This window comes from Streptomyces pseudoechinosporeus, assembly GCF_054783935.1.
This window is the reverse complement of sequence record NZ_BAAGPS010000009.1, coordinates 295,134-351,884: the sequence shown is the minus strand read 5'-3', so window position 1 is coordinate 351,884 and position 56,751 is coordinate 295,134. Positions and strand designations below refer to the sequence as shown.

The 56,751-nt window shown below is 69.3% G+C and carries 46 protein-coding genes and 1 pseudogene; 21 read left to right on the top strand and 26 right to left on the bottom strand.

Annotated features, from left to right (window positions below; translation table 11 throughout):
• Positions 1-405 precede the first annotated feature (405 nt).
• From ACYVO6_RS13160 to ACYVO6_RS13125, 8 genes are all read right to left on the bottom strand, one after another.
• Positions 406-3,342: a discoidin domain-containing protein gene (locus ACYVO6_RS13160; protein WP_461060617.1), complete on the bottom strand. Its 2,937-nt coding sequence runs from the start codon at positions 3,340-3,342 to the stop codon at positions 406-408.
• Positions 3,343-3,433: 91 nt separating this feature from the next.
• Positions 3,434-4,906, bottom strand: a complete 1,473-nt coding sequence (locus tag ACYVO6_RS13155) for a glycoside hydrolase family 32 protein (RefSeq protein WP_461060615.1) — start codon at positions 4,904-4,906, stop codon at positions 3,434-3,436.
• A gap of 113 nt (positions 4,907-5,019) precedes the next feature.
• A complete protein-coding gene (locus ACYVO6_RS13150) occupies positions 5,020-7,317 on the bottom strand; it encodes a glycoside hydrolase family 3 N-terminal domain-containing protein (protein ID WP_461060613.1) in 2,298 nt (765 codons plus the stop codon).
• 239 nt (positions 7,318-7,556) lie between these two features.
• Positions 7,557-8,444, bottom strand: a complete 888-nt coding sequence (locus ACYVO6_RS13145) for a carbohydrate ABC transporter permease (protein WP_461060611.1) — start codon at positions 8,442-8,444, stop codon at positions 7,557-7,559.
• A gap of 6 nt (positions 8,445-8,450) precedes the next feature.
• Positions 8,451-9,437 carry a carbohydrate ABC transporter permease gene (locus ACYVO6_RS13140; RefSeq protein ID WP_461060609.1) on the bottom strand — a complete coding sequence of 329 codons (987 nt, stop codon included), beginning with the start codon at positions 9,435-9,437 and terminating at the stop codon, positions 8,451-8,453.
• A gap of 33 nt (positions 9,438-9,470) precedes the next feature.
• The gene (locus ACYVO6_RS13135; RefSeq protein WP_461060607.1) at positions 9,471-10,769 is read right to left on the bottom strand and encodes an extracellular solute-binding protein; all 1,299 of its coding nucleotides are present in this window, start codon (positions 10,767-10,769) and stop codon (positions 9,471-9,473) included.
• A gap of 396 nt (positions 10,770-11,165) precedes the next feature.
• Positions 11,166-12,173 (bottom strand): LacI family DNA-binding transcriptional regulator, encoded by a 1,008-nt coding sequence (locus ACYVO6_RS13130; RefSeq protein WP_461060605.1) that lies wholly within the window; start codon positions 12,171-12,173, stop codon positions 11,166-11,168.
• A 174-nt stretch (positions 12,174-12,347) separates the two neighbouring features.
• The gene (locus tag ACYVO6_RS13125) at positions 12,348-12,560 is read right to left on the bottom strand and encodes a hypothetical protein (protein WP_461060603.1); all 213 of its coding nucleotides are present in this window, start codon (positions 12,558-12,560) and stop codon (positions 12,348-12,350) included.
• A 154-nt stretch (positions 12,561-12,714) separates the two neighbouring features.
• Here ACYVO6_RS13125 and ACYVO6_RS13120 point away from each other — a divergent pair, with 154 nt between their 5' ends.
• The 5 genes from ACYVO6_RS13120 to ACYVO6_RS13100 all read left to right on the top strand — a co-directional run bounded on the left by ACYVO6_RS13120 (position 12,715) and on the right by ACYVO6_RS13100 (position 20,044).
• Positions 12,715-15,273, top strand: coding sequence for a GH32 C-terminal domain-containing protein (locus ACYVO6_RS13120; RefSeq protein WP_461060601.1), 2,559 nt, complete (start codon positions 12,715-12,717; stop codon positions 15,271-15,273).
• A gap of 285 nt (positions 15,274-15,558) precedes the next feature.
• Complete coding sequence (locus ACYVO6_RS13115) at positions 15,559-16,476, top strand: aminoglycoside phosphotransferase family protein (RefSeq protein WP_461060599.1); 918 nt, start codon at positions 15,559-15,561, stop codon at positions 16,474-16,476.
• A 142-nt stretch (positions 16,477-16,618) separates the two neighbouring features.
• Positions 16,619-17,119, top strand: a complete 501-nt coding sequence (locus ACYVO6_RS13110) for a GNAT family N-acetyltransferase (RefSeq protein ID WP_461060597.1) — start codon at positions 16,619-16,621, stop codon at positions 17,117-17,119.
• Between the two features lie 373 nt (positions 17,120-17,492).
• The gene (locus ACYVO6_RS13105; protein WP_461060595.1) at positions 17,493-19,409 is read left to right on the top strand and encodes a prolyl oligopeptidase family serine peptidase; all 1,917 of its coding nucleotides are present in this window, start codon (positions 17,493-17,495) and stop codon (positions 19,407-19,409) included.
• 32 nt (positions 19,410-19,441) lie between these two features.
• Positions 19,442-20,044, top strand: coding sequence for a sugar O-acetyltransferase (locus ACYVO6_RS13100; protein WP_461060593.1), 603 nt, complete (start codon positions 19,442-19,444; stop codon positions 20,042-20,044).
• A 192-nt stretch (positions 20,045-20,236) separates the two neighbouring features.
• On the opposite strand, the gene ACYVO6_RS13095 is transcribed toward ACYVO6_RS13100, so the two are convergent.
• Entirely contained in the window at positions 20,237-20,539 is a 303-nt protein-coding gene (locus ACYVO6_RS13095; RefSeq protein ID WP_461060591.1) for a putative quinol monooxygenase, read from the bottom strand.
• 275 nt (positions 20,540-20,814) lie between these two features.
• Between ACYVO6_RS13095 and ACYVO6_RS13090 the strand changes: the two genes are divergently transcribed.
• From ACYVO6_RS13090 to ACYVO6_RS13075, 4 genes are all read left to right on the top strand, one after another.
• A complete protein-coding gene (locus tag ACYVO6_RS13090; RefSeq protein ID WP_461060589.1) occupies positions 20,815-21,837 on the top strand; it encodes a substrate-binding domain-containing protein in 1,023 nt (340 codons plus the stop codon).
• A gap of 179 nt (positions 21,838-22,016) precedes the next feature.
• On the top strand, positions 22,017-23,030 hold the full coding sequence (locus ACYVO6_RS13085; RefSeq protein WP_461060587.1) for an ABC transporter permease: 1,014 nt from the start codon (positions 22,017-22,019) through the stop codon (positions 23,028-23,030).
• Positions 23,027-23,863 carry an ATP-binding cassette domain-containing protein gene (locus tag ACYVO6_RS13080; protein WP_461060585.1) on the top strand — a complete coding sequence of 279 codons (837 nt, stop codon included), beginning with the start codon at positions 23,027-23,029 and terminating at the stop codon, positions 23,861-23,863. The genes ACYVO6_RS13085 and ACYVO6_RS13080 overlap by 4 nt, the downstream gene beginning before the upstream one ends.
• Before the next feature lie 76 nt (positions 23,864-23,939).
• A complete protein-coding gene (locus ACYVO6_RS13075; protein ID WP_461060583.1) occupies positions 23,940-24,962 on the top strand; it encodes a LacI family DNA-binding transcriptional regulator in 1,023 nt (340 codons plus the stop codon).
• Between the two features lie 910 nt (positions 24,963-25,872).
• On the opposite strand, the gene ACYVO6_RS13070 is transcribed toward ACYVO6_RS13075, so the two are convergent.
• The 3 genes from ACYVO6_RS13070 to ACYVO6_RS13060 all read right to left on the bottom strand — a co-directional run bounded on the left by ACYVO6_RS13070 (position 25,873) and on the right by ACYVO6_RS13060 (position 27,903).
• Positions 25,873-26,499 (bottom strand): YigZ family protein, encoded by a 627-nt coding sequence (locus tag ACYVO6_RS13070; RefSeq protein ID WP_461060581.1) that lies wholly within the window; start codon positions 26,497-26,499, stop codon positions 25,873-25,875.
• Positions 26,500-26,572: 73 nt separating this feature from the next.
• Entirely contained in the window at positions 26,573-27,130 is a 558-nt protein-coding gene (locus ACYVO6_RS13065; protein WP_461060579.1) for a SixA phosphatase family protein, read from the bottom strand.
• Entirely contained in the window at positions 27,127-27,903 is a 777-nt protein-coding gene (locus ACYVO6_RS13060; RefSeq protein ID WP_461060577.1) for a hypothetical protein, read from the bottom strand. Before ACYVO6_RS13060 ends, ACYVO6_RS13065 begins: the two co-directional genes overlap by 4 nt.
• Positions 27,904-28,120: 217 nt before the next feature.
• On the opposite strand from ACYVO6_RS13060, the gene ACYVO6_RS13055 reads away from it, so the two are divergent.
• Positions 28,121-29,014 (top strand): arginase family protein, encoded by an 894-nt coding sequence (locus ACYVO6_RS13055; RefSeq protein ID WP_461060575.1) that lies wholly within the window; start codon positions 28,121-28,123, stop codon positions 29,012-29,014.
• A gap of 9 nt (positions 29,015-29,023) precedes the next feature.
• Here ACYVO6_RS13055 and ACYVO6_RS13050 read toward each other — a convergent pair whose 3' ends face one another.
• The gene (locus ACYVO6_RS13050; protein ID WP_461060573.1) at positions 29,024-29,764 is read right to left on the bottom strand and encodes a class I SAM-dependent DNA methyltransferase; all 741 of its coding nucleotides are present in this window, start codon (positions 29,762-29,764) and stop codon (positions 29,024-29,026) included.
• A gap of 315 nt (positions 29,765-30,079) precedes the next feature.
• Between ACYVO6_RS13050 and ACYVO6_RS13045 the strand changes: the two genes are divergently transcribed.
• Positions 30,080-31,969 carry an ATP-binding cassette domain-containing protein gene (locus ACYVO6_RS13045; RefSeq protein WP_461060572.1) on the top strand — a complete coding sequence of 630 codons (1,890 nt, stop codon included), beginning with the start codon at positions 30,080-30,082 and terminating at the stop codon, positions 31,967-31,969.
• 86 nt (positions 31,970-32,055) lie between these two features.
• Here ACYVO6_RS13045 and ACYVO6_RS13040 read toward each other — a convergent pair whose 3' ends face one another.
• The gene (locus tag ACYVO6_RS13040) at positions 32,056-35,661 is read right to left on the bottom strand and encodes a SpoIIE family protein phosphatase (RefSeq protein WP_461060571.1); all 3,606 of its coding nucleotides are present in this window, start codon (positions 35,659-35,661) and stop codon (positions 32,056-32,058) included.
• Between the two features lie 188 nt (positions 35,662-35,849).
• Here ACYVO6_RS13040 and ACYVO6_RS13035 point away from each other — a divergent pair.
• Positions 35,850-36,043, top strand: a pseudogene (locus tag ACYVO6_RS13035) (transposase); the annotation flags it as partial.
• 180 nt (positions 36,044-36,223) lie between these two features.
• Here ACYVO6_RS13035 and ACYVO6_RS13030 read toward each other — a convergent pair.
• Positions 36,224-37,720 carry a vanadium-dependent haloperoxidase gene (locus ACYVO6_RS13030; protein ID WP_461060570.1) on the bottom strand — a complete coding sequence of 499 codons (1,497 nt, stop codon included), beginning with the start codon at positions 37,718-37,720 and terminating at the stop codon, positions 36,224-36,226.
• 252 nt (positions 37,721-37,972) lie between these two features.
• On the opposite strand from ACYVO6_RS13030, the gene ACYVO6_RS13025 reads away from it, so the two are divergent.
• The gene (locus tag ACYVO6_RS13025; protein WP_461060569.1) at positions 37,973-38,380 is read left to right on the top strand and encodes a CoA-binding protein; all 408 of its coding nucleotides are present in this window, start codon (positions 37,973-37,975) and stop codon (positions 38,378-38,380) included.
• Positions 38,381-38,403: 23 nt separating this feature from the next.
• Here ACYVO6_RS13025 and ACYVO6_RS13020 read toward each other — a convergent pair whose 3' ends face one another.
• The 3 genes from ACYVO6_RS13020 to ACYVO6_RS13010 all read right to left on the bottom strand — a co-directional run bounded on the left by ACYVO6_RS13020 (position 38,404) and on the right by ACYVO6_RS13010 (position 41,803).
• A complete protein-coding gene (locus ACYVO6_RS13020; RefSeq protein ID WP_461060568.1) occupies positions 38,404-39,219 on the bottom strand; it encodes a VOC family protein in 816 nt (271 codons plus the stop codon).
• A 33-nt stretch (positions 39,220-39,252) separates the two neighbouring features.
• The gene (locus tag ACYVO6_RS13015; RefSeq protein WP_461060567.1) at positions 39,253-41,523 is read right to left on the bottom strand and encodes a catalase; all 2,271 of its coding nucleotides are present in this window, start codon (positions 41,521-41,523) and stop codon (positions 39,253-39,255) included.
• A 100-nt stretch (positions 41,524-41,623) separates the two neighbouring features.
• Positions 41,624-41,803 carry a hypothetical protein gene (locus tag ACYVO6_RS13010; RefSeq protein ID WP_461060566.1) on the bottom strand — a complete coding sequence of 60 codons (180 nt, stop codon included), beginning with the start codon at positions 41,801-41,803 and terminating at the stop codon, positions 41,624-41,626.
• Between the two features lie 126 nt (positions 41,804-41,929).
• On the opposite strand from ACYVO6_RS13010, the gene ACYVO6_RS13005 reads away from it, so the two are divergent.
• Entirely contained in the window at positions 41,930-43,477 is a 1,548-nt protein-coding gene (locus tag ACYVO6_RS13005; RefSeq protein ID WP_461060565.1) for an FAD-dependent oxidoreductase, read from the top strand.
• A gap of 10 nt (positions 43,478-43,487) precedes the next feature.
• Here the strand turns inward: ACYVO6_RS13005 and ACYVO6_RS13000 are convergent, their stop codons facing one another.
• Positions 43,488-43,847: an ArsR/SmtB family transcription factor gene (locus ACYVO6_RS13000; protein ID WP_461060563.1), complete on the bottom strand. Its 360-nt coding sequence runs from the start codon at positions 43,845-43,847 to the stop codon at positions 43,488-43,490.
• Between the two features lie 17 nt (positions 43,848-43,864).
• On the opposite strand from ACYVO6_RS13000, the gene ACYVO6_RS12995 reads away from it, so the two are divergent.
• The gene (locus ACYVO6_RS12995; RefSeq protein WP_461060561.1) at positions 43,865-45,004 is read left to right on the top strand and encodes a cation diffusion facilitator family transporter; all 1,140 of its coding nucleotides are present in this window, start codon (positions 43,865-43,867) and stop codon (positions 45,002-45,004) included.
• A gap of 8 nt (positions 45,005-45,012) precedes the next feature.
• On the opposite strand, the gene ACYVO6_RS12990 is transcribed toward ACYVO6_RS12995, so the two are convergent.
• On the bottom strand, positions 45,013-45,570 hold the full coding sequence (locus ACYVO6_RS12990) for a YbaK/EbsC family protein (RefSeq protein WP_461060559.1): 558 nt from the start codon (positions 45,568-45,570) through the stop codon (positions 45,013-45,015).
• Positions 45,571-45,613: 43 nt separating this feature from the next.
• On the bottom strand, positions 45,614-46,186 hold the full coding sequence (locus tag ACYVO6_RS12985; protein ID WP_461060557.1) for a helix-turn-helix domain-containing protein: 573 nt from the start codon (positions 46,184-46,186) through the stop codon (positions 45,614-45,616).
• Between the two features lie 107 nt (positions 46,187-46,293).
• Here ACYVO6_RS12985 and ACYVO6_RS12980 point away from each other — a divergent pair, with 107 nt between their 5' ends.
• Complete coding sequence (locus ACYVO6_RS12980) at positions 46,294-47,145, top strand: EamA family transporter (RefSeq protein ID WP_461060555.1); 852 nt, start codon at positions 46,294-46,296, stop codon at positions 47,143-47,145.
• Here ACYVO6_RS12980 and ACYVO6_RS12975 read toward each other — a convergent pair.
• Positions 47,142-47,933, bottom strand: coding sequence for an acyltransferase (locus ACYVO6_RS12975; protein ID WP_461060553.1), 792 nt, complete (start codon positions 47,931-47,933; stop codon positions 47,142-47,144). The genes ACYVO6_RS12980 and ACYVO6_RS12975 overlap by 4 nt on opposite strands.
• A gap of 119 nt (positions 47,934-48,052) precedes the next feature.
• Here ACYVO6_RS12975 and ACYVO6_RS12970 point away from each other — a divergent pair, with 119 nt between their 5' ends.
• Both ACYVO6_RS12970 and ACYVO6_RS12965 read left to right on the top strand, forming a co-directional pair.
• A complete protein-coding gene (locus ACYVO6_RS12970; protein ID WP_461060551.1) occupies positions 48,053-48,583 on the top strand; it encodes a gamma carbonic anhydrase family protein in 531 nt (176 codons plus the stop codon).
• Between the two features lie 197 nt (positions 48,584-48,780).
• On the top strand, positions 48,781-49,695 hold the full coding sequence (locus ACYVO6_RS12965) for a helix-turn-helix domain-containing protein (protein WP_461060549.1): 915 nt from the start codon (positions 48,781-48,783) through the stop codon (positions 49,693-49,695).
• 49 nt (positions 49,696-49,744) lie between these two features.
• On the opposite strand, the gene ACYVO6_RS12960 is transcribed toward ACYVO6_RS12965, so the two are convergent.
• The 3 genes from ACYVO6_RS12960 to ACYVO6_RS12950 all read right to left on the bottom strand — a co-directional run bounded on the left by ACYVO6_RS12960 (position 49,745) and on the right by ACYVO6_RS12950 (position 51,881).
• Positions 49,745-50,560 (bottom strand): SAM-dependent methyltransferase, encoded by an 816-nt coding sequence (locus ACYVO6_RS12960; protein WP_461060547.1) that lies wholly within the window; start codon positions 50,558-50,560, stop codon positions 49,745-49,747.
• Positions 50,561-51,061: 501 nt separating this feature from the next.
• Positions 51,062-51,283, bottom strand: a complete 222-nt coding sequence (locus ACYVO6_RS12955) for a hypothetical protein (protein WP_461060545.1) — start codon at positions 51,281-51,283, stop codon at positions 51,062-51,064.
• A gap of 160 nt (positions 51,284-51,443) precedes the next feature.
• A complete protein-coding gene (locus ACYVO6_RS12950; RefSeq protein ID WP_352370778.1) occupies positions 51,444-51,881 on the bottom strand; it encodes a DUF4442 domain-containing protein in 438 nt (145 codons plus the stop codon).
• A gap of 87 nt (positions 51,882-51,968) precedes the next feature.
• On the opposite strand from ACYVO6_RS12950, the gene ACYVO6_RS12945 reads away from it, so the two are divergent.
• The 3 genes from ACYVO6_RS12945 (at position 51,969) to ACYVO6_RS12935 (ending at position 55,425) form a co-directional block, all read left to right on the top strand.
• Entirely contained in the window at positions 51,969-52,928 is a 960-nt protein-coding gene (locus ACYVO6_RS12945; RefSeq protein ID WP_461060543.1) for a hypothetical protein, read from the top strand.
• Between the two features lie 64 nt (positions 52,929-52,992).
• On the top strand, positions 52,993-54,027 hold the full coding sequence (locus tag ACYVO6_RS12940; RefSeq protein WP_461060541.1) for a hypothetical protein: 1,035 nt from the start codon (positions 52,993-52,995) through the stop codon (positions 54,025-54,027).
• Positions 54,028-54,117: 90 nt separating this feature from the next.
• On the top strand, positions 54,118-55,425 hold the full coding sequence (locus tag ACYVO6_RS12935) for an MFS transporter (protein WP_461060539.1): 1,308 nt from the start codon (positions 54,118-54,120) through the stop codon (positions 55,423-55,425).
• Positions 55,426-55,472: 47 nt separating this feature from the next.
• Here the strand turns inward: ACYVO6_RS12935 and ACYVO6_RS12930 are convergent, their stop codons facing one another.
• Entirely contained in the window at positions 55,473-56,318 is an 846-nt protein-coding gene (locus ACYVO6_RS12930; RefSeq protein WP_461060537.1) for a spermidine synthase, read from the bottom strand.
• Positions 56,319-56,751: the final 433 nt, after the last annotated feature.

Sequence of the window (56,751 nt, the reverse complement as noted above, 5' to 3'; positions counted from 1 at the left end):
ACGGCCCGAATCCCTGAGCTGTCGGAGCAACGTCAGACACCTCGGGCTCACCGTGCCTGGAGGCTCCCTACGACCCCGCTTCCCGAGAACGCGGGAAATACATCTGCCAGCCCCACAGATCCACTCATCGATGCAGGTCAGAAGCCCCGCATGCCGCCCCTGACCAAGCGCCTTCTAAGCGCCTGCTCCCTGCCTGCTCACAAGGCATGCTGAGTACCCAGCACCGAGCACGCCCCACGGTCGCCCCCACGAGCATCTTCTGTCATCACACCCCACTTCGTCGCCAACGAAAGTGCCTCCAACCACTGCGGGAACAAGGACATCAGCAATCCCTGTTCTCGCTGGCCAGAAGCACTTTCTCTGCGTCGGGGCAAGGTCAACGATCGCCCCACAATAAAACCCGTGTCAGTTGTAGACGTTGAATTCTGCGACTGACCACCAGTTGCTCGCGACATTGCCGGTATTGACGACCTTTATGTAGCGAGCGGTCTGAGTCGGGAAGGAAACCAGGTGGACTCGTTGGCCGTTCGCTACGGAAGAAACCTTGACCCAGTCGGTTCCATCCGCAGATACGTATACGTCTGCGCTCCGCGCATAGTCGCTGACACTGCCGCCGACATCCAACACAATCTTGTTGAAAATCTGCGTTTGCCCCATGTCCACTTGAATCCAGAGACCATCGTACTGCCCTGTTCCGGAGCTGTACCGATTGCCGGAATCGCCATCCAGCATGTTTCCGGGCGCATCCCACTGACTTGCATCCGAAGCCGTTGCGGTCCAACCCGTCCGCGGCAGCGCAGGACCTAGATCTATGACGCCGAACGAAGATCCACCTGCATCCACTCCGCTGGTTCCCTTCACGGAAACCGTAACCTTCCCCACCGGAAGCGCCTTCGGAACGTAAGCGCTGATGCTCGTGTCCGACCAGCTTTCTATTTCGGCATAGCTTGATCCGAAATACACCGTACCCAGCCCCTGCGCGTCACCGAAACCGGAACCGCGAATCGTGAACTTGGAGCGCGGCATGCCTTGGTCCGGCGCCAAACTGCTGAAGACCGGCGCCGGGAGGCTCGACAGCTTCTTGGTTGTGAACATCGCTGAGGTCCCGCTTGGCAGCGTATAGGTGTACGAGCCGTCGGTGGATATCTTGAAACTCTTACTGTCGGCGGTCCCGTTGAATACTACCGTGACCTGCGTCCCTTCCTTGCTGGTCCAGGTCTTCAGCTGGAGGCCGTTTGATACCGCTGTCGGAGCTGTGATCGAACCGGTTCCCCGCGAAGAACCGTACACATTGATGTCACCGATGGCCCACCAGAAACCGGATGCCGCGGTACTGACGATGCGAATGTACTGTGCCGTCCGGGTTGGCAACGTGACGGCAACCTTTCCTATGCCTCCGCTGCCGCTTGCGATCGCGCTGCCCCAATCGGCACCATCGTTCGACACGTATATCTGGTACTTGGTGACGTAGTCGAACGAATTGTTTACGCCGGTGTCGAGGACGATTTTGTCGAAGCTCGTAGGGCTCCCCAGATCGATCTGGAACCAGTCGCCGCTCGTCGGCCCATGCCCCAGACTCCACCTGGTGTTGATGTCGCCGTCGATCGCGTTCGCGGCCACACCCCAATCCGCCTGCGCGGAAGCCGTGGCGGTCCACTTGCTACGGCTCAGCGCCCTTCCTGTCGTCTGGACGGAAGCTCCGATCGGAAGGGAATACGTGACCAGCTTGTTTCCGGTACGGATGGCATTCTGATAGGGCAGGAGTGCCGGATCGTACGTGACAGTGACCGGACCGGATGCCGACGTGAACATGAAGTCGTGTGTCGGATCCGAGACCTTGGCCACCGCAGGGGTACGGCCGCTCTGCGCAGGGCCGGAATACGTGAAGGTGACGGCGTCGCCGGCGTTCAGGGTGTAATCGAACGAGTGCGTCCCGTCTGCGACGCTGAAGGTTTTCGCCGCGCTCCCCGAGTTGTACGCGATCAGGACCTTCGATCCGTCCGGGTTCTGGAACGCAACGTTCTCTATGCTTCCTTCCCCGAAGGTGTTCGAGTAGATCCGACGCGCTCCAGGCTTTACGAACTTGCTGGCGTGAGCGAGGGCGTAGTAGTCCACATTGTAGGACACCCGCCCGTTGGCCGGATCAATCGTGAGCAGGCCCCGAAGCATGGGTATACCGGCGGTGTCGCTGTTGAGCGGACCCATGTCGGGGTCGAGTGCGATGTTCCACAGCATCACCCCGTTCGCCCAATTGCGCGTGCCATTGATGATCCACGTACCGAGCGCTTCGCTGAACGCCGTCTGCTTGCTGTCCTGCCAAATGCCTCCCGTGGCTTCCGTGATGTAGGTCTCTTTACTCGGGTAGTCGTTGTGGACCAGAGTCTGGTGGTTCGGGTTGCCGCTGTAGATGTGCCATCCGGTTCCCGCGGTGTACTTGGAGGCAGCGGGGTCGCTGAAAATCGTCTCGGGATACGAGGGCACATCCCAGTTGTGGTCCCAAGCCAGAATCTTCGTGGAAATTCCGTTGGCATCGAACGCCTTGCCGATCTCCTGAATCAGCTCGGATTCCTGGTAGGCGGACAGGAACATTCCGGGCCAGGTGGGAGTGCCCATGGGTTCATTTTGCGGCGAAATATAGGAGATGGGTACGCCGGCTTCGCCGTAGGCTTCTATGAATTTGACAAAGTAGTTGGCCAGCGCAGAAACGTACTCACTCTTGAGAGTGCCTCCTATCATGGAGTCGGAGGTCTTCATCCAGCCTGGTGGGCTCCACGGGTTGGCCATGACCTTGATGGACGGGTTGAGCGAGAGAGCCTGCCGCAATGCCGGAATGATGTACGGCACATCATGCTGGATGGAGAACTTGGACAGCGTCGGATCCGTTTGTCCCGCCGGCATGTCGTTGTAGGAGTAGTTCCCGGACGCGTTGAAATCCGTGGCGCCCATCGGCGAGCGGAGCAGGCTGAGCCCGATGCCCTTCGAGGGGTCGAACAGCTTGTTCATCAGCTTGGTCCGCTCGGCAGTGGACAGCTTGTCGATGAGCCAGGCGGAGGAGTCGGTCATAGCCGCCCCGAAGCCTTGGACCTTTTGGTACTTGACGCTGTCGTCGATCTTGATCGTCAGCGGGTTGGCGGTTCTCTTTGCCTTGAACAGCACATCGCTTTGACCGGCAACCCATTTGTCGGCCGATACGTCCGTCAGCCACACATGCACGGAGTTGCCAGGTGAGGCTTGCTTCGGCTGCGGGGCGGCGACGGCGTTCCCGGAAGCCTGGGTCCAGGCGGCGGCGACGCCAATGGCGGTGGCGAGGAACTGGCGTCGTCCGAGACCGTAAGAGCTCATGGAAGATCCTCCTTCGGACCTGCTTGTTCAGTATTTTCGGAAGAGGGCGGGGCAGAATGCCGAGGTGGGGGACCGACGGTTGGGGTCGGCTCTACGGCGAAGTCGGCGCCGGCTCTGCGGTGCCGGTGCTCGGCTCCTTGATCACGAGCGGGTGCAGCTCCCACGCGTCGACCTCGAAGCCAAGGCGCGTACCCGGTGCGCTGCGGGCCTCAAGTCGCCACGGGCCTTGCCCTGTGGGGTAGAAGCGCAGGGTGAGGACCTGGCCGGTGGTGGTCAGGAAGATTTCGGCGATGGAGTGGTCGACGACCACGCGCAGGTCGACCGGCTGACCAGAGGGGCAGGGCATCCGGTAGGAGCCGCCGCGGGCCCGGGGGTCCAGTGAGGCGTGGTCGCGGTCGACGACCAGTTCGCCCGCGTCGGTATCGAGGCGGATGTCGAGGTACTCGGAGCCGTCCGGGGTGGTGAGCAGCCGCAGACCGGCGTTTCCGGTCGGCTCCAGACGGGCCGTCAGGTCGAAGGCGCGGCCCACGCTGCCGAGGTCCACCGGCTGCGGGCCGTGCGTCGCGCCTGCGGCGTGGATGGTGTGCTCGCCGCGCAGGGCGAGAAGTTCGGTGGCGGGCTGCTGGCGCAGCGAACCGTCGCCGTCGACGTGGATCTCGCGGGGCAGGGTGAGGACGCCGGCCCATCCGTCCGCGACGGCCCAGGCTTCGTCGCGGGCTTCCCATGACCAGCCCCACAGCAGCCACCGGTTGCCCGGTGCACGCAGCAGGGCGGGCGCGTAGCAGTCGGGGCCGTGGTCGACGGGTACCGCTGGGCCGGCCTCGAAGTGGCCGTCGTGCTCTTCGCCGATCAGGGCTGCGACGCTCTGCGGGCCGGTGGGTTCGGTCCATGCGCTGAAGATGAGGGCGCCGCGTCCGTCGGCTGCCGGAAGGTATTGAGGACACTCCCAGCCCTCGCCGGTGAGCTGGTCGGTGCCGCTGATCGGCTCCTTCTCGCGGGCTGCGAAGGGCCCCTGGTACGTCCAGGTCTCCAGGTCGGGTGAGCCGTAGAGAAGGGCGGCGGCGCGGCCGTCCGCGAGGGCGGCGCCGACCAGCATCCGCCAGCCGTCGCCGTCCTGCCAGACGTACGGGTCGCGGTACATGGTGCAGCCCTCGGGCAGCTCGGGGATGAGCAGGTCGCCCCGCGGGCTGAAGCTGTTGCCGCCGTCGTGGGAGACGGCGCAGGTGACCGGCTGGTGCTGGAACGAGCGGTCCTCGCGGTGCGCGGAGTAGAAGGCGACGAGACGGTCGCCGTCGGAGACGGCGTTGCCGGAGAAGCAGCCGTCGGCGTCCACGCCACCGGGGGTCGGGGACAGGGCGATCGGCAGCGGCTCCCAGGTCAGCAGGTCGGGGCTGCGGAAGTGGCCCCAGCGCACGTTCGCGTGGGTCGCTCCGTACGGGTTGTACTGGTAGCACGCGTGGTAGTGGCCGTCGTGGAAGACCAGCCCGTTGGGGTCGTTGATCCAGTTGCGGGGCGGGCGCAAGTGCGCGACGGGGTAGTGCGGATCGCGGGGTGTGGTGGACACACGCGTGCCTTTCGGTAAGTCAGAGGGGTCCGCCCAGCCGGCCCTTCGGGCCGGCTGGGCGGTGGCCTTCAGGCGGCGGGGCGGGAGGTGGCCTGAAGGCCCGTATGCGGCCCTCAGGCCCGGATACGGAAACCTGCGCTGAGCTGTTGCTCCCGCCGTGAGCTGGGGCCGACGCGGAGTGCGAACTCACCTGGTTCGACCACGCGGTGGTTGTCGGCCGTGACGAGTGAGCACTGCGAGGCAGGGATGCTGAGGCGGACGTCCAGGCTTTCGCCGGGAGCGATCTCGACCTGGGTGAAACCCTTCAGCTCCTGCTCGGCCCAGGTGACGCTGGTGGTCAGGTCGCTGATGTATGCCTGGACCGTTTCCAGGGCCGGACGGCTGCCGCTGTTGGTGAGTCGTACCGTGGCGTTGACGGTGCCGTCGACGGGGACGTCCGGGTCGTGCACGACGAGGTCGGAGTAGGTGACGGTGGTGTAGGTGAGGCCCTCGCCGAACGCGAACATCGGGTCCTGGGTGAGATCCGCGTAGCGGTCCCCGTGCTGGCCTCGCACCTGGTTGTAGAAGACCGGCTGCTGTCCGACGTGGCGCGCGAAGGAGACCGGGAGCCGGCCGCTGGGTTCGATGAGTCCGAGGAGGAGTTCGGCGAGGGCGCGGCCACCGCGCATGCCCGGGTTGAACGCCTCGATGAGTGCTGCCGCGTTCAGTGCCGAGTCCGGGAGGGTGCTCGGCTTGGACTGGGCGAGTACGACGATCATGGGTGTGCCGGTGGCGGCGACCGCGTCCAGCAGCGCGAGCTGGCCCCCTTGGAGGTCGAGCGTGGCCGTCGAGCGCACCTCACCCGTGAGGGCGATGGAGTCCCCTACCACCACGACCGCGTAGTCCGCGGCCTCCGCGGCGGCGGTGGCCTCCCGAAGCTGCGCCGGGTCGACCGGGGCCGGGGTGAAGACGGGTGGTAGCGGTTGGCCGTCGGGCCCGGTGGACCACTCGGGGTCCTGGTCGAGGCTTGCGATGTCGGCGCCGCGGGCGTGCGTGATGGTCCAGTCAGCCGGGGCGACGGCACGAAGGCCGTCGAGCACCGTCTCCACCGACTCCCGTGGATGCCCTTCGGGCATCCACGGGACCTGGCCGGTGGCGCCCGCCCAGTCGCCGAGCATGGCTTCCGGGCTGTCGGCGTTGGGGCCGATGACCGCGACCGTCCGCGGCTTGCCTCGGCTTGCGGCGCGGCCCATGCCATCCGCTGTCAGCCCGCCTTCGAGAGGCAGAACCCCGTCGTTACGCAGCAACACCAGGGAACGCCGGGCGGTTTCGAGGTTGAGGTCGGCGTGTGCCCGGCAGCCGATCACCTGTGCCTGCCGCTCGGAGTCGGGAGTACGCGGGTCCTCGAAGAGCCCGAGCTCGAACTTCAGCCGCAGAACCCGCCGTACGGCGTCGTCGATCTGCTTCTCTTCGACCAGGCCGCGGGCGACCGCCTCCTGCGCGCCCTCGAAGAACGCCGGGGTGGCCATGATGAGGTCGTTCCCGGAGTTGACGGCGACCGCAGCCGCCTCGACGTAGTCGGCGACGGTCCGCTGGTCGTAGACCATCCGGCCGACGTTGTCCCAGTCGGTCACCAGCGTGCCGGTGAAGCCCCACTCGCCCTTGAGTACATCGTTGAGCAGCCACTCGTTCGCGGTGATGGGCACCCCGTCGATCGACTGGTACCCGAGCATGAAGGCGCGGCAGCCGGCACGTACCGCCTGCTCGAACGGGGGCAGGAACCACGAGCGCAGCTTGCGTGGGCTGAGATCGGCTTCGCTCGCGTCGCGCCCGCCCAGGGTTTCGGAGTAGCCCGCGAAGTGCTTGGCGTACGCCAGCACGGCTGTCGGGTCGCCAAGACCCTCACCCTGATAGCCGCGCACCATCGCCGCCCCCAGTTCACCGATCAGGAACGGGTCCTCGCCGAACGTCTCGTTGATCCGGCCCCAGCGCAGGTCCCGGGTGATGCACAGCACCGGGGAGAACGTCCCGTGGATTCCGGTCGCCGCGATTTCGGTCGCGGCCGCACGGGCGACCCGCAGGAGCAGAGTGGGGTCCCAGGTGCAGGCCATGGCCAGCTGGGTGGGGAAGATGGTCGCGCCCGGCCAGAACGAGTGGCCGTGGATGCCGTCGTCGGCTGTCAGCAGCGGAATGCCGAGCCGTGTCTGCCGGGCCAGTTCCATGGCCTGAGGCATCAGGTCGGGAGACACATGCAGGACCGATCCGGCCAGCTTGGCCGTCACGATGTCCGCCAGGTCCCCGTGTTGTGCGTCGAGCATCAGCAGCTGCCCGGCCTTCTCCGGCAGGGTCATCCGTGACAGCAAGTCCTCGATTCTCGCTTCCACGGACGCTTCCGGATCCAGGTACGCGGCAGGGCGGACCGGCTGTCCCATTGATGGTCTCCAAGTGATGAGTCGTCACAGGTCAGAGAGTTGATGGCCGACGGCGGGCTGGTCGCGGGAGTGCGACGTTCTTCTGCCGGGTGTGTCGGCCGTGTGGCCGCCGCGGTCGACGGCGCCGCGTCGTACGGACGCTGCCGCCTGCCGCGGTGGGGCTCGCGCGCCGTCCGCCCGCCGCCCCGGGCGGGACCGGTGCGGCACAGGGCGGCCGAGGTGAGATGGGCGCAGGGGTGTCACTTCAGGCCGGTGGTGGCGATGCCGGCCACGAACTGGCGCTGGAAGATGAGGAACACGATCATCACCGGCAGCAGGACGACCATGGCGCCGGCGAGCAGGATGCCGAAGCGCGTGAAGGACTGTCCGCTGCTGGCCAGGGCGAGGCCGACGGGGAGGGTGTACTGGCTCTCGTTCTGCGCCACGACCAGGGGCCACAGGAAGTTGTTCCAGGAGCCGAGGAAGGTGATGATCCCGAGCGTGGCGAGGGCCGGCTTCGTCAGCGGCAGGATGATCCTCCCGAAGATGGCCAGTTCGCGGCAGCCGTCGACGCGGGCGGCGTCGATGAGTTCGTCGGGCAGGGTGGAGATGAACTGCCGCATCAGGAACACCCCGAAGGGCGTGGCCAGGAACGGCAGGATCAGCCCGAGCAGGGAGCCGGTCAGCTGCATGTTGGACACCAGCACGTACAGCGGTACGAAGGTGACGAGGCCGGGGATCATGAGCGTCCCCAGGACCAACAGGAAAACGGCGCGCTGTCCGCGGAACTCCAGCTTGGCCAGGGCGTATCCGAGCATCGAGCAGAAGATCAGGTTGCCCGCTGTGACAGCGAGGGCCACGATCACGGAGTTGGCGAACATGCTCGTGAAGTCGAGCGTGCTGAACAGCTCGCCGTAGTTGGCGGTCGTGGGCGCCGTGGGTATCAGGACGGGCGGGACTCTGCGGATGTCGGCCTCGGGCTTGAACGACCCGGACAGCATCCACAGGAAGGGCGCGATCATCAGCAGCAGGGCGCCGACGAGCGGTACGTATAGCCAGGGCTGGCCCCAGTTCTGCCGGATGCGGCGGCGCCTCAGGGCGCGGTCCGTGCCCGGTTGTGGCGTTCGGAGAGTGGAGAGGGTGCTCATGAGGCATCAGTCCTTGTCTCGCAGCACGCGGAACTGCAGCACGGTCAGCGCCACGATGAGGACGAAGATGACGTAGCCGGCGGCCGACGCCATCTCGTAGTTGCCGTTGCCGAACTGTTTGTAGGCGTACAACGTCGCCGACAGGGTGGAGTCCAGCGGTCCGCCGTCGGTCATGACGAACGGCTCGTCGAAGAACTGCAGATAGCCGATGCCGGTGGTCACAGCGGTCAGCAGCAGAGCGGGACGCAGGAGCGGGAAGGTGACCCGCCAGAACCGCTGCCAGGGCCCGGCGCCGTCGAGTTCGGCCGCTTCCATCAGGGACTGGGGTACGGACTGCAGACCCGCCAGCATGATGATCATGACGGTGCCGAGGTTGCGCCACACCGCCATCACGATCATGACGGGGAGGGCGAAGCGGGTGTCGGCCAGCCAGGCCGGTCCGTCGATCCCGAACCAGCCCAGGACGAGGTTCACCAGTCCCGCGCGAGGTTCGAGGAGCGTCTTCCAGACCACGGCGACGGCCACGATGCTGGTGATCACCGGCAGGTAGAAGCCGACGCGGAAGACGGCCCGGAAGCGGCGGATGCCCCGGTCGAGGGCAACCGCCGCCGCGAGCCCGGCGGCCAGGGTCAGGGGCAGGGCCACCAGGACGAACACGGCCGTGTTGCGCAGGGCCGTGAAAAACTGCGGGTCCTCAAAGAGCCGTACGTAGTTGTCGAAGCCGACGAACGCCACGTTCAGCGGCGTACGCAGGTCCGAGCTCTTGGTATCGGTCAGGCCCATCAGCAGCGACCACACCACCGGCAGCAGCATGAAGGCCGCGAACAGGGCAAGGAAGGGTGCGGCGAGGACCCAGGCAGCACGGGCCTGCCTGCCGCGCGCCGTGCTGCGGAGCGCGGAGGGCCGGCGATCGGCGCTCCGCTTCGGCCCCGCGGCGCTCTGCTTGTTGGTGTCGCCCGGCCCGGGGAGCGTTTTCGTGGACATGGATGTCATCCGTCCGTACGAGGGATACTCACGCGGCGGCGCTCAGCGGCCGGTGCCGATACTGGTGGCCTTGGACTGCAGCGTCTTCTGCACCTCGGCGACGGTGGCCTTGCCGAGGGTCAGCTTCTCCAGTTCGGAGTCGATGGTGTCGGCGATCTGCTGCCAGGTCGTGATGGCGGGCGGCGCCTTGCCGACCTCGAGCTGCTCGGCGAACGCCTTCAGGTTCTCGTCCTCGGTCAGCTTCCCCTCGGTCCACGCCTGGGGCGAAGGGGGCAGGCTGCCGGTGGCCTTGGAATAGACCGCGAGGTTGGCGGGCTCGGTAAGGAACTGGGCGAACTTCCATGCCGCGTCGGGGTTCTTGGCCTCCTTGAACACCGCCAGGTCGGTGCCGCCGGCGAACCCGGCGGGCTGCTCGGAGTACGGCACCGGCATGGTCTTCCACTTGCCGTCCAGCTGCGGAGAGTCCTTGTGGAAGGTGCCGCCGGCCCACCCGCCCTCCTGATAGACGGCGGTCAGCCCGTCCTGGAAGGCCTGCACGTTGTCCGCCCTGTCGGTCGGCGCCAGGCCCTGCTTCGGGACGCTCGCGTAGTCCTCCAGCGCCTTGGCGACCTCGGGCGAGTCGAAGGTGAACTTCCCGGTCTCGGCGTCGTAGATGTCACCGCCCTGCTGCCAGACCATCGGCACCCAGAAAATCCAGGAGTTGAAGCCCATCACCAGCCCGCTGGCATGGCGCAGCTTGGGGTTCTCCTCGCCGGCGGTGGCCTGAATGGCCTTGAGGTCCTTCAGGTATCCGGCCCGGTCGCCGGCCAGGGCGCCCTTGATGCCGGCCTTCGTGGTGAGGTCGGTCCGGTAGTAGATCGCTTGGGTGTCGGCGATGAACGGGACGCCGTACGAGGTGTTCTTGTACTTGGTGGTGTCCCACTGGCCGGGGTAGAAGTCCGAGGACTTGATCGACGTCGGAGTGGCCTGGAAGCCGTTCAAGGCGGCCATCTCGGCCATCCAGGTGCTGCCCACCATGGACATGTCCGGTGTGTTGCCGCCGGCTATCGCGGTGGTCAGCTTGTCGTGGGCGCCGTCCCACGGGACCGCGGTGATCTTGACGTCTGCGTCCGGGTTCTCCTGCTCGAACTTCTTGGCCAGCTCCTTCAGGTCCTCGTCGGGGTCACCCATGGACCACATGACCACCGTCCCCTTGGCCTTGCCCGCACCGATCTCGGCGGGCGCATCGTTGCCGGGGCCGGAATCCTCGCTCCGGCCGCAGCCGGTGGCCACCAGGGCTGCCGTGACGGTGAGGCACAGGGTCTGGACGGTTCTGACGGTGTGACGGGTGGTGATACGCATGATGCGGCTCCTTGCCGTTGAGCGATACAGGCGCGGGGGGCTAAGGGTGAGAGCGGGCGGACGCCCGGATGGGCCGGCGCACGGGTGGGGACCGTCTGCGGTGACAGCGGCATCGGCGGTCAGCCGCAGGGCGCGGCTGGAGCATCCGACGCGGAGTGGGTAGGGGCCGGGCGGGGTGGGCCAGGCGCGCCGTTCGGTGTCCCGGATCGGGAACGCGCGAGCGGAAGGGTGCATGTGGGCGGTGCCGCATGAACGCGTGTGCAGCCGCCATGGTTGCGAGGAAGGCGAGGCCGAAGTGGGTCGCCGAGGTTTCAAGGAGACGAGGGGCGGTGCGTCACCGGCGACGCACCGCCCGGCTGCGAGGCGCCATCACTTACGCACCGCGATGACGTCGCGTCAGTTCGAGCTCGGCTCTAACGTCGAGCCACGGATCACGAGGCTGGTGGGAATGATGCGCGAGGGGGCGGCCTCCGGCGATCTCCGCACATGGTCGAGCAGCAGACGCGCCGCCGCCTCACCCATCTCCCGCATCGGCTGGCGGATGGTGGTCAGTCCCGGATAGGTGTACGACGCCAGCTCGACGTCATCGAACCCCACCACGGCGACATCCCGCGGAATCCGCAGGCCGGCCTCGTGCAAGGCCGCGAGCACGCCGGCCGCCGAGGGGTCGTTGTGCCCGAAGACCGCGTCGAACTCCACGCCGTCCGCGAGAGCTTGCGCGACCGCGCTCCGGCTGCTGTCGAACAGGAAGTCGCCGCAGATGATGCTGCGCGGGTCGAGCTCGATCCCGGCCTGCGCATAGACATCCACGAAGCCGCCCAGCCGTTCCCGGGTGCAGCCGTACTCATCGGGACCGGTCACCACCAGAGGGCGACGGCGACCGAGGTCCAGCAGGTGGCGCGCCGCCTGCTCACCGCCCTCCCGGTTGGTGGTGGCCACGTAGGGGAATCCCGGCCGCTGGAAGCGATCGTCGATCAGCACCACCGGCAGTCCGGCTTCGTGTAGTTCCGTGATGGCCGCCAGGGCCCCCTCGGGCTCTATCACCAGCAGACCGTCGAACGACTTGGCAGCGACCTGCAGGCCCAGCCTGCGCAGTGACTCCTCACCGCGGTTCACGGTCAGCATGCGCAGTCCGAAGCCCTCGGCCTCCAGCGTTTCGACGACCGCCTGCACGATGCCGGCCCAGGCCCAGGCCATATCAGGGACCAGCATGCCGATCATCTGTGTCGTGCCGCGTGCAAGCCCCACTGCCCCGGCGCTCGGCACATAGCCGAGCTCCGAGATCGCCTCGCGGACCTTCAAGACGGTGTTCTCGTTGATCTCGCCCTTGCCGTTCAGCACCCGCGAGACCGTCGTCTTGCTGACGCCGGCCCGCGTGGCCACGTCGGCGATAGTGACTCCCATGTCACCTCCCCTCCCTTCCTGCAGAGGCGGAAGACGTCCTCCCGCACCGAAGGGTCGATCGTACAGACGCCCATGCAACCGGTACCGGAAGCGGTCCCGGAACCGGTTTCGGTACCGGTTCCGGAAGTGAAGCACCGAGAGGCCCGACCGGTCAACACCCCGGAAACAATTCGTTCACTGGCCGTTCTCGGTCTCGACGCTGTCGCGGAAGCCTGCCGGTTCACCACCCAGGTCGCCGCCCTGACCTGCTCGTTTGCCGGCCCCAACCCGCCATGCCCGAACCAGTTGGCGCGGTTCGCGACCAGCGGCGACGCTTGACGGCCTGTCGATCCGTACCAAAACAATCGCGCCCGCACCGTTGACGGCACTGGCCGGATTGCGCTTCATTGTCGGGGCACCCGATGTCATCGCTGACATAAGTCAACGATGACACCCCTGGTCGGTGCCGTGGACGTCGGCGCTGACAGGGCGTCACTTTTCGGTCCGTCCGTGCCGGGGCCGCAGTCACCGCTGCGCGGACGGCCGCAGGCAAGGAGACACCATGAGCTCTGCACGCGTATCCCGGCATGCCCGCATGCGGTTGATGGCGGCGGTGGCGACGGTCTGCGCCCTGTCCGCCGCGCCGCTGGCCCCCCAGGCCGTTGCGGCCGACACCCCGACGTACACCGAGACCTACAGACCCCAGTTCCACTTCACTCCGGAGAAGAACTGGATGAACGACCCCAACGGCCTCGTGTACTACAAGGGCGAGTACCACCTCTTCTACCAGTACAACCCGAACGGCAACTCCTGGGGCGACATGTCCTGGGGGCACGCGGTGAGCAAGGACCTCGTGCACTGGGAGGAGTTGCCGCTCGCCCTGTCGCACGACGACGAGGAGATGGTGTTCTCCGGCAGCGCGGTCGTCGACTGGAACAACACCACCGGTTTCGGCACGAAGAAGAACCCGCCCATGGTGGCGATCTACACCAGCGCCTATAAGGACGGCGGCAAGCAGGCCCAGTCGCTGGCCTACAGCACCGACCGGGGCCGCACCTGGACCAAGTACCAGGGCAATCCCGTCATCGACATCGGCTCCAACAACTTCCGTGACCCCAAGGTCCAGTGGTACGCGCCGACCAAGAGCTGGCTGATGACGGTGTCGCTGTCCGCCGAGCACAAGGTGCGGTTCTACTCGTCCAAGAACCTCAAGGACTGGGATCTGCTCAGCGATTTCGGGCCGGCCGGCGCGACGGGCGGCGTGTGGGAATGCCCCGACCTGTTCCCCTTGGCGGTCGACGGCGACAAGAACAACATCAAGTGGGTCCTGGTCGTCAACATCAACCCCGGTGGTATCGCGGGCGGTTCGGCTGCCCAGTATTTCATCGGCGACTTCGACGGCAAGAAGTTCACCGCCGAGGACAAGGGCACGTACACCCCGCCCACCGGCACGGTGGTGCAGGACTTCGAGAGCGCCGGCTTCGGTGAGTGGACGACGACCGGAACCGCGTTCGGCCAGGGACCGGCCGCCGGGGCGGTGGACGGGCAGGGGGCCGTCGAGGGCTTCGACGGCAAGGGCCTCGCCAACAGCTTCCACGCAGGTGACGGATCCACCGGCACCCTCACCTCCCCCCAATTCACCGTCGACAGCCCCTACTTGAACTTCAAGGTCGGTGGTGGGCGGCATCCGCACGAGGCCGGAACCGTCATGGACAGGACTCCGCCCGAGGGCACGGTCCTCGCCGACTTCGAAGGCGGCACCTACGGCGACTGGACGGCGACCGGGGACGCCTTCGGCACCGCACCGGCCACCGGCACCCTCCCCGACCAGGGACAGGTCTCCGGCTTCCTGGGAGACGGGCTGGCCAACACCTTCCTGAACGGCGACTCCAGTACCGGCACCCTCACCTCGCCCGAGTTCACCATCGACAAGAAGCACATCAACTTCCTTGTCGGCGGCGGCAATCACCCGGCCGGCTCCGACAACCCGACCGTCGTCGAGCTCCTCGTGGACGGCCAAGTCGTCCGCAGCGCCACCGGAAAGGACGCCGAGGCACTCAACTGGGCCTCCTGGGACGTCGGCGATCTCGCCGGCAAGCAGGCGCGGCTCAGGATCGTCGACGACAACACCGGCGGCTGGGGCCACCTCAACGTCGACCACATCGTGCTGTCCGACACCCAGGCCCAGCTCGTCTCCCAGGAGACCTCCGTCAACCTGCTCGTCGACGGCAAGGTCGTCCGCAGCGCGACCGGCGCCGACAGCGAGACCCTGGACTGGGCCTCCTTCGACATGCGCCCGTATGCCGGCAAGAAGGCGCAGATCCAGGTCGTCGACATGAACACCGCCGGCTGGGGCCACGTCATGGCCGACCAGTTCACCGAGGCTGACAAGCCCGCCAAGTCCGTCGTACAGCGCGCCGACTGGGCCGACTACGGCAAGGACTACTACGCGGCGGTGTCCTGGGAGAACGCACCGGGCGGCAAGCGCTACATGGTCGGCTGGATGAACAACTGGGACTATGGCCAATCCATCCCCACCTCCCCATGGCGCAGCGCGCAGAGCGTTCCGAGGGAGATGGCCCTGCACACCGTCGACGGCCAAGTCCGGCTGACCAGCAAGCCGGTGGGCAGCCTGGAATCCCTCCGGCAGAAGCGCCCGGCGACCGCGTCAGGCGTCACCGTCAAGAGCACCTCCAAGCCCCTGATCGGCCCCACGGCCAAGGGCAGGGCCCTCGACATCGAGGCCACCTTCTCCCTCAAGGACGCCGACCGCTTCGGCCTGAAGGTGCGCACCGGCGCCAATGGCGAGGAGACCGTCATCGGCTACGACACCACGACCCAGGAGCTGTACGTCGACCGCACCCGCTCCGGCGCCGGGGACTTCAACAGCACCTTCCCCGGCGTCCAGACCGCACCCCTGAAGCCCAAGAACGGCAAGGTCAAGCTGCGGATCCTCGTCGACTGGTCGTCCGTCGAGGTCTTCGGCGGCAACGGCGAGGCCGTGATCACCGACCAGATCTTCCCCGACCCCTCCAGCACCGGCGTCGAGGTCTTCGCCGAAGGCGGCACCGCCACCCTCAACCACATGCAGGCGTGGCAGCTGAAGTCCATCTGGCGGTGACGAGCCACAGGTCCGCGCGCCGGTCGGCCAGAAGCGGCTTCCGGCGTGCGGCTCTCGGCGAGGCAGGCGCCAAGAAGGGCGCGTGGAAGCGATCCCCACGAAACCTTGCCCGCACCGATGATGCCAGCCTGTGTCTCTTCCTCCCTTCGCAGGACGGCCGAGGGGGAACCAGGCGCCGATGGGCATTGCCGTGCGGTGCACAGTTCAGGAAGTGAGGATGGTGAGCGGCACTGAGTGCTGGGCGTCACAAACGCCCGGCTCAGCGTCCAACTACCGTGGCTCCGCATGACCCATACCGAGATCGAGATCACCGCGGAGCTGGTCCGGGATCTGCTGCGCGAACAGCACCCCGACCTGGCCGATCGTCCCCTGAGGCTCGGCGCGCGTGGCTGGGACAACCAGCTGTGGCGGCTCGGCGACGACCTCGCCGTCCGGTTGCCCTGGGCGACGCAGTCTGCCGATGCGCTGCTGCGCAAGGAGCACGCCTGGCTGCCCGCCCTCGCCCCGCACCTTCCTCTGCAGATCCCCGTTCCGCAGCGCCTCGGCGAGCCCTCCGAGCGGTTTCCGCGGCCCTGGATCGTGACCACCTGGGTGCCGGGCGAGCCCGCCGACCGCGCTCCCGCCACGCGTGCTGCGGAGGCGGCCGACACCTTGGCCGCCTTCCTGACGGCTCTTCACCGACCCGCTCCCGACGGGGCGCCCGCTGGCCGTGATCGCGGGGGGCCGCTGGCCGACTGTGCCGAGGGGTTCGCCAAGCAGCTCGCCTCGGCCACCGAGCTGGGGCTGATCCCCGACCCGGATGCCGTCCGCGCGGTGTGGGAGGACGCCGCCGCCGCGTCCGAGTGGGCGGGCCCGGCGCTGTGGCTCCACGGCGACCTGCATCCGGCCAACGTTCTCACCGCGGACGGCACCTTCTGCGGCGTGATCGACTTCGGCGACCTCTGCGCGGGCGATCCAGCCTGCGATCTCGCTGCCCCTTGGATACTGCTGCCGGACGCGGCCGCCGACCGCTTCCATGGCGCCTACCAGCCGGTGGCGGATGCCGCGACCCTGCGCCGCGCCCGCGGCTGGGCGGTGCTGCGCGCCCTCAGCGGCATCTGTATCGGAGAGGCTGGAGTCCACAGCCGTCCCGGCGGCAGGCCCACCTGGGGCCCACCCGCCCACGCCGCGCTGCGACGCCTCATCGCAACGATCCGCCGATGAACGCGCTGTCCACCGTCGGTGACAAACGCCCCCAAGGTTCGGCTCTGGCCCAGGTTTTGTAGAGGTAGGCAGCCGAGAAAGGGCCTGTCTCACGTGATCTCAGTTGCCCCGGATTGGGGAGCGGCGTCGATAGGGTGTCGCCATGCCCTATTCGCCGATGCCGTTCCAACTGGAAACCGCTCGACTGAGCTTGCGTCCGTGGACTGAGTCCGACGTCGACGTCCATCGCGTGCTCGTCGCCGAACGGGGTGGTGGCATGCCGTCGATCGAGGACAACCGGCGGATGATCGAGGATCAGCGCGCTGCGTCGGCACTGACAGGGATTGCTCTGCTGCCCGTCATCCGCCGCGATGTGGGTGACTTCATCGGGTATTGCGGGCTCACTGCCGGTCGGGCTTCCGTTGACGAGCCAGAGATTGCCTACGAGCTGTTCCGGCACGCGCACGGACAGGGCTATGCCACCGAGGCGGCGTCCGCGGTGCTCGACGCGGCGATCGCGACTGGGCGGAAACGGCTCTGGTCGACGGTGCGTCCCTGGAATGCGCCATCGTTTCGCGTCCTCGAAAAGCTTGGGTTCCAGCGCGACCACGTCTCGACCGAAGACAGCAGTGAACTGGTATGGCTCACCCGCTCCCTGCCGTAGAAGACGCGTTGCAGTCAGTTCGAACGGACAAGCAGCCGTCGGGTCGCACAATCCCGCAGCGGACGCCGACAACGCCCGTGCACCGCATCCACCGTGCGAGATCTTCCGCAGCAGGGGTCGTTGCTCGGCCAGCGGAATGTGGATCAGGGCGCATAACTGATCATTTTCAGAATGAGATCGGCGTCGGGATCGCTGACGACACATCCCGTCAGGCGCGCAGTCCCTCGGCTTATTGGACCCCTGTCACAGTTCGGGCGCGGCAGGCAGGATGATCGGCATGATCCACGCCTTGGATGATGCCACCTCATTCCATGACCTGTTCGCCAGACACCCCCGCCTGACCGACTTGGTCCTGGGGCCCAATGGAACGCGCTTGATCGCGTCCGTGCAGATCATCAACGACGAGGGAACCAGGCACGTTTCGTGGTTGTGGGAGGTGGACACCTCGGGTGAGCGCGAGAGCCGCCCCGTGGCCCGGTCCGTGCCAGGTGACTTCGCTCCCGCTTTCGCTGCCGACGGCACACTGCTGTTCCTCTCCGGCCGCGAGAACACGGATTCCGCCGCTGAGAAGAGCGAGAGCCGGGGTGTGGGGCTTTGGGCACTGCCTGAGGGCGGCGAGGCCCGGCAGATCGCCCACCACCCGGGAGACATATCCGCCTTCGCCGTCGCCAAGGACGCCCGTACGGTCGCCTACACCGCTGATCTGCTGCCTGGCGCGGTGAATGCCGAGGCACACGCCGAACTTCGCCGTGAGCGCGAGAGCGCCATGGTCCACGCGGTTCTGTACGAGGCGACCACGACCTGCGCCTTTGGCGCAGCCCTCGGCCCCGACGAACCCCACACCTTCGTCCTGCACTCCGACGGGGCTCCGGTGAACGCCGGCAGCCAGGGTCTGCCGGGCACAGGAGATATGGCGCTCTCGCCGGACGGATCGCTGGTGGCCTACACGCGGGCCGCGACGGGCCGCGCTCCCGACACGAATGTCGTGGTGGTCGCCGACGCGGCCACTGGCGCCGTGCGCCACACGTTCTCGCGCCCTGGTCAGCAGTACTACCGCCTGGCGTTCACGGCCGATGGCTCGGCGTTGGTCTGCCAGCGCCAGCGAGAGGAGACCTATGACACGGAGTGGCGAGTCACGCTGGTCGCGTTCGATCTGGTTTCGGGTGAAGAGACCAACCTCCTGCCGGAGTTCGACAACTGGCCGTGGCCGGGACGGGCGGTCCTGTCGCCGATCCGTGGGGACGCCACGCTGTGGTTCACCGGTGATGAGCGGGGCCACTGCCCGATCTTCCGCCGCGACGCGGACGGCACGATCACCCGCCTGACCGCCTCCGGCGCCTACGCCTCGCTCTGCGTGTCGCCTGATGGGACCACCCTGTATGCATTGCGCAGCACGATCGACAGGCCGCCTCGAGTGGTTCGGCTGGATGCCGTCACAGCCGATCAACAACCCGCCTTCCTCAGGGCCCCCGGCGACCTCGACTCGCTTCCCGACACGCTGACCGAGGTGCACGTCGAGGCTGACGACGGTTTCCCGTTGCGCGCCTGGCTTGCCCTGCCCGAGGGTGTCTCGGCCGAGCGCCCGGCGCCGCTGATCATCGTCCCGCACGGTGGACCGCAGATGTCCTGGAGCGCCTGGACGTGGTTGTGGAACCCATGGCCGTTCGTGGCCCGCGGCTATGCGGTGCTGCTACCGGATCCGGCGCTGTCCACCGGCTACGGGCAACGCATGCAGGAGCGCGGCCGGGGCCAGTACGGCGGTCAGCCCTACCGCGATCTCATCGCGCTCACGGTCGCGGCACTGGCACGCGACGACCTCGACGCGAACCGGACCGGCCTCGCCGGCTGGTCCTACGGCGGCTACTTGGCCAACCGGGCCGCGACCCTTACCGACCGCTTCAAGGCGACCGTCACCCACTCCGGGATGTGGAACCTGGAAGCGTTCCAGATCGACACGGAGATGCATGCGTACTTCCGGAAGGTCTTCGGCGACCCGCGGACGCAGCGCGAACGGTACGAAGCCAACTCGCCCCACTTCCACGCGGCGAAGGTGACGACGCCGATGCTGATCGTGCACGGCGGCAAGGACTACCGCGTCCCGATAGGCCAGGCGCTGAGCCTGCACAGTGATCTCCAGCGGCTCGGGACGCCCGTCAGCTTCCTGCACTTCCCGGACGAGGGCCACGCCATCGGGGCGCCGAACCACATTCGCATCATGTACGAGACGGTGCTGAACTTCCTCGACCACCATGTCCTCGGACAGGAGTGGCGGCGCCCCGCAATGCTTTAACTGACCCTCTTGGAGAAAGAGAGCGTTCCGCTGTGACGCATGCTCACGAGGAAGAAGTCCTGGCCCGGATCGCCAAGGGGCTGGTCTACACCGAGTCGGAAGCGGCCTTCCAGGCCCCTCGGCGCCGCACCGAGCAGATCTTCGAGTACAACCACACACCACCGAGCGAAACGGAGAAGCGTCGATCGCTGCTCGTCGCGATCTTCGGCTCGGTCGGTGAACGCACGGTGCTGCTGCCGCCGTTCCACGCCGGGTTCGGCAGCAACGTCCACATCGGCGACGACTTCTTCGGGAACGTGAACCTCACGTTCGTCGACGACGTGGACATCCGCATAGGCAACGGTGTCCTGATCGCGCCCAGCGTGACACTGACCACGACGGGACACCCGGTGCATCCCTCACGACGCGCTGACTTCGGACGGTTCTCGGAACCGATCGTGATCGAGGACAAGGTGTGGATCGGCAGCAACGCGGTGGTCCTGCCCGGCGTTCGCATCGGATACGGGTCGGTCATCGGCGCCGGCAGCGTCGTCAGCCGCAGCATCCCCCCGATGACCGTCGCACTCGGAACCCCTTGCCGGGTGGTCCGCTCCATCACGGACGAAGACCTCACCACTCGTACCGCCGGGCATTAGTGCTGGTTGCGGATCCCGCCACCCCTTCCCAGCCGCGCCGCGCGGGGCCTGGCTGCGGCTGGGCGAGCGCGCTTCGCAAGCACGATCAGCCGACACGGGCCCTGTCCTGCTGCGCCGTCCAGGCGCGGCAGGACAGGCTGGCCAGCGAAGCAGAGCGCGGTGGGCCGTTCCGCCGCCGGTGCTCAACGCACGTCACGGATGCGTGGCCAGCGGATCGAGGAACGTCAGTACGGAGGCGTCCTCCTCGATCAGCGGGGTGAGGACGGCGTTGAACGGAGCGCCGTACGGGGCGGCCAGGTGTGTCTTGAAGGCGTCCTCGTCCCGGTAGACCTCGAAGATCCAGTAGGCGCGCGGGTTGGCCGCCTTGGTGTAGATATCGAAGGCCAGGTTGCCTTCCTCTTCGCGCACCTTCAGGGCGTAGTCCCGGATCAGGCGGGCGACCTCGTCCTGAGCTCCCTCTCGGGCGGTGAACTCGGCGAGCAGGGTCTTCGTCATGGCTTCGTGTCCTTGTCAGTGGGTGGAGTCGCTGCTCTTCTCTTGGAACGCGGCGGCAAAACGGGCACGTTGCGGGCAGTCACTGAACGGCTTTCGGGCGGGCGACGGCCACGGGCGTTGCCGATTTGTGACGAGTGCAAGGCATTGACGTTGCCGGGGACCGGAGTCCATCATCCTGGCCAAGCAGTGTCAACGATGACATAAGTCAACGATGACACCTCGGGACGGCATGCCCCGATGCCGGCCGCTCGCCCGCAATCCCGCAGGAGTCGTTCATGTCACGCATCTATCGTCTGCCCTCCTCCTTGCTCAGAGCCGCTGCTTGCACGGGTGTCGCGGCCCTCGCCCTGACCGCCTGCGGATCCGGATCGGAATCGGGCACCGCGAGCACCGGATCGGGCAGCGTCAAGGTCGGTCTGATCACCAAGACCGACACCAATCCGTTCTTCGTGAAGATGAAGGAGGGCGCGGAGAAGGCCGCCAAGGACAACGGTGTCGAACTGTCCACTGCGGCAGGCAAGTTCGACGGGGACAACGCCGGTCAGGTCACCGCCATCGAGAACATGGTCGCCTCCGGGGTGAAGGGCATCCTGATCACCCCGAGCGACTCCAAGGCGATCGTTCCGGCCATCGAGAAGGCCAAGGCCCAGGGTGTCCTGGTCATCGCCCTGGACACCCCGACCGAGCCGGAGAGCGCGGTCGACGCCCTGTTCGCCACCGACAACGTCAAGGCCGGTGAGCTGATCGGCGAGTACGCCAAGGCCGCCATGAAGGGCAAGGACGCGAAGATAGCCACCCTCGACCTGGCGCCGGGCGTCTCCGTCGGCGTCCAGCGGCACAACGGCTTCCTCAAGGGCTTCGGCATCAAGGAAGGCGACCCCTCCATCGTCTGCTCCCAGGACACCGGAGGCGACCAGGCCAAGGGCCAGACCGCGATGGAGAACTGCCTCCAGAAGGAGCCCGGCATCAACGTCGTCTACACCATCAACGAGCCCGCCGCGCTGGGCGCGTACACCGCGCTGAAGGCCAAGGGCCGGGAGAAGGACGTCCTGATCGTCTCCGTCGACGGAGGCTGCACCGGGACCGAGGCCGTCAAGGACGGCACGATCGCCGCGACCTCGCAGCAGTACCCGCTGAAGATGGCCGCCGAGGGTGTCAAGGCCGTCGTGACGTTCGCCAAGGACGGCAAGAAGGCATCCGGTTACACCGACACCGGCGTCACTCTCATCACCGACAAGGCGCAGGACGGGGTCACGTCCAAGGACACCGCTTACGGCCTGGAGAACTGCTGGGGCTGAGCCGCCACCCCCAACTGCCGCCGTAGCTGCCGCCGTTCGAAATCCCTCAGCGGGGCGGCCGTCCCCTCCTCCCCGACCCGGGGACGGCCGCCCCCTCGTCCTCTTGCCGTCCGACAAGGACTGAGCTTCCCGTCCGACACGGACCGACAAAGACTTCTGTCTTCCGACAAGGACCTCGCATGACTGCCACGTCCACGCCCCCGAGCAAAACCTCGCCGTACGCGGAGCTCAAAGCACCGACGACGGCCCGCCAACTGCTCACGGCACCGACCACCGGCCCGCTGGTAGCCCTCCTCCTGGCCTGTGTCTTCTTCTCCTTCTCGACCGACCAGTTCCTCACGGGCGGCAACTTCTCGCTGATCGTGCAGCAGGTCATGGTCGTCGGCACCCTCGCCATCGGCCAGACCCTGATCATCCTCACCGCGGGCATCGACCTGTCGTGCGGTGCCGTGATGGCGTTCGGCAGCATCGTGATCGCCAAGATGGCCGCCGAGGGATCCTTGCCCCCACTCGTCGCCATCGCTCTGGGCCTGGCCGTCTGCGGCGGCTTCGGCCTGCTCAACGGGGCGCTGGTGCAGAAGATCCCGCTGCCGCCGTTCATCGTCACCCTCGGCATGCTCAACGTGGCGTTCGCGCTGACCCACATCTACTCCGAGGAGCAGACGGTCACCAACCTGCCCGGCCCGCTGACGGCCCTCGGGCAGACCTTCCCGCTCGGCAAGACCGACATCACCTACGGCTCGCTGGTCACCATCGTCCTGTTCCTCCTCCTCGCGTACGCGCTGAGCAGCACCGGTTGGGGCCGGCACGTCTACGCCCTGGGCAACAGCCCTGAAGCGGCGCGGCTGAACGGCATCCGCACCTCCCGGCTGACCATCGGCGTCTACACCGCGGCCGGCGTGCTCTACGGGATCGCCGCCCTGCTGCTCATCTCCCGCACCGGAGTCGGCGACCCCCAGGCAGGGCAGACCGACAACCTCGACAGCATCACCGCCGTGGTGCTCGGCGGCACCAGCCTCTTCGGCGGCCGCGGATCGGTCCTGGGCACGTTCATCGGCGTCCTCATCGTCGGCGTCTTCCGCAACGGCCTGCAGCTGATGGGCGTCGCCTCGATCTACCAGACCCTGATCACCGGTGTCCTGGTGATCCTCGCGGTGACCGTCGACCAGCTCTCCCGGAAGAAGGCCCGATGACTGCCATCTCCTCCCCGACTCCTGTGCTGCAGGCCCGCGGTCTGGTCAAGCGCTATGGCCATGTCACCGCCATCGACGGCGCCGACTTCGACCTGCTGCCCGGTGAGGTCCTTGCCGTCATCGGCGACAACGGCGCCGGCAAGACCAGCCTGATCAAGGCCCTCACCGGTGCGGTCGCCCCCGACGCGGGCGAGATACGCCTCAACGGTGAGCCCATCACCTTCTCCGGTCCGCAAAGTGCCCGTGCCCACGGCATCGAGACGGTCTATCAGGACCTCGCCGTGGCCGCCTCCATGGACATCGCCTCGAACATGTTCCTCGGGCGCGAGCTTCGCCGCCCCGGCGTCCTCGGCAGTGTCTTCCGCATGCTGGACAAGAAGCGCATGCGTCAGGAGGCCGCCGAGCACATGGCCGACCTGAAGATCGGCCTGCGCTCGCTGACGCAGTCGGTCGAGACCCTCTCTGGCGGACAGCGGCAGGCCGTCGCGGTCGCCCGTTCCGTCGCCTGGGCCCGCAGCGTCGTCGTCATGGACGAACCCACCGCCGCCCTCGGCGTCAAGGAGTCCGGTCAGGTCCTCGACCTCATCCGCCGCGTCCGCGACAAGGGCATGCCTGTCGTCCTGATCAGCCACAACATGCCCCACGTCTTCGAGATCGCCGACCGGATCCACGTTCACCGGCTGGGTAGGCGCGCTGCCGTGATCAAGCCCTCCGACTACTCCATGGCGGAGGTCGTCGCCATCATGACCGGCGCACTCACCGTCGACGAGGCCGGAGGTACGGTCGTAGCGGATTCCGAGGCGGCGAAAGCCGCAGGCGTCCAGGCCAACTGACGTACAACTGAAGCTACTCACAGGTTCCGGCCGGGGCCGCGGCCGGAACCGACGAGCACAGGAGACCGTTTCCTCCATGGCAGCGAACCGCCGCCCCACCCTGGCCGACGTCGCCCGAGAAGTGGGCGTCAGCGCCAAGACCGTCTCGCGTGTCCTCAACGAGGACGGGCCCGTCTCGGCGCAGACGCGGGAACAGGTACTCGCCGCGATGGCCAAGCTCGGCTTCCAGCCGAACCTCATGGCACGCAACATCCGCGTCGGCGGTCCGGACACCACCATCGGACTGGTCATCCCCGACCTCGGCAACCCCTTCTTCGGAGCCGTGGCCCGCGGCATCGAGGACACGGTCCGAGAACGTGGACTCACGCTGCTCATGGGCTCCTCCGCGGACGACCCCGACCGCGAACGCGCCCTGACGGCCAAGTTCCTCGCCCGGCGCGTCAGCATCCTGATCGTCGTGCCGTCCGTCGGCGCCGACCACTCCCCCCTCAAGTCCCACCGTACGGCGGGGCTGCCCATCGTCTTCCTCGACCGACCAGGAGTCGGCCTGTCCACGGACAGCATCGTCAGCTCCAACCGTTCGGGAGCCCAAGACGGCGTCGCCCACCTGATCGCCCACGGGCACCGCCGCATCGGATTCGTCGGCGACCTGCCCGTCAAGCTCTACACCCGCCGCGAACGCCTCGCCGGATACCGCGCGGCCCTGCAAGAAGCCGACATCCCCTACGACCGCTCGCTCGTTGCCAACGCCCACGACCAGCCAGGCGCCGAGGCCGCGACCTCCCAACTCCTCGAACTGGCCGATCCCCCCACGGCCCTGTTCGCCGGAAACAACATCATGGCGCTCGGAATCGTCGCCGAACTCGCCCGCAGCAAGCGCAAGGATGTCGCCGTCGTCGCCTTCGACGACGTATCACTCGCCGAGGCACTGGAACCGGCCCTGACCGTCGTCGCCCAGGACCCCGAAGAAATCGGCCGCAGCGCCGCGGCCACCGCCCTGGCCCGGCTCGACGGCGACCGCTCCCGGGCTCGCACCATCACCGTTGCCACCCGGCTGATCGTCCGAGGCTCGGGGGAGCAACCCGCGCCCAAGCCGTAGGCGGCATGGCCCCGTCGGACGACGAATCACATGGTCTGGCCAGCGACGCAACCCGCCTGATGCCCCATCAGAACGAGCGTCAAATGAGCGTCACGAGCGTCAAGATATCGCCCGTAACGCCCACACCGCACATAATGCGCACGCACAAAACCCCAGGTCAGACGCCCTTTGTGACCGGTTCAAGGATCGCGACGCACTCCACATGATGCGTCATCGGGAACAGGTCGATCGGAGCCCAGGTGATCAATAGGTGTCGGCCTCGCTTTCGAGGCCGACACGGAAGACGGCAGCGAACGGTCGGCACCGGGCTGAACCGACCCGCTATCGCTGGCCACTTGCACTTTGGAATCTCATCCCCTAGGTCAGCGACGTGGTGGAAATTCATACACTGAAGCGGAACTCCACCACTTCCCCGTTCGACATAAAGTCGCCCACGCCTTGCATTCAGCCCCGCCCTCTGCGCGGTACCACTACCAAACCGCGCTCAACCAAATCTGCGGCTACGACGGGGCGCACCGTGGGATGTACCCCCACTCACAGCGGTCACGCAGTGCGCTTACAACAATGATGGTGGCGACTGCGAACAGGGCGGCTGCCAGACTTCGCTCCACCGCCTGAAACTCGAAGCCCTCCCCACCCAGCACGGAACCAGCACGGGACAGGTCACCAGGGATGACGAGGGGTGCCCACAGGTCAGCACCGAACCAGCACCGGCACCACCGACGAGCCCCTCATTGACGGAACGACAGCCCTCTGACCTGCACCTTTGCCGAATCAGCACACTTATGGTAAGCAGCGTCCCAAAAATTTGTGCAGCAGCCTCATGATCCCCGAGACTAACGGCCGGGTCGGACATCACGGGCGGCTACTCCCGTATCGGCCTCTCCTGGCGACCTCAGCGCTGTCCGCATCAGGCGTCCCCATACGCCTCTCCCCCCAGCTCGAACCCCGCCGTCCCCGCCGTGGCATCGGCCAGCCACGCCCGGAACGCCTCCACGTCCGCGTCCGGGAGGGCGATCTCGATGGTGACGGCCTCTCCGTAGCGGACGTCGCGTACCTCACGCCCCGTCGACCGCAGGTCGTTCTGCACCTTGCCGGCCCGTTGGTGGTCGACGGTGACGGTGGCGAGACGGAAACGTTTACGTGTGATCGTGCCGAGGGTGTCGAGGGCCTCGCCCACCGCTCCCCCGTACGCCCGGATGAGGCCGCCCGCGCCGAGCTTGACGCCGCCGTAGTAGCGGGTGACGACGGCGACGACGTACCGCAGGTCGCGGCGCAGCAGCATCTGGAGCATCGGGACGCCGGCCGTGCCACCCGGTTCGCCGTCGTCGCTCGCCTTCTGTACGAAGGCGTCGGCGCCGATGACGTACGCGTAGCAGTTGTGCGTGGCGTCCGCGTGCTCCTTGCGGACGGCCGCGATGAACTCCTGGGCCTCCTGTTCGGTGGCCGCCGGGGCGAGCGCGCACAGGAAGCGGGAGCGGTTGACTTCGGTCTCGTGCACGCCTGCGCGGGCCACCGTGCGGTACTCGTCCTGCATCGGGCCAGCGTATGTGCCCCGCGCGAAGGTGCCGCACGCGTGCGTCCCGTCGGGCCGCCGCCCGGTGCGGAGATCAGCCCTTCTTGCCCCGCTGCTTCTTGCCCCGCGGCACGGTCACGTCGGTGAGCAGCGCCATGCCGGGGCCGAGGGAGGACCAGGTGTCGCCGTACCAGGCGAGGACCGCGATGGCCGACGTCGGGAACTTCGTCCGGACCTCGTCCAGCGCGTCGTCGAGACTGCCCCCGGCCAGGGTGAGCACCAGCTCCTCGAGCCCGGGATTGTGCCCGATCAGCAGCAACGTCCTGACCTCGTCGGGCACTTCGCGCACCGCTGCCAGCAACTCGGGTACGTCGGCCGCGTACAGCCGCGGATCGTGGCGTACGGGAGGAGGTGTGGCCCATTCGGCCGCGGCCAGTTCCCAGGTCTGGCGGGCGCGTACGGCGGTGGAGCAGAGCGCGAGGTCGGGCAGCCAGTCGGCGGCGGCGAGAGCACGGCCGGCGGCCGGGGCGTCACGGCGGCCACGTGGCGCGAGCGGTCTCTCGTGATCGGCGACGCCGTCCGGCCAGGCCGACTTGGCGTGCCGCAGGACGATCAGGCGGCGCCGCGGGGGCGCTCCGGCAGGCGCGTTCATGACGGGATCCCGCGGCCGATGTCACGGGTGAGTTCGAGCCCGAGGAGACGGTCGGCGTAGGCGTACGTCTCGAAGCGGGCGCCGTCCGGAACGGTCTGGGACGTCGCCACCCGGCGCAGTACGTCGAGTACGGCGGGCACGTCCAGGTCGTCCTCCCAGGCGGCGCGCAGCTGCTGGCGTACGGGATCGGGGATGGGGCTGGAGGGATGCGTGGCCCAGGTGGCGACGGCTCCCCGCCAGTGCGTGAGGACCTTCTCGGCGTCGGCCAGGCCGGCCTCGTCGAGCCGGAGGGGATCGCGGCGTGGCCGCGCGAGCAGGGCGAGACGCAGGGCCGAGGGGTCGCTCCCCTCAACGCCCTCACGAACCGGACCGCTCTCGTCATCGGCCGCGACCTCGTCGTGCACCGGGGCGACCTCGACGCGTACGCCGTCCGGCGCCTCGTCGTCGCCTTCGGGGGTGGCGGGACCGGCGACAACATGGAGCACCTGCGCCTCACCCAGCGGCGGTTCCCCGGCGCGGGGGTCCTCGAACGGCCGGATGCCGAGGGCCGATGCTCGCTCGCGGAGTTCCGGGTGCCCCTCCGGGGCGGTCAGCACCGTCCAGACGGGCGTCCCGTTCAGTTCCAGGGCGCGTACGAGGAGGTCGGCGACCAGGAGTATCCGCAGGCCGGTGGTGTCGGCACGCGGTACATGGGCCTCGACGCGGGTCAGGCCGCGGCGGGCGGGAGCGGCGTCGGCGGGCTCGCCGGTTCGGGCGTCGGTGATACGGAGCACGGGGTGAGCGTAGGCCCGCGGGAGGCCGGGCGCAGGGAGACGTGCGTCATTCGGTATCGGGGCGGTGGCGGACGCGGCTGTGAGCGGTCGATCCGAACCGCCCCCCGGCTGCGGCGGCTCAGGAGAGAGTGTCCGTTATGCGGCACTATGGGTGCTGTGGCGGCGGTGCTCGACAGCCGACGCCCTGAGGCCGGCCGGCGGACAAAGGGGTTCGGGCGTGCGTGAGTTGATGGTCATCGAGGCGCCCTCCGTGCTCGGACTGCGGCCGTCCGGGGTACAGGACCTGCCGGAAGCCCTGCGCGACGCCGGGCTGCTCGACCGCCTCGGGGCGGTGGTGGCCGGGCGGGTCGAGGCGGCGGCGTACGACCCGAGGCGGGACGCCGACATCGGGGTGCTCAACCCGGTCGGCATCGCGCGGTACTCCGTCGAGCTGGCCGACGCCGTGGGTGGCGTACTGGACCGGGGCGGCTTCCCCGTCGTCCTCGGCGGCGACTGCAGCATCCTGCTCGGCAATCTCCTCGCCCTGCGCCGCCGGGGGCAGTACGGCCTGCTGTTCCTCGACGGCCACACCGACTTCTACCAGCCGTCCGCGGAGCCGACGGGCGAGGTGGCCTCGATGGAACTCGCCCTGGTCACGGGCCGCGGACCCAGCTTGCTGACCGACCTGGAGGGCCGGGGTCCGCTGCTGAGGGACGAGGACGTCGTCGCCCTCGGCTTCCGCGACACCGAGGAGTCCACCGCGGCCGGGATGCAGCCGCTGCCGCCGGGGCTGCACGCGCTCGACCTCGATGCGGTACGGGCTCTCGGCGCCGACACCGCCGCGCGCCAGGCGGTCGAACGGCTGACCCGGGGCGGGAGCGGCGGGTACTGGGTCCATCTCGACGTCGACGTACTGGACGACGCGGTGATGCCGGCCGTCGACTACCGCATCCCCGGCGGACTGACCTGGTCGGAACTCGAGAGCGTGCTGCGGACGGCGCTGGCCGGCGAACGAGCCGTCGGCTTCGACGTCACGATCTTCAACCCCCGCCTCGACCCCGACGGCAGCATCGCCGCCCGCCTCACCGAGTGCCTGTGCCGGGGGCTGTCGGCGCGGCACACCGCCCCCTGAGGCCGGCCGTCAGTCGGCGGTCTTCTCCCAGACCGAGACATGCCGGCGGCTCTCGCTGGTGAACGGCGTCCGGTCCCAGTCCTCCCAGCGGTCGCGCAGCCGCAGTCCGGCGAGCCGTGCCATCAGATCCAGTTCCGAGGGCCACACGTACCGGAACGGGTAGTACTCGTGCTTCGCTCGCCCGTCGACGATGGTGACGTAGTTCGAACTCATCGCCTGGGTGGCGACGTCGTAGATGTCGAACGCCCACTGTGTGGGGCTGATGCGGAACGGCACGGCGTTCTGCCCCGGCGGCAGCCGGCGCAGCTCTGGCACCCCCACCTCGATGACAAAGCAGCCACCGGGCCGCAGATGGGCGGCGGCGTTCTGGAAGCAGGCCACCTGGGCGTCCTGCGTCGTCAGATTGTTGATCGTGTTGAAGACCAGGTAGGCGACCGCGAACGTGCCCTCCACCCGCGTCGTGGCGAAGTCGCCGATCGTCACCCCGACGGTGTCGCCGCCGGGCTTGGCGCGCAGCCGGGCCACCATGGCCCGCGACATGTCGATGCCATGCACCGGGATCCCGCGCCGGGCCAGCGGCAGCGCGATCCGGCCAGTGCCGACGCCGAGTTCGAGCGCCCGGCCGTCGCCGGCGAGCTCGGCCAGCAGGTCGACCGCCGGATCCACCGCCTCCGGGCGGAACATGTCCGCAGCCGACTCGTCGTAGCCGACCGCTACGTGCTCCCCGAAGTAGCCGTCCTCATCATGCATTCGGGGAACGTACCGCCCACGGCCCGTCCGACGCCCGCGATTTTTCAGCCCTGGGGCAGGGTCGCGCGCCGCTCAGTGCTCGGCGAAAACCCCGTCTGGCACATACGTATCGGCCTCGGCGTTTCGGCCATTGTCCGGCCCAGGGCCGACCGCATGCCCCAAGGGTGGATGCACTCCGCACCTGACGCTTTCCGTGCTCCCGTACGGAATCCACGCCGTCTCAAACACGTGTGTTCGATACACCTCCCGCGTCGTTGACTCCATTGGCGTTCGCCCGCGCTGATCCGTTCACAACGACCTTGCAGGAGAGTCCAGTTGACCTCAGCCGACACCAAGGACACGCAAGCCGTCACTCCGCCTCCGCCGCCGCCCGCCGAGATCAGCTACACGGGCCAGTACTCCATCAACCCGCTCGGCGAGGTCTCCTTCCGCAAGCTCTGTGGGCAGCTGCCCTCTGTGCTGCGCCGCATTGCCAGGATGTCGTGGGACGTCGACCGACGGGCCGTCGTCCTCCTGCTGGTCTGCCAGCTGGTCACCGGCGTGGCCGCCGCGGTGCTGCTGGCCGCGATGGCCGGGGCCATGCGCCCCATCCTCGGCGGCGGTTCCGTCGCCGACCGGCTGCACGCGGCTCTGCCTGCCCTCCTTGTCGTGGCCGGTGCCAGCGCGCTCACGCGCGGTTCGGCTGCCGTGTCCACGTACGCCGAGCGTCGTATCACCCCCAAGCTGACGACCGTGACGGACACCGCGCTGGTCGAGGCGGTCTGCCGGGTGGAGGCGGCGGCCTATGCCGTGGACGGATTCGCGGACCGGCAGGAGGCGGCGGAGATGGGAGTGATGCGTACCCACGTCATGGTCACCGACGCCCAGCGTTTTATGTCGGCCCTGGTCAAGATGGTCACGGCAAGCGGCGTCCTGTCGGTCCTCAACCCCCTGATGCTCCCCCTGCTCCTGCTCGCCGTGCTCCCGGCCGGCGTCGGCGCGGTGCTGAGCGCCCGGGTCGACTACGAGATCCACTACGCCAACGTCGCCGACCGCAACGTCAGGGGCATGATGCGGTGGTGGTCGACGACGCCGAAGTACGCCGACGAGGTCCGCGCCAACGGGATGACGGACTACCTGCTGTACTGGTACCGGTCCCTGTCGGAGCGGGTCGACGCGCGCACGCTGACCGCCGCTCCCCGGACGCTGCGGATCGCCTTGGTGTCATCGGTGGTCGGCGGGGTGTTCCTGGTCGCCACCTGGGCGGTTCTCGCCTGGCTCGCCGTGACCGGCCGGGTCGCGCTCGCCCTCGCCGCGACGGCTGTCGTCGCGGTCCAGACGACGCTGGCGGCGCTGTCCCAGGTGATCATCAACGGGGCTGCCGTGTTCCACACCAGCCTGTATCTGAGCGATATGCAGGCCTTCCTCGACGACGCCGAGGCGCGGGCGCCGGACCGCGGTGAACTCGCCGTGAGCGCGCCCGTGGAGGAGATCCGGCTGGACGAGGTCACGTACCAGTACCCGGGGAAGGACAAGCCGGCCGTCGACCGTGTCTCCCTGACCCTGCGGCGCGGGGAGATTCTCGCCGTCGTCGGGGTGAACGGTTCCGGCAAGAGCACGCTGACCCGCCTGATCACCGGGATCTACCTCGCGGACAAGGGCCGCGTGACCTGGAACGGCTCGGACCTCGCCCATATCGCCGAGGCCACGGTCTGGAACCGCACCGGTCTGGTCCCGCAGATCTTCGCCCAGTGGCCGCTGCGGGTGCGGGAAAACGTGACGCTGGGCCAGCCGCGGACCTTCGGCGACGGAGAGGTGTGGGAGGCGCTCGACGCGGTCGGTATGCGCGAAGCCGTCGAGGACCTGCCCCATGGCCTCGATACGCTCCTCGCCCGCGAGGTGTTCGGCGGAGCCGAACTGTCCGGAGGACAGTGGCAGCGGCTGGCCTGCTCCCGGGCCCTGTACCGGCGCCCGTCCCTGTTGATCCTCGACGAGCCGACCTCGCAGATGGATCCCCGCGGCGAGCACGCGATCTTCGAGGAGATCAAGGCCATCGCCGGCGACCGCATCACGATCGTCGTCACCCACCGGCTCGAGAACACCAAGGTCGCCGACCACATCGTGGTGATGGACCAGGGCCGCATCACCGAACAGGGCGGATACGAGGAACTCGTCCACGCGGACGGCACCTTCGCCGAACTCCTCGCACTCTCCCAGGACCGATAGTGCCCTCGACATGACGTCCAGGATCCGCGACTCCCTCAGCAATGAAGACAGTTCGTCAGCAGTGAATCAGCAAATCCGCAGCTTCCTCAGACCGACCGGCAATGACTACGAGCAATAGCGGTCGGTTGTACGGCACTTCCGTCAGTCTGCGGGTCGCCGGTTCGACATGACGGTTCGGCGGTGGCGGCGAGCAGGGCGGCGTCGTCGTCGACCCGGTCGGGGGTGTTCAGCAGTTCCAGGGCCCGTTCGGTGATCTGCTGGGGGTCGGGGCGGGCGGCGGCGGGCAGCGCGTCGCAGGTCTGGCGCAGGGCCGCCAGGCCGGCGTCCAGGGACAGCGCCCGGTTCTCCACCAGGCCGTCGGTGTACAGCAGCAGGCTGGTGCCGGGCGGGAACGCCACCTCGCGGTCGACCGGGGTGCTGCCCAGTCCCAGCGGCAGCTCCGGGGGCAGCTCCAGGTAGGCGGTGTCGGCGGCTATCAGCAGGGGCGGCAGGTGCCCGCCGGCGGCGTAGCGCAGGCGGTGACGGTGGGGGTCGTAGACCGCGTACAGGCAGGTGGCGAAGCGGTCGGTGGCGAGCGACTGCAGGTAGGCGTCCAGCCTGGTCAGCACCTGGGCCGGGCCGGCGCCCTCCAGTGCGAGGCTGTGCAGGGCGGAGCGGAGTTGGCCCATCACGGTGGCGGCTTCCACGTCGTGGCCCATGACGTCGCCGATGGCCAGTCCCACGGCGCCGTCGGGCAGGGCGAGCACGTCGTACCAGTCGCCGCCGACCTCGGCGCCGCGGTTGCTGGCCCGGTAGTGGGTGGCCAGGCGCACGCCGGGCACGGCGGGCAGGCGGTGCGGCAGCAGGGCGCGCTGCAGGGTCAGGGCGAGGCGGCGCTCGGTGTGGTACCGGGTGGCGTTGTCGTAGGCCAGGGCCAGGCGGTGGGCGAGGTTCTCCAGATACTTGTGTTCGACCGCGGAGTAGCCGCCGGTGTGCCGGACCAGTACCAGGGCCCCCAGCGTCTGGTCGTGGGCGTGCAGCGGCAGGGCCAGCACGGCGGCGGGCGCCGGGTGCGGGCCGGCTGGGGCTGGGGCGGTGCCGTTGATCGCGTGGGTGGCGGCGGTGGCCAGGGCCTCGCGGGCAAGAAGGGGGGTACCGGCGATGTATGCCGGGGGCGACTGCGCCGGGGCGGGTGCCGCGGCGGTGAGGTGGATACTGATCTGGTCGGCGAAGTCGGGCAGCAGGATCTGGCCGGCGGTCTGCAGGATCTGGTCCGGGTCGAGGGTGGCGGACAGCCGCAGGCCCGCGTCGGCCAGGGAGGCCAGCACGGCCAGCTGGTTGCGGGTCTCGGTCAGGATCTGTTCACGCAGCCGGGACAGTTCCAACCCGGTGCGGACGCGCGCCAGCAGCTGGCGCGCGGAGAAGGGTTTGGCCAGGTAGTCGTCGGCGCCGGCGTGCCGGCCCTGCACGGATTCCTCCTCGCCGGCGCGGGCGGTGAGCAAGACGATGGGCAGGCGGGCGGTGCGCGGGTCGGCGCGCAGCGCCCGGACCAGCTCGAAGCCGTCCATGCGGGGCATCATCACGTCGCTGAGCACCAGCTCCACCGGTTGCGCCAGGGCCGTCTCCAGGGCGGCCCGGCCGTCGGCGGCGAGCAGCACCTCGTAGTCGGGCTGCAGGAGCTGGGTGAGGTAGGCGCGCATGTCGGCGTTGTCGTCGACGACCAGCAGGCGGGCCCGGTGGGGGCGGTCGGTTTCGTGCGGGCCGGGGCCGTGGGGGGCACCGTGGGTCGCGGGGGCGTGCGGGGTGCGTGCCGCGGAGGTGGCCGCGGCGGGGACGGGGTCGGCCGCCAGCCAGCCCAGCGCCTCGTCCACATAGGCCGCGGCGCGGCCGGGCCGGCCGCCTCCGCCTTCCCTAGCTGTTTCCCCGGGGGATCCGGCGCCGGCCGCGGGCGGGGCCGGGCGGGGCCGGTGGGCGGCGGCGAAGGGGAGGTCCACGGTGACGGTGGTGCCCTGGCCGGGCCGGCTGTCCACGCCGACGGTGCCGTCGTGGGGGTCCACCAGGTCCTTCACCAGCACCAGGCCGAGGCCGCTGCCCTCGTGGGAGCGGGAGCGGGCGCCGCGGACCCGGTGGAAGCGCTCGAACAGGCGCGGCAGCTCGTCCGCGGGGATGCCGGTGCCGGTGTCGGTCACGGTCAGCCGGGCCCACTCGCCGGCCGCGGCCATCTGCACCCGGGCGCCGCCGGTGAAGGTGAACTTCAGGGCGTTGCTGAGCAGGTTGAGGATGATCTTCTCCCACATCTCCCGGTCCAGGGGCACCGGCCTGGGCAGCGGCGGGCAGTCCACCTCCAGCGTCAGCCCGGCCGCCTCGAAGGCGGAGCGGAACACCCCGGCCAGCTCGGCCGTGGCACCGGCGAGGTCGACCGGCTCGAGGGCCGGGCGCATCTGCCCGGACTCGGCCCGGGCGACGTCCAGGAGGGTGTTGACCTGCTTCAGCAGGCGCAGGGCGCCGCGCTCGGCCAGCTGAAGCTGCTCGCGCCGCTCGGGCCGGTCCTCGTCGGCCAGGGCCTGCTGGAGCGGGCCCAGGAGCAGGGTGAGCGGGGTGCGGAACTCGTGGCTGACGTTGGCGAAGAAAGTGGTCTTGGCCCGGTCCAGCTCGGCCAGCGCCTCCGCCCGCCGGCGCTGCTCTTCGTGCGCGAGCGCGGCCGACTGGTGCGCGAGCGCGGCCGACAGCGCCCCGGCCACGGCGGAGGCGAGCACCTCCAGGAAGTCGTGGTAGGCCCCGGCCGGGGGGAAGCAGGGGTTGACGCCCACCACCAGCACGCCCTCCACCTGGCCCGCGCAGTGCAGCGGCAGGGCCAGCGCCTGCTCGACCGGGATCCGGGTGGCCGCGGAGTGCTGCCCGGCCGTGCTGCCGCCGGTGAACGCGGCGGCCGGCAGCGTGGCCGGGATACCGTCGGCGACCACCTGAGCCAGCCGGGCCGCCGCCTCCGACCCGCCGGCCGCACTCAGCGAGACGGCCTCGGGCGCCGACCGGAGCCCGGCGGAGGCCGCCGGCCGCTGCATCCCCGGCTCGGCGGCCAGGTACAGGCCCAGAAACGGGATCTCCTCGGGGTAGGAGCCCGCCACCTCGGCGACCACGCGGGCGACCTCGCCCGGGGTGGGCAGCCCGGCCGTGCGCGCGCCGGTCTCGCTCAGCAGGCGCAGCCGGCGCTCGCCCAGCACCCGGCCGGTGGTCTCGGTGAGGATCTGCAGCACGCCGCCGGCGGTGCCGTCGTCCAGCAGCACGGGCTGGAAGGCGGAGTCGAAGTAGCACTGCTCCAAAAAGCCGTGGCGCTCCATGATGAGCAGCTCATCCGGGACCAGCAGGGGCTTGCGGGTGCCGGTCACATAGTGGAAGTGGGAGCTCACGGGGTGGGCCCAGACCTCGGGGAACACCTCCTTATAAGGCCTGCCGAGCGCCCAGGGGTGTTTGGCGCCGACAATGGGTACGGAGCCCAGGTTGTACAGCGTGGTGAATTCAGCCCCCCAGTACAGAGCCATCCCATGCTCAGAGGTGAGCATGAGGCGCAGGGTGTCCACCAGGGGCCCCGGCCAGGAGACGGTGGGCCCGAGCGGCGTCGCCGCCCAGTCGAGCCCTGCCAGAAGCTCGCCGAACGCGCCGCCCTCGGCGAACACCCGGGCCGCCGCGGTGCGCGGGTCATCGGGCCGGGTCATCGAGAAATCTTCCTCCTGGCGCCTATGTGATCCGCCCGCGCCCTCCCAAGGCTGCCGACGGCCTACTCGCTGCGGACCCCCCGGGAGATCGGACGTCGGATCCGACGGTTCTGGCCACACTTCTGCCCGAATTGTAAATTTAAAACAATTAAAAGGCTATTTGCCCAGCAGTGTACGCCTGCAGTCGCACGCCGACGGCCGTGATCGTCGACTCGCAGTCCCTGCGGGCGGCCGACACCGTCGGTGCCGACGGACAAGCGACGGACAAGGCCGGGACGGCGGGAAGAAGGTGGCGGGCCGCAAAGGGCACTCGGCCGTGGACTGCCTGGGCTTGCTGCTGGTGGTGCTGGTCACCGCCGCGAGCGTGCAGGACCGTGACGCCACTTGGAGAAGAATGCGCACGGCCAAGCGACCCAACCAGTGCGCATCAAGCCCGGATTCCGGCGTTTCCGCAGGAACCAGTGCGTACGAAGTCGCTGATCCTGCATGACGGCCACCGGCCCGGTGCCGCAGGGAACCCAGCAGGGATCCCAGGGCACCAGACCCGGTCGCTCGTGAGCGGTCAGATGGCGAGAGTGGTGCCGTCGAAGCGGCTGAGGGTGAAGGTCGCGTCCTCCAGCGTGGCCTCCTTGGCCTCGCGCAGGACACCTATGGCGATCTCCTCGCCCAGCCGCACCGACTCGGTGTAGTCGGAGCGCCAGTGCACGCCGCCCATGTTGCGGCCGATGGCGACGTTGGCGGCCACCTTGTTGAGCTCGCCGCCGACAGTGAGCTGTCCGGCGTCCGGACCGGTGTACGGCTCCAGGGCGGTGCCGTCGGTGGTGGGCACGACCGGGTCGGGCAGGACGTGCGACTCGTCGAACCAGGCCTTGAGGATGGTCACGCAGGCCCCGGCCACCGTGGCGTGTCCGGCCCCGTACGCGGGGTGCGTCGGGCTGCCCTCGGGGAACGCCTGCGGCAGCAGGTAGCTGCCGTACTTCTCGAAGACCCGCTTGACGGCTACGGAGTCCAGCACCCCGGAGTCGATCGGGTACTCGCGCTGCCCGCGCAGTTGCAGGTGAACCCGGCCGCCGAACTCCTCCGGCCGCAGCCGACGGTGCACGTACCACTTCTGGAACCACACCGCCTTCAGGGCGCGGGTGGCCACCTCGGTGACGAGCGAGAGGATGTGCGGGCCGCCGTACGTCCCGAAACCCTCCTGGTTGCGGGAGAAGTTGTACGGGTTGCCCGGGTCCACCGGCGCCTTCGTGTCGAGCAGGATGAGGGCGGCGTTGAGATAGGCCTCGTACAGCGCGTCGAAGTGCACGTAGTGCGCCAGGTCACGCGGGGTCTGGATGTACCGGCGGGTGGTGAAGTCCCGCTCGTCCGGCTCGGGTTCGAAGCCGTTCTGCACCTCCAGCCAGTCGTCCCAGGTGGTGAGGTGGTCGACCGGGCGGACCAGGGTGTCCTGCCGCTGCGGGATCAGCAGCGTGCCGTACCGGATGTCCTTGAGCAGGAACTGCGAGACGTACGGCCCCGCCAGGTCGCCCCGGGTGTCCCCGCGGAAGATGGTCTGCGGGGTGACCTGGCCGTCGAGCTTGGGCGCCCGGAAGTCCGCCAGCCCGCTCAGTTCGCCGGCCGCCTCGGCGATCAGCTCGCTGTCACCGAACCGCGTGAACAGCACCTCGCGGCACAGCGCCATCCAGTACAGCTCGACCGCCTCGGCGGAGTTCTGCGCGCTGTCGATGCGCGGTGCGGGCGGCACGGTCACCGCCTGGGCGTCCGGGCCCTGCAGGTCGAAGGAGGCGCCGGCCTGCGGGTTGGTCAGCTTGCGGGTGCCCCCGAGCGGGATCCGCTCGAAGTCCTCGTAACTGCCCGTGGCCAGCGCCCTGCGCAGCAGGTGGTACGCGGCCGGGTCGACCTCTCCGAACTTGTTGTGCGGTAATGCCTTGGAGTAGTTGGCGACGAAGGCGTGGTCCGTCTCCGCCCCGTTGGCGGCGTGCACCGGCACATGGCGCTGGAACTCCGCCTCAGCCGCCCGGATCCGCGCTTCGCGCGCGGCAAAACGACGATCACTCATGCGAATACCCCCGTATTCCCCGTGAGTTGTGCGTGAGATGAGTTGTGCGTGAATCGCACTCAACTCATAAGACTCCCGGCGTCTCGCCATCGTTCCACGGAACCGGACAGTCCGCACATCTACACATGTGCGAAGCAGGGTTCCTCCTATGGGTCGACCGGACCCTGGCTCACCGAACGCGGGGAATCACCGCTCCCCGCCCGCTGTTGCCTGCCAGAGCAGGCACCGCACGAAGCCCCAAGGAGGCCGAGCATGTACGGCGACTCAGCAACGGTCCGCAAGATCCTCACCGAGCTCGGTGATACCTGGGCGATCGTCGGACTGTCGACGAACGAGCGCCGGGCGGCCTACGGAGTCGCCGCCGTCCTCAAGCGCTATGGCAAGCGCATCGTCCCGGTGCATCCGAAGGCCGAGACGGTCCATGGGGAGAAGGGGTACGCGTCGCTGTCGGAGATCCCCTTCGACGTGGACGTCGTCGATGTGTTCGTCAACAGTGACCTGGCCGGTCCCGTCGCCGACGACGCCGCCGCCATCGGCGCCCAGGCCGTCTGGTTCCAGCTGGGCGTCATCGACGAGGCGGCGTACGAACGGACTCGCGCGGCGGGCCTCGACATGGTCATGGACCGCTGCCCGGCCATCGAGATCCCGCAGCTCGGCTGAGTCCCGCGACCGCAGGCTGGTCCTCAGCGGTTCTTGCGCGACGTCACAGTGAACTGCGCCCCGTCGGGATCCCGGAGCACCGCCTCCGTCGGGGGCGTCTCCGTGTGCGATGTGCCGACCCGGACGACGGTGCCGCCGTGGGCTCGCGCGGCGCCGACGCAGGCCTCGACGTCGGGGACCGCGAAGTGGATCTGCCAGTGCGGCCGGATCGTGGGATCCGGCGCCGCCTCCACGGCGCCGGAGTGGATCCTGGCCACGATCTCGCCCTCGCTGCGCAGGACGACCTCGTCCGCCTCGTAGTGGACCTCGCAGCAGCCGGGTCGCGGGGAGGCCCACTCGAGGACCTCGCCGTAGAACATGGCGGCGTCGAAGGCGTCGCGGGTGTGCAGTCGTACGAAGGCGGGGGCGGCCCGGCGCCAGGACTCCCAGCCGGAGATGAGCCGGCCCTCCCAGATGCCGAAGACCGCTCCGTCGCGGTCCGCGAGGAGAGCGGCCCGGCCCGGCGGGAACGCGATCGGGCCGACCGCTGTCGTGCCGCCACGTTCCTGCCCCCGGGCCACTGCCTCGTCGGCGCTGGAAACGGCGAAGTAGGGAGTCCAGGCGACGGCCATCTGCCACATCGAGGCCACGGCCGCGATGCCCGCGACCGGCACATCGTTGGCGTACGCGATCCGGAACCGGTCGCCCAGCGGGACCGACCGGAACTTCCAGCCGAACACCGCGTGGTAGTAGTCCTCCGCGGCGGCTTCGTCGCGTGCCGTCAAGCTGACCCAGCACGGGGCGCCGAACACCGACTGACTGGAGATGACATCGTCTTGAACTGTGGTGTCGCGGTTCATGGCCGTTCCGTCCTGGCTTCCTGACCGGTGTGCTCAGCCGCCGGTGCCGAATCGCTCCCAGACGCGGTGCTCGCCCAGCAGCCGGGTGATCTGTTCCAGGGCGCTCGTGCCGCTGTTCGCAGTCACGACGCCCGGCGCACCGGCCGGGACGCCCGCGGCGTCCAGGGCGGTTTCGGCACCCGCCCAGCCGCCGATGGCCTTCCCGTGCCGGTAGGCCTCCGACAGCATCAGAAGCACCCGCGGATCCGTGGCTGCCTCCGTACCAGCATCTCCCGCCTTGGCGTCCCGCGCTCCGTAGGCGTCGCTCCCGGGGCCCGGAGCGCCCGCCAGCAGGACGGCGTCGTACTCCACCGACCGGGCCGTGGCGAAGGTGCGCTGCACCTGGACGGGCTCGCCCTCCGCGTCGAGCTTTCCGCCGGCCGGGGCGATCACCAGCGGGACCATGCCCGCATCCAGGACCGCCCGGCGCACGGTGCGTACGCCGTCGAGGTCGCCGCGTTCGTCGGTGACGATGCCGATGACGCGCCCGTCCAGCGGCCAGGTGTGGCCCAGCTGTGAGAGGGCGGGGCTGGGGTCGACGGCCGTCAGGGAAACGGTGGCCTCGGGTGCGGGCAGGCCGAGACCGGTGGCGACCTGCCCGCACAGTTCGGGGTCGATGTTGGCGAGCACCTGGAGCCCTCGCTCCTTGACGGCCTGCTCGTAGCACTTGCCCAGCTCGAAGGTGTACGCCGCGATGATGTGCTCGCGCTCCACCGGGGACATGCTGCGCCAGAAGAGCCGGGGCTGGCTGAAGTGGTCCGAGAAGGAGGCCGGGGCCTCGCGTTGCTTCCGGCCGGCCGGCACCTCCACGGGCGTCTCGATGTACGCGCCGGTGTCGGCGCCCGCGAGGAACGGGCAGCCTCCGTCCAGGGAGTTGGGCCGGTAGGGCGCTGTTCCCGTATGCACGGCCGTCTGGTGCATGCCGTCCCGGTGCATGTCGTTGACCGGGGCGTGGGTGCGGTTGACGGGGAGCTGCGCGAAGTTCGGCCCGCCCAGGCGGGAGATCTGGGTGTCCAGGTAGGAGAAGAGCCGGCCGGCCAGCAGCGGGTCGTCGGTGATGTCGATGCCGGGCACGAGGTGGCCGGGGTGGAAGGCGACCTGCTCGGTCTCGGCGAAGAAGTTCGACGGGTTGGCGTTCAGCGTCAGCAGGCCCACAGGCTGTACGGGTGCCAGCTCCTCCGGGACGATCTTCGTCGGGTCGAGCAGGTCGATGCCCTCGAAGGTCTGCTCGGCGTTGTCCGGGAAGGTCTGGATGCCCAGCTCCCACTGCGGGCAGGCGCCGGCCTCGATGGCGTCGGCGAGGTCGCGCCGGTGGAAGTCCGGGTCGATGCCGTTGATGAGCTGCGCCTCCTCCCACACCAGGGAGTGCACGCCGAGCTTCGGCTTCCAGTGGAACTTCACCAGCGTGGTGGCGCCCTCGGCGTTGACCAGCCGGAAGGTGTGCACGCCGAAGCCCTCCATCATGCGGAACGAGCGCGGGATGGCCCGGTCGGACATGGCCCACAGCGTGTGATGGGTGGCCTCGGTGTGCAACGTGACGAAGTCCCAGAACGTGTCGTGGGCGCTCTGCGCCTGGGGGATCTCACGGTCGGGGTGCGGCTTCCCGGCGTGGATGATGTCCGGGAACTTGACCGCGTCCTGGATGAAGAAGACCGGGATGTTGTTCCCGACCAGATCGAAGGTGCCCTCGCCGGTGTAGAACTTCGTCGCGAAGCCCCGCGTGTCACGCACCGTGTCCGAGGAGCCGCGCGAGCCGAGCACTGTGGAGAACCGTACGAACACCGGGGTCTCGGCCTCGCCGGTGAGGAAGGCCGCCTTGGTGACCTTCGCGGCGGTGCCATAGCTCCGGAAGACGCCGTGCGCGGCGGCACCGCGCGCGTGCACGACCCGCTCGGGGATGCGCTCGTGGTCGAAGTGGGTGATCTTCTCCCGCAGATGGTGGTCCTGCAGCAGCACCGGCCCGCGCTCACCGGCCTTCAGCGAATGGTCGGTGTCGTAGAGCCGGGCTCCCTGGGCCGTCGTCAGGTAGGCGTCACCCTGGGCGCTGGTGGACGGGTCGGCGCCCGTCGGTCGTCCTGTAGGGCTGACCGTCTCGGGTGCGCTCTGGTCGGGTTTGGGCGGGAGGGGTTCGTGGGGTTCGGTCGGTTCGGCGACCGACGGCGTGTGGGCTCCGGGCTTGCCGGGCACGCCGTCCACCGGGCCGTCTTCGCGCAGTACGTCGCCTGCCTTGTGCACTGCGGCCTTCAGCGGGTTCTTGTCGCTCATCGCACTTCCAAGAGATCGGGGAGTGTTCTGCGCCGCCTGGGTACCCCCGACCGAACCCTTGAACCAGCCCGCCTTCGCCAACCCGTGCCGCGCGGAGCGATCAGTCCTCGCCCAGGATGATGTTGCTCTGAAGGTCCGCGGGCTCCTGCTCGCCCCACTGTTCCCTGCGGGCTTCACGGCGAACTGAAGGAACAGCGCGCGCACTGTTTTTGGGCCTGCGCTCCGCGATCACCGGCTCGACGCCGGCCGACTCGATGTCCGCGCTGGTGCCGGGTTCCATGAGGGCACCTCCTACGTCTTCCGCTCATGGCTCCGAGTACCCGGCGCGCGCGTTCGAAACGGCGGTGCGGTCCGCGCCCGGGCCGGGCGGACGCTTCGGCCCGCGGTTCGGGGGGACTCGGGGCTCATGACCGAGAAGGCAGACATCCGGGGCTCGTACTGGATGGACACGGCGCCCGGTGAGACGTATCCGCCGCTCGACACGGATGTGACCGTCGACGTGGCCGTGGCCGGCGCGGGCATCGCCGGACTCAGCACGGCCTGGGAGCTTGCCCGCGCCGGGCGCGGCGTCGCGGTCCTGGAGGCCGACCGCGTCGCCGCGGGCGTCACCGGCCACACCACCGCGAAGCTCTCCGTCCAGCACACGCTGATCTACGACCGGCTGCGCCGGACCCGTGGCCCGGAGGCGGCGCATCTGTACGCACGCTCGCAGACCGAGGCGATCGAGCACGCCGCGGCCGTCATCGACGAGCTGCGCATCGACTGCGACTGGGAGCGCAGGAGCGCGTTCACCTACACCCGGGACGAGCGCCGGACCGACGAGATCCGCGCCGAGGCGGAGGCCGCCCGCGAGGCCGGCCTTGACGCGGAGTTCGTGACCGAGACCGGCCTCCCCTACTCCGTGGCCGGCGCGGTCCGTGTCGCGCACCAGGCCCAGTTCCACCCCCGCAAGTACCTCCTCGCCCTCACCGAAGATCTACGAGCCCGGGGCGCCCTCGTCCACGAGCGCACCCGGGTCCTCGGCCTCGAAACGGGCGACGCCTGCCGACTGACGACCGAGACCGGGGCGCGGGTGACCGCCGGCCATGTCGTGATCGCCACGCACTATCCGGTCTTCGACCGGGCCCTGCTGTTCACCCGGCTCTCCCCGCGCCGTGAACTCGTCGTGGCCGCGCCGATCGCCGCGGACCGGGATCCCGACGGCATGTACATCACGCCCGAGGAGGACACCCGCTCGGTCCGCACCGCCCCGTACGAGGACGGCCGACGGCTGCTGATCGTCACCGGCGAGCACTTCACCCCCGGCGCTGGAGACACCGACAAGCGGTTTGCACGCCTCACCGACTGGGCCGAGGAGCACTTCCCGGGCATCACGCCCACGTACCGGTGGGCCACGCAGGACAACGACTCCACCGACACCGTGCCGCTCGTCGGCCCGCTGCCCCCGCTGTCACGTCACGCGTACGTGGCGACCGGCTTCGGCGGCTGGGGGCTGAGTGGCGGCATCATGGCCGGCCGGCTGCTGGCCGGGCTGATCACCGGCGACCGCCCACCATGGGCCGGGCTGTACGATCCGCGGCGCCTGCGTTCCGTACTCCGTGAGGCCCCGTCCTTCCTCAGGCACCAGGCGAAGGTGGCCCGGCACTTCGTCGGCGACCGCCTCCCGCCGTCGCACGCCGACACCCTGGCCGACATCGCGCCCGGCACCGGCGCCGTCGTCCGGCACGGCGGACAGCGCTGCGCGGTCCACCGCGACGAGGACGGGCGCCTGCACGCCGTGTCCGCGAGGTGTACGCACATGGGGTGCCTGGTCGCCTTCAACTCCGCTGAGCGCGCCTGGGAATGCCCGTGCCACGGCTCGCGCTTCGACACGGACGGCCGGGTGGTACAGGGCCCGGCGACGCACGCCCTGGAGCAGCGCGACGTCCACGAAGAGGAGCCGCAGGAGGACTGACCGGTCGGGCTCAGGCGTGCGTCGGCCGGCCGCTCAACCGGTGGTCGGCGAGGTTGAGCGCCTCGTCCACGACCCGGCGCAGATGGCCGTCCCGCAGGGAGTAGATCACCCGGCGGCCCTCCTTGCGGGTGTTCACCAGGCCCGCGAGACGCAGCCGCGCCAGATGCTGGCTGACCGCCGGGCGGGCGGCGCCGCACCGCTCCGTGAGCGTCGTGACGTCGGCCTCGTCGTCGGCGAGAGCGTGCAGCAGGGCCAGCCGGGTGCGGTCGCCGAGGAGGGCCAGAACTTCGGCGGCGAGGGCGAACTGCTCCTCGCCGGGGGTACGCGGATGCGCATCCTGCGCAGATGATAGGTGCATGCGTGCGCTCATACGCACATAATGGCTCCGTGGGCCTCGCCGAGTCCACTCCCGCGTACGGAAAGGGGACTCTTGTGAGCGCCGAGCACCACAGCCACGGCCACGGCCATCCTGAGCACAGGCATCACGATCACGGGCACGGGCACAGCGGGCACGACCACGAGCACGGGCATCGCGGGCGCCTCTCCCGTCCGCTCCACCGGCTGAGCCACCTCCTCACCCCCCACTCCCACGAGAGCGCCGACAAGGTCGACGCCGCCCTGGAGTCCTCCGCTCGCGGCATCCGGGCCCTGTGGATCTCCCTGTCCGTGCTCGGCGTGACCGCCACGGCGCAGGCGGGCGTCGTCATGCTCTCCGGTTCGGTCGCACTGCTGGGCGACACCGTGCACAACGCCGCGGACGCGCTCACCGCCGTACCCCTCGGGATCGCCTTCGTGCTGGGCCGGCGCGCGGCCACGCGGCAGTTCACGTACGGCTACGGCCGGGCCGAGGACCTGGCGGGCCTCGTGATCGTGCTGACGATCGCCGCGTCCGCGGTCTTCGCGGGCTGGACGGCGATCGACCGGCTGCTCGATCCGCGCCCGGTCCAGCACATTCCGGTGGTCGCCGCCGCGGCCGTCATCGGCTTCGCGGGCAACGAATGGGTGGCCCGCTACCGCATCCGCGTCGGCCGCGCGATCGGCTCGGCCGCGCTCGTCGCGGACGGTCTGCACGCGCGCACCGACGGCTTCACCTCGCTCGCCGTCCTGCTGGGTGCGGGCGGCGCGGCGCTCGGCTGGCAACTCGCCGACCCCATCGTGGGGTTGGCGATCACGGCAGCGCTGCTGGTGGTGCTGCGTGACGCCGCGCGCGAGGTCTTCCGCCGGGTGCTGGACGCGATCGACCCGGCGCTGGTGGACCGGGCCGAGCGCGCGCTGCGGGAGGTGCCGGGCGTGCAGGCTGTCGGCGAGCTGCGGCTGCGCTGGATCGGCCACCGGCTGCGGGCCGAGGTGGCGGTGGTCGTGGACGGTGACGTGACCGTACGTCAGGCGCACCGCGTCGCCGTCGAGGCTGAGCACGCCCTGCTGCACGCCGTTCCCGGGCTCACCGCGGCCCTGGTCCACGCCGACCCGTCACCCGCGCCCGGCGAAACGGATCCCCACCTTGCCCTGGCCCACCACACGGCGTGACCTGCGCGTCAGGCGACGCCGAGCCCCTCCAGCACGACAGCGTTCGGCAGTTCCGCGAACGCCTTCCCCGGCACCAGCAGCTTCCCGCGCCGACGGCCGCTGCCGACCAGGACGTACGGCAGATCGACCACGGCCGAGTCCATCAGCACCGGCCAGTCGGCAGGCAGCCCGATCGGCGTGATCCCGCCGTACTCCATCCCGGTCTCGCCGGTGGCCGTGTCCATCGGCGCGAACGACGCCTTGCGCGCGCCCAGTTGACGCCGGACCACGCCGTTCACATCGACCCGGGCGGCGGAGAGCACGACGCAGGCGGCCAGCGTGCTCTCCCCGCCGCGCTTGCCCGCGACGACCACGCAGTTGGCGGACTGGTCGAGGAGTTCCGGACCGTAGTGCTCGAGGAACGTGGCGGTGTCGGCCCAGTCCGGCTCGGTGTCGACGTACACGATCTGCTCGGCGGGGACGTTGCCGCGCCAGTGGCGTACGGCATCGGCGACCGGGCGGGTCAGTTCGTCGAGGCAGTCGGGCGCGGGCGTGGCGTTGTCGAAGTGTCCGATGGGTGCACGCATGACCGCACGCTAACAGGCGTACGGACGGCCTTCGACGGGTGTCTCAGTGCACGCCCGGGACCGACACGGTCATGACCATCTCCAGCGGTACGTCGCCCGAATTGGCATACGTATGGGGGACGTTGGCCTCGAAGGAGGCGCTCGCGCCCGCGGGGACCAGGTGCTCCGTGCCGTCGACGGTGAGCGTCAGCTCGCCCGCCGTGACATGGATGAGCTCGACCGTGCCGGCCGGGTGCGCGTCCGAGGAGCTGCCCTCGCCCGGCATCAGCAGCCAGTCCCACATCTCCAGCGGGCCGGGTGCCTCGGTGCCCGCGAGGAGCCGGTTGTAACTGCCGGCCTCGGTGTGCCAGAGCCGTACGGCCTGCTCGGCCGGGACGATCCGGACCTTCGGCCCCTGCTCGTAGTCCAGCAGCGTGGTGATGCTGATGCCGAGGGCGTCGCCGATCTTGACGACGGTGCCGAGGCTGGGGTTGGTGCGCGCCTGCTCGATCTGGATGAGCATGCCGCGGCTGACCCCGGCGCGAGCGGCGAGCGTCTCCAGGGTGAAGCCGCGCTCGCTGCGCCAGCGCTTGACGTTGCGCGCCAGGGACTGGGTCAGCAGGTTGAGGTCCGACACATCACGTCCAAAAGTTTGCGTCCAATATTCTGAATGACAGAGTTCAATACTTTGCACTACGGTGTGGTGCACCCGTTTGTTCACTGCACTGTACTGCGAGGCATCCCGTGACAGCACTCTTCGCCCTGGCCACCAGCCTTCTGTGGGGGCTGGCCGACTTCGGCGGCGGGCTGCTGACACGACGTACGCCGGCGCTGACCGTGGTGGTCGTCTCGCAGTCGATCGCCACCGTCGTGCTCGGGGCGATCGTCGTGGCGACGGGTGCCTGGAGCGAGGCGGGTCCGCAGCTGTGGTTCGCGGTGGCGGCCGGGCTCGTCGGTCCCATCGCGATGCTCGCCTTCTACAAGGCACTCGCCCTGGGGCCGATGGGCGTCGTCTCGCCCCTGGGCTCGCTCGGCGTCGCCGTCCCGGTGGGGGTGGGTCTCGTCCTCGGCGAGCGGCCGGGGCTACTGCAGTTCGCGGGGATCGCGGTCGCCGTCGTGGGCGTCGTACTCGCGGGCGGCCCGCAGTTCAAGGGCGCCCCCGTGCAGCGGCAGGCCGTCCTGCTCACCCTGCTCGCGGCGTTCGGCTTCGGCGCGGTGATGGCCCTGATCGCCGAGGCCTCGACCACCCTCACCGGCCTCTTCCTCGCCCTGTTCGTCCAGCGCGTGACGAACGTCGTCGCGGGCGGCACAGCCCTGTACACCGCCGTCCGCCGCGGCACCGAGGCTCCCCCGAAGGTCGAGCCCGCCGCGCTCCCGGCTCTCGCCTTCGTCGGCCTCGCCGATGTCGCGGCCAACGGCACGTACTCGCTGGCCGCCCAGAACGGCCCGGTCACCGTGGCGGCCGTACTCGCCTCGCTCTACCCGGTGGTCACGGCCCTGGCCGCCCGCGGCATCCTCAGCGAACGGCTGCGCGGCGTCCAGGCGGCGGGCGCGGGCCTGGCCCTCGTCGGCACCGTACTGCTGGCCACCGGTTAGGAGTCGGCGCGTACGTCCCCGACGGCGCCCTCCGCGCCCAGCGCGGCGAGGCGGGCAGCGGTCTCGGCGTCGAGCTCGGTCAACGCCAGCAGCTGGTCCGGGGTGACGCCTTCGGGGATCGGCACCGGGGCCGGCGTACGCAGGGGCGGCTGCCAGCCGTCGCCCGGCGACCAGCGGCGTACGACGCGTGCCGGGGCACCGGCCACCACCGCGTGGTCGGGCACCACTCCGCGCACCACCGCACCGGCCGCGACCACGACGTTCCGCCCGATCCGCGCCCCGGGCAGGATCACCGCACCCGTCCCGATCCAGCAGCCCGAGCCGATCTGAACCGGCTCCATCCGCGGCCACTGCTTGCCGATCGGCTCGTGGGGATCGTCGTACGAGTGGTTCGTGGACGTTACGTACACATAGGGCCCGAAGTAGCAGTCGCTGCCGATCGTGACCGTCGTGTCGGCGATGACATGGCTGCCGCGGCCGAGCACGACACCGTCGCCGATCCGCAGAATGGGATCGGGGCCGAGGTCGAGATCGGGCATCAACCCGGCGGTCAGCGTGACCTGTTCGGCGACGATGCAGTGGGCGCCGAGATGGATCCACGGCTCACCGAAGACCGTGCCGAGCGGGAAGGCGAGTCTGGTACCTGTTCCCATCGCGCCGAAGCGGAACCGTCCCGGGCTCTCGGCGCTCACGGATCCCGTGCGCTGCACCCAGGCCCAGCCCGCATGCACGGCGCGCTGGACGAGGCGGCGCCGCCATGACGAGAACGTGTTCCTGCTCCTGGGCACCCGCTCACCGTACTCAGCGGGCGCCGCGCCCAAGAGGTCGTACGCCTGTGATCTTCGCCCCACCCCGCCCCCGGACCGATGGCTTACGGTGCCGGTATCGACGAGACGAGGAGTTGACGATGACGCACAAGGCGCTGATAGCGGGCGTGGGCGGCAAGAATCCGAAGGTGGATCAGGAGGCCTTCGCCGCCCCCACGTCCGTGGTGCTCGGCGATGTGACGCTGCACGCGGGCGCGAGCGTCTGGTACGGCGCGGTGCTGCGTGCCGAGTTCGAACCGATCGTCATCGGCGCGGGCAGCAACGTGCAGGACAACTGCACGCTCCATGTCGACCCCGGCTTCCCCATCACCGTCGGAGAGCGCGTCTCGATCGGGCACAACGCCGTGGTCCACGGTGCCACCGTGGAGGACGACTGTCTGATCGGGATGGGGGCGACCGTGCTCAACGGAGCGGTGATCGGGGCGGGTTCGCTGGTCGCCGCACAGGCGTTGGTGCCGCAGGGGATGCGGGTGCCGCCGGGGTCGCTCGTCGCCGGCGTACCGGCGAAGGTGAGACGAGAGCTGACAGCGGAGGAACGTGAGGGGATCTCCCTGAACGGCTCGGTGTACGTGGAGCGGGCCAAGACGCACCGGGAAGCGCACGCGGGGTAGCGGCAGTCGGCGGTCAACCGGGCGGCCGGTCAGTCGGCCGCCGGGGCGGCGTACCCGCTGACGTGGACGGCAACGGCGCTGCCGGCGATCCGCTGGGTCTGCGTCAAGTCGATGATCAGGTACCGGTCAGCCCTTACCATGGCTAACCTCAGCGCTTTCACGCGTGCAGAGTTGCGTTCACCGCAGGGAGAATGCCCATGGGCACCACAGAGGCCGCACATTCACCGTCCGACAGCGAATTCCTGAACGGCCCGTCGGCCGGGTCGGCCGGGCCCATGGTGCCGCGCCTCGTGTTGGGTACGCGGCTGCGCCAACTGCGGGAGGAGCAGCAGATCTCTCGCGAGACCGCGGGCCATGTCATCCGCGCCTCACAGTCCAAGATCAGCCGGCTGGAGTGCGGTCGCCACGGGTGCAAGCTGCGTGACGTGGCCGATCTGCTCACGCTGTACGGAGTCACGGACCAGGCCGAACGCGCCACCTTGCTGGCTCTGGCCGAAGAGGCCAACACCCCCGGCTGGTGGCAGGCCTACAGCGACGTGGTGCCCAGCTGGATGCAGGCCTACCTGGGAGTCGAGCAGGCGGCCACGCTCATCCGCAGCTTCGAGGTCCAGCGTGTCCCCGGCTTGCTGCAGACCCCCGACTACGCCCGCGCCGCCCTCCGCCTCGCCCATCCGGATACCTCCGCGGACGAGCTGGACCGGCGGGTCACCCTGCTGATGACCCGCCAGCGGATCCTGCACCGGGAGCGGGCGTCTCAGCTCTGGGCCGTGCTCGACGAGGCGGCGCTGCGTCGTGCGGTGGGCGGCAGGAGCACGATGCGCGCCCAGCTCCAGCACCTCATCGAGGTCTCTCAACTCCCGCAGGTCACCGTCCAGATCATGCCGTTCCGCGCCGGCGGCCATGCCGCGTCCGGCGGTCCGGTCAGCATCCTGCGGCTGCCCGGCGGTCAGTTGCCCGACGTGGTCTACCTCGAGCAGCTCGCCAGCGCCCTCTACCCCGACAAGCCGGCCGAGATCGAGTACTACTGGGGCGTCATGAACCGCCTGGTGGTACAGGCCCAATCACCCGAGGCGACCCCCACGACCCTGCATCGGATCCTCCAGGAGACCTGACCTTCGGAACCTTCGGACGCGGATCGGCAGGCCGTGCGGCCGGCGAGCTTCAGCGTTTGAGGGCGACGCCGCCGTACTGGTGCACCTCCGCCGGAAGGCCCCAGGCGCTGGTGTCGGGACGCCAGCGCGAGCAGGACGCGACACCGGGTTCGATCAGTTCCAGACCGTCGAAGTAGCGGGCGATCTGCTCGGGGCTGCGGAGGATGTACGGGATCGAACCGCCCTCGTTGTACTGCTGGATGGCCGTGACGTAGTCCTCGCTGGTGTTGGTGCTGTCGTACTGCACCAGGTAGCTGCCGGAGGGCAGGGCGTCCACCAGTTGCCGCACGATGGAGCGTGCCTCGTCGTAGTCCTCGATATGGCCCAGGATGCCCATCAGCATGAGAGCGATCGGCTGATCGAAGTCCAGCGTCTTCCCGGCTTCCCGCACGATGGTGCTCGGCTCGCGCAGGTCGGCGTCCACATAGTTGGTGACGCCCTCGGGGGTGCTGGTGAGCAGCGCGCGGGCGTGTGCGAGCACCAAGGGATCGTTGTCGACGTAGACGATCTTGCATTCGGGGGCGACCCGTTGGGCGATCTCGTGGGTGTTGTCCACGTTGGGCAGACCGGTGCCGATGTCCAGGAACTGCCGGATGCCCTCCTCGGCGGCCAGATGCCGGACGGCGCGGGCCAGGAAGTACCGGGCGGCACGGGCTCCGGTCTCGATTCCGGGGAAGATCTCGCGGAACGCGTCACCGGCTACGCGGTCGACCTCGTAGTTGTCCTTGCCGCCCAGCCAGTAGTTCCAGATGCGGGCCGACTGCGGCACAGTGGTGTCGATCTTGGAGAGCGCCTCCGGGTCGGAGATGTTCGGCTCATCAGTCATGGACGCTCCTGTGTGTAGTCGCTGCGGGAACCGCAAACCGTCGGATACCAGCCGTGGCGCCCACGTTATTCTCCACGGCTCGGCCCGGGTAAGTTCACGGGTCCCCAACTGCCCATGTTTCGCTGATCATTGGCTGGTTTCCCGCTGATCACGGAGCGCCGTCGGTGCGGGGACGCCACCGTGCGTGGCGCCCCGGAGAGGACCCGGGGCGCCCGCCCAGCGCCGCGGTGGCCGCTTTCTTACACCGCGGCGATGCCGGCCTCGTCGCCGGAGGGGCGAAAGAGGCAAGCCAGTGGCCCTGGGGACCTTCGTTCGCGAGCCGCCCTTCTGGCTCACGCCCGGCCCCGGGCCTCGCCGCCACCGTGGGCCGGTGACGTGAAGAACCATAGTGGCCTGTGTGACGGGTGAGGCAACATCGCTGGGTGCTGCGTCAGTTCCTCGTAAGGAGTGGGGCGGCGGCCACCGTGGGGAGTCCACCGTTCTGGGACGGATGGGGCTGTTCTAGTCGCGTACGTCCAGGCGGCTGATCCCACCGGCACCGCCCATCCGGTGGAGTGCCCGCGCCCGGCGGCGGGCGTCGCGGATGCCCTGTGTGGCGGCCGACTCGATTCGGTGGGCGTCCGCGGTCGTTTCGAGGCGTCGGCTGTCCCGCCGGATCAGCACGACCGTCGCCCAGGCGACGAGCCCGAGCAGAGCGACCCCGACGATCACCACGAGCACCATCGCAACCCCCGTTCACGGCCGGCCTTGCGCTCCGGGCCCCGGAAGCGCGCACCCTGCGTCCTTCCATCGTGCGGCCTCCCCCGGTACGAATCACCGCTCGCCGTCGGCAGTTTCGTACCCGGGAATCTGCCAGGACTCGGCAACTAGGCCGCGAACGAGCTCAGTTGTTCGGGCGCAGCGTCCAGACAACCGTCATCTCACCGGTGACGGCACCGTCCTCCCGCTGGATGGCGACGGCCACCGGGAACTCGGGGCGCTTGCCGTCGTCGAGCTCGGCGACGACGTCGGCGATGGGACGGCCGAGCGTCGCGGTGGCCGTGACGGGCCCGCGCGCAAGCTTCTTGTACGCGATCTCGGCACTGACGGCGAGCGGTACGGCGCGTGTGAGCTGGTCCCCGAAGGCGGCGAGGACGACCGCCCCGCTCGCCGACTCGCCCAGCGTGAACATCGCTCCGGCGTGCGGCCCGCCGACGTGGTTGTGGAACTCGCTCTGGTCGGGCAGGGCGAGGACGGCCTTCTCCGGTGTGGTCTCGAGATACTCGAGGTTCAGGGTCCGGACCATCGGCACCGTGGCGGCGAGCATCTCGCCGATCGACATCTGGTCTGCGCTCATGACCGCCACGTTACCCGCGAGTAGCCTACCTGGCCAGAAGCCGACGATGTGATCGCAGTACCGTTACCGCCCATGTGGCCAGGAGAGCAGCCGCCGGCCGGCGAGCAGCCCAATCCGTACCAGCAGCCCGGTTATCAGCAGCCGAGCCCGTACCAACAGCCTGGCTATCAGCAGCCGAATCCCTATCAGCAGGGCCAGTGGACGGCTCCCACCGTCCCGCCGGGCGGGCCCACGCCTCCACAGGGCGGCGGTGGCAACAACAAGACGAAGCTCATCGCCATCGTCGCGGCGGCGGCTGTCGTGGTCGCCTCGGGCGTGACCGGATTCGTCCTGCTCGGCGGCGACAAGGAAGACAGGGCCGAGCCGGATCCCGCCAAGTCCAGTGCGCAACCCACCAGTTCGGGCAACCCACGCGGCTCGGACGGCGAACAGCCGACCGTCGCGGGCTGGAAGGCCGTGGTGAACCCCAAGACGGGCATCGCCTTCGACGTGCCGGCCAACTGGGCGCTCGAGTCCCCCGACTGGGTCTCGTACGTCACCGAGGACGACGATCCCGAGGAGAAGCCCCTGGCTGCCATCGCGGCTCCGGCATTCCTCAAGTCGAAGTGGTGCGGGACGGACGAGGACAAGGACGGCAGCGTGGACTACACACCGCTGGCGGGCGCGGGCACCCGGGGCAACAACGGCGCCAGGAGTACCGAAGAGATCGCTCGCGCCGACTCGAATGCCTGGGTCTACGGGGCGTACACACAACCGGAGAAGGCGAACATCGACTCCGAGGCGGTGGAGTCGTACACGACGAAGTCCGGCATCACGGGCAGTGTGGGCACCGCGTGGTCCACGGGTGTGAAGAAGTCGGGTAAGTGTGACAGTGACGGCAAGTCGACCGTGTTCGGCTTCAAGAACGCCGACGGTGACTTCGTCTCCTGGTCGTTCCACGGCGCAAAGGGTGTATCAGGGGAAGTACCGGACGCAACGGTGAAGAAAATCCTCAGCACCGTGCGGCTGTACACGGACCCGTCGGAGTCCTGACCGGTACAGCGCTGACGAGAGCCAGTGACAAAAACGTGTCCCCACGCCGCTAGGGTGGGCGCACATGTGGCCAGGACAGCAGCCGCCCGGGGGCGAGCAGAACCCGCAGGACCCGAATCAGAATCCGTATCAGCAGCCGGGGTACCAGCAGCCGAATCCGTATCAGCAGCCCGGATATCAGCAGCAGCCCAACCCCTATACGCAGCCGCCCGGTCAGCCGGGCTGGAATACGCCCACGCCCGTGGATCCGCTGGGCGCTCCCCAGCCGCCACAGGGCGGCGGTGGCAGCAACAAGACGAAGGTCGTCGCGATCGTCGCGGCCACCGCTGTCGTCGTCGCGGCCGGTGTCACCGGTTTTCTGGTCCTGGGCGGCGACAAGGACGACACGGCGAACGACTCCGAGAAGAAGAGCCCGGCCGCCACGGCTCCCGCGTCGAAGAAGCCGAGTGCGCCCGCATCCGGTGGTGGGGAGAATCCGCGCGGCACCGAGAGCGAGAAGCCGACCATTCCCGGCTGGAAGGTCGTGGTGAACCCGCGGTTCGGCACCGAGTTCGATGTGCCCGCCGACTGGGAACTCGACAGCGCGGGCACCAGCGTCGGCTTCGAATGGGAAGAGAAGGGCAAGATGGACCGGACCACCGTCACGGCTCCCGCCTATCTCAAGTCCAAGTGGTGCTCGGACGACTCCGACAAGGACGGCCGCGAGGAGGACACCGCTCTCGCCACCGCCGGTACGCGTGGTGAGAACGGCGCCACAACCACGGATCAGGCGGCCGAGACCCGAGTGCCTTGGTGGATCTTCGGCGGCTACACGCAGCCCGACAAGAAGAGCGTCAAGCTCACCAAGCCGCAGCCTTTCAAGACGACTTCGGGCCTGGAGGGCAGCGTCGCGACGGCCTATTCGCAGAACACGCCGCAGAACGGAAAGTGCGACTCCGAGGGCAAGGCCATCACCTTCGCGTTCAAGAACGGCGCTGGTGATTTCGTCACCTGGAATCTGTACGGCGCCAAGGGCGTCGACGGCGAGATTCCGGAGGCGACCGTTCAGAAGATCCTCAAGACGGTACGCCTCACCGATGCCGCTCCCACGGATTCGTAGCTTGGCGGGCTTTCCGGGGTTCTGGGGGTTCTGGGGGTTTCGGCGCGATTGGCGATTGGCAAGTCGGGGCGGTGACGCGATAGTTCACCAGTGACCAGTCCCTCCGCCGCCGCCCCGAGACGCCCGCGCCGCCCCGAATGGGCGGGCCGCAACTACACGCTGCTGACCGCCGCCTCGGTCGTGACGAGTCTCGGCAGCCAGGGCGCGCTGATCGCGGCGGCGTTCGCGGTACTCGACGCGGGTGGCGACGGCGGCGACGTGGGCCTGGTGGCGGCGGCCCGCACTCTCCCTCTGGTGCTGTTCCTGCTGATCGGCGGCGCGGTCGCGGACCGGCTGCCGCGGCATCGGGTGATGGTCGCGGCCAACACCCTCAACTGCCTTTCGCAGGGGGCCTTCGCGGTCCTCGTACTCACCGGGGAGCCGCGGCTCTGGCAGATGATGCTCCTGACCGCGCTCGGCGGCACCGGCCAGGCGTTCTTCGGCCCCGCGGCCGAGGGCATGCTGATGTCCTCCGTCAGCGGCGAACAGGTCGGCCGCGCCTTCGCGTTGTTCCGGCTGGCGACGCAGGGGTCCGGTCTCGGCGGCGCCGCGGTCGGCGGGGCCATGGTGGCGGCGATCGGACCCGGCTGGGTGCTCGCCGTGGACGCGGTGGCGTTCGCGGTCGCCGGGTCGCTTCGGGCCTTCCTGGACGTGAGCCACATACCGCCGCGCGAGCCGGGCGAGGGCCTGCTCGCCGACCTCCGGGACGGCTGGCACGAGGTCGTCGGCCGCCCCTGGTTGTGGTCCATCGTCGCGCAGTTCTCCGTCGTGGTGGCCGTGGTCGCCGCCGCCGAGTCGGTGTACGGACCGCTGGTCGCCCGGGACCACCTCGGCGGGGCGGCGCCGTGGGGGCTGGCACTCGGCGCGTTCGGCGCCGGGAACGTCGGCGGCGCGATCCTGATGATGCGCTGGAAACCGCGCCGCCTGCTGCTCGCGGGCACCCTCTGCGTCTTCCCGCTGGCCATGCCGTCGGCCGCGCTCGCGGTGCCCCTGTCGGTGGCCGGGCTATGTGCGGTGATGTTCGTGAGCGGTGTGGCCCTCGAGGTCTTCGGGGTTTCCTGGATGACCGCGCTGCACCAGGAGATCCCCGAGGACCGGCTCTCCCGCGTCTCGGCCTACGACTGGTTCGGCTCCGTCTCCATGGTCCCGCTGGCCACGGCCCTCGCGGGCCCGGCGGAGGAGGCCTTCGGGCGTACGGCCTCCCTGTGGGGGTGCACCGTGCTGGTCGTCGTGGTGACGGCGGCGGTGTTGTGCGTGTCCGACGTACGGAACATGACGCGGCGTACGAAGGAAGTGGTGGTGGGAGTGCCAACGGCGAGTGAGCCGGCGGGATGGAAGCGCCCGGCCGACGGATCGTGAAGGGCGTGACCGGCGTGATGGGCGTGCCGGTTGCCCTGAAGACCGTGTCAGCCGATGCTGAACGCGCCGTCCGGTGGTTCGGGCGACGGCACCGCGTTCTCGTCCCGTACGGGCTCGGCGTCCCCCATGAAGTCGCGCAGCGCGGCCCCGTGTTCGATGCGGGCCGGGAACGCGTCGGCGGCCGTACGGCGGGCGAGGGTGGCCGTGTCGACGGGGTGATGGGCGGCGACGAGGATCGCGTTGCCGAACCGGCGACCGCGCAGCACGCCCGGCTCTGCGATCAGCGCCAGTTCCTCGAACACCGTGGAGAACGTGGCGAGTTGGGAGCGCAGGAAGGCGAACGGAGCGGTGTCGGCGAGGTTCGCCAGATAGACCCCGTCGCCGCGCAGGACCCGCTCGGCGGCTCGGGCGTACGCCACCGACGTCAGGTGCGCCGGGACGCGTGAGCCACCGAAGACGTCGGCGATCACGACGTCGACGGAGTCGGCGGCGGCGGTTTCCAGCCAGGTGCGGGCGTCCGCTGCGTGCAGCGTGATGCCGGCGTCGTCGGGGACGGGAACGTGCTCGGCCACCATGTCCAGCAGGCCTTGGTCGGCCTCGACGACGTCCTGCCGGGACCCTGGCCGGGTCGCGGTGAGATACCGGGGCAGGGTGAGTGCGCCGCCGCCGAGGTGCAGTACGTCTCGCGGAAGACCCGGTTCCGCGAGGGTGTCGAGGACGTGCCCGAGCCGTCGCGCGTACTCGAACTCCAGGTGCGTCGGCGCGTCCAGATCGACGTACGACTGCGGAGCGCCGTTTACCGTCAGCAGCCAGGCGCGCTTCCGGTCGATGTCCGGAAGCAGCTTGGCGGTTCCGTGATCCACGGGGCGGGTCACGGGTATCCGTTCGTCCACGGGTGCCTCCGGCGGTTGGGTTCGTTGTTGGGTGCGGGTGCGTTGTGGCTGGTCGCGCCGTTCCCCGCGCCCCTGGGGTCCGTGGGTGGGTCGGGGCCGTGGGCCGGTGCGTCAGCCCGTCGCAGGCGGGGCGTACGGCCCTTGCTTGGTACAGGGTGCGGGTTTCCTGAGACAAAACCTACGCGACGGGCATTTGACGCACCGGCCCACGTCCCCTCCCGCCGGTGGAAGGGTGTGGGCACGTGGTGGCTGGCGAGCATGAGGGCGGGCGGCTCCGGGAGCGCCCCTTCAGGGGCGCGGGGAACTGCGCGACCAGCCACGACGGGCCTGCAGCCGCGACACGACTCTCACCCCCACCCCCTTGGGGGGTCTGGGGCGCAGCCCCCAGTTTCGGGAAGGGGCGGGCCTGGGGAAAAGAACCCCTCCCCCACCC

What these genes read in the sequence shown, in the direction of transcription:
- ACYVO6_RS13085 (WP_461060587.1), top strand. Translation starts at nt 22,017, where the DNA reads ATGACTGCCACGTCCACGCCCCCGAGCAAAACCTCGCCGTACGCGGAG.
- ACYVO6_RS13080 (WP_461060585.1), top strand. Translation starts at nt 23,027, where the DNA reads ATGACTGCCATCTCCTCCCCGACTCCTGTGCTGCAGGCCCGCGGTCTG.
- ACYVO6_RS13150 (WP_461060613.1), bottom strand. Translation starts at nt 7,317, where the DNA reads ATGGGACAGCCGGTCCGCCCTGCCGCGTACCTGGATCCGGAAGCGTCC.
- ACYVO6_RS13110 (WP_461060597.1), top strand. Translation starts at nt 16,619, where the DNA reads ATGCCCTATTCGCCGATGCCGTTCCAACTGGAAACCGCTCGACTGAGC.
- ACYVO6_RS13135 (WP_461060607.1), bottom strand. Translation starts at nt 10,769, where the DNA reads ATGCGTATCACCACCCGTCACACCGTCAGAACCGTCCAGACCCTGTGC.
- ACYVO6_RS12940 (WP_461060541.1), top strand. Translation starts at nt 52,993, where the DNA reads ATGTGGCCAGGACAGCAGCCGCCCGGGGGCGAGCAGAACCCGCAGGAC.
- ACYVO6_RS13115 (WP_461060599.1), top strand. Translation starts at nt 15,559, where the DNA reads ATGACCCATACCGAGATCGAGATCACCGCGGAGCTGGTCCGGGATCTG.
- ACYVO6_RS13030 (WP_461060570.1), bottom strand. Translation starts at nt 37,720, where the DNA reads ATGAGTGATCGTCGTTTTGCCGCGCGCGAAGCGCGGATCCGGGCGGCT.
- ACYVO6_RS13020 (WP_461060568.1), bottom strand. Translation starts at nt 39,219, where the DNA reads ATGAACCGCGACACCACAGTTCAAGACGATGTCATCTCCAGTCAGTCG.
- ACYVO6_RS13130 (WP_461060605.1), bottom strand. Translation starts at nt 12,173, where the DNA reads ATGGGAGTCACTATCGCCGACGTGGCCACGCGGGCCGGCGTCAGCAAG.
- ACYVO6_RS12965 (WP_461060549.1), top strand. Translation starts at nt 48,781, where the DNA reads ATGGGCACCACAGAGGCCGCACATTCACCGTCCGACAGCGAATTCCTG.
- ACYVO6_RS13090 (WP_461060589.1), top strand. Translation starts at nt 20,815, where the DNA reads ATGTCACGCATCTATCGTCTGCCCTCCTCCTTGCTCAGAGCCGCTGCT.
- ACYVO6_RS12990 (WP_461060559.1), bottom strand. Translation starts at nt 45,570, where the DNA reads ATGCGTGCACCCATCGGACACTTCGACAACGCCACGCCCGCGCCCGAC.
- ACYVO6_RS12945 (WP_461060543.1), top strand. Translation starts at nt 51,969, where the DNA reads ATGTGGCCAGGAGAGCAGCCGCCGGCCGGCGAGCAGCCCAATCCGTAC.
- ACYVO6_RS13010 (WP_461060566.1), bottom strand. Translation starts at nt 41,803, where the DNA reads ATGGAACCCGGCACCAGCGCGGACATCGAGTCGGCCGGCGTCGAGCCG.
- ACYVO6_RS13025 (WP_461060569.1), top strand. Translation starts at nt 37,973, where the DNA reads ATGTACGGCGACTCAGCAACGGTCCGCAAGATCCTCACCGAGCTCGGT.
- ACYVO6_RS12955 (WP_461060545.1), bottom strand. Translation starts at nt 51,283, where the DNA reads ATGGTGCTCGTGGTGATCGTCGGGGTCGCTCTGCTCGGGCTCGTCGCC.
- ACYVO6_RS13050 (WP_461060573.1), bottom strand. Translation starts at nt 29,764, where the DNA reads ATGCATGATGAGGACGGCTACTTCGGGGAGCACGTAGCGGTCGGCTAC.
- ACYVO6_RS13145 (WP_461060611.1), bottom strand. Translation starts at nt 8,444, where the DNA reads ATGAGCACCCTCTCCACTCTCCGAACGCCACAACCGGGCACGGACCGC.
- ACYVO6_RS13075 (WP_461060583.1), top strand. Translation starts at nt 23,940, where the DNA reads ATGGCAGCGAACCGCCGCCCCACCCTGGCCGACGTCGCCCGAGAAGTG.
- ACYVO6_RS13070 (WP_461060581.1), bottom strand. Translation starts at nt 26,499, where the DNA reads ATGCAGGACGAGTACCGCACGGTGGCCCGCGCAGGCGTGCACGAGACC.
- ACYVO6_RS13040 (WP_461060571.1), bottom strand. Translation starts at nt 35,661, where the DNA reads ATGACCCGGCCCGATGACCCGCGCACCGCGGCGGCCCGGGTGTTCGCC.
- ACYVO6_RS13125 (WP_461060603.1), bottom strand. Translation starts at nt 12,560, where the DNA reads ATGAAGCGCAATCCGGCCAGTGCCGTCAACGGTGCGGGCGCGATTGTT.
- ACYVO6_RS13015 (WP_461060567.1), bottom strand. Translation starts at nt 41,523, where the DNA reads ATGAGCGACAAGAACCCGCTGAAGGCCGCAGTGCACAAGGCAGGCGAC.
- ACYVO6_RS13000 (WP_461060563.1), bottom strand. Translation starts at nt 43,847, where the DNA reads ATGAGCGCACGCATGCACCTATCATCTGCGCAGGATGCGCATCCGCGT.
- ACYVO6_RS13095 (WP_461060591.1), bottom strand. Translation starts at nt 20,539, where the DNA reads ATGACGAAGACCCTGCTCGCCGAGTTCACCGCCCGAGAGGGAGCTCAG.
- ACYVO6_RS13120 (WP_461060601.1), top strand. Translation starts at nt 12,715, where the DNA reads ATGAGCTCTGCACGCGTATCCCGGCATGCCCGCATGCGGTTGATGGCG.
- ACYVO6_RS13065 (WP_461060579.1), bottom strand. Translation starts at nt 27,130, where the DNA reads ATGAACGCGCCTGCCGGAGCGCCCCCGCGGCGCCGCCTGATCGTCCTG.
- ACYVO6_RS13005 (WP_461060565.1), top strand. Translation starts at nt 41,930, where the DNA reads ATGACCGAGAAGGCAGACATCCGGGGCTCGTACTGGATGGACACGGCG.
- ACYVO6_RS12960 (WP_461060547.1), bottom strand. Translation starts at nt 50,560, where the DNA reads ATGACTGATGAGCCGAACATCTCCGACCCGGAGGCGCTCTCCAAGATC.
- ACYVO6_RS13160 (WP_461060617.1), bottom strand. Translation starts at nt 3,342, where the DNA reads ATGAGCTCTTACGGTCTCGGACGACGCCAGTTCCTCGCCACCGCCATT.
- ACYVO6_RS13140 (WP_461060609.1), bottom strand. Translation starts at nt 9,437, where the DNA reads ATGACATCCATGTCCACGAAAACGCTCCCCGGGCCGGGCGACACCAAC.
- ACYVO6_RS12970 (WP_461060551.1), top strand. Translation starts at nt 48,053, where the DNA reads ATGACGCACAAGGCGCTGATAGCGGGCGTGGGCGGCAAGAATCCGAAG.
- ACYVO6_RS12950 (WP_352370778.1), bottom strand. Translation starts at nt 51,881, where the DNA reads ATGTCGATCGGCGAGATGCTCGCCGCCACGGTGCCGATGGTCCGGACC.